Source organism: Modicisalibacter sp. (assembly GCF_055145905.1).
Map to the genome: position 1 here is coordinate 1 of NZ_JBSREH010000032.1, position 53998 is coordinate 53998.

General features: G+C 68.6%; 59 protein-coding genes. 27 read left to right on the forward strand and 32 right to left on the reverse strand.

Annotation, left to right across the window (positions count from 1 at the left end; genetic code table 11):
* Window positions 1–169: 169 nt before the first annotated feature.
* Genes ACTCB7_RS10105 through ACTCB7_RS10115 form a run of 3 tightly spaced genes read right to left on the reverse strand, consistent with a single transcriptional unit; the run spans window position 170 to window position 2560 of the window.
* Window positions 170–1546, reverse strand: coding sequence for a sensor histidine kinase (locus tag ACTCB7_RS10105; protein WP_463006576.1), 1377 nt, complete (start codon window positions 1544–1546; stop codon window positions 170–172).
* Window positions 1543–2214, reverse strand: coding sequence for a winged helix-turn-helix domain-containing protein (locus tag ACTCB7_RS10110; RefSeq protein WP_463006577.1), 672 nt, complete (start codon window positions 2212–2214; stop codon window positions 1543–1545). Before ACTCB7_RS10110 ends, ACTCB7_RS10105 begins: the two co-directional genes overlap by 4 nt.
* 7 nt (window positions 2215–2221) lie before the next feature.
* Window positions 2222–2560, reverse strand: a complete 339-nt coding sequence (locus ACTCB7_RS10115; protein ID WP_463006578.1) for a PepSY domain-containing protein — start codon at window positions 2558–2560, stop codon at window positions 2222–2224.
* Window positions 2561–2733: 173 nt separating this feature from the next.
* Between ACTCB7_RS10115 and ACTCB7_RS10120 the strand changes: the two genes are divergently transcribed.
* Complete coding sequence (locus ACTCB7_RS10120; RefSeq protein ID WP_463006579.1) at window positions 2734–3144, forward strand: hypothetical protein; 411 nt, start codon at window positions 2734–2736, stop codon at window positions 3142–3144.
* A 39-nt stretch (window positions 3145–3183) separates the two neighbouring features.
* Window positions 3184–3558 carry a hypothetical protein gene (locus ACTCB7_RS10125; protein ID WP_463006580.1) on the forward strand — a complete coding sequence of 125 codons (375 nt, stop codon included), beginning with the start codon at window positions 3184–3186 and terminating at the stop codon, window positions 3556–3558.
* A 219-nt stretch (window positions 3559–3777) separates the two neighbouring features.
* Here ACTCB7_RS10125 and ACTCB7_RS10130 read toward each other — a convergent pair whose 3' ends face one another.
* Window positions 3778–4641, reverse strand: a complete 864-nt coding sequence (locus tag ACTCB7_RS10130; RefSeq protein ID WP_463006581.1) for an ion transporter — start codon at window positions 4639–4641, stop codon at window positions 3778–3780.
* 132 nt (window positions 4642–4773) lie between these two features.
* Window positions 4774–5958 carry a 4-hydroxybenzoate 3-monooxygenase gene (gene pobA / locus ACTCB7_RS10135; protein WP_163650393.1) on the reverse strand — a complete coding sequence of 395 codons (1185 nt, stop codon included), beginning with the start codon at window positions 5956–5958 and terminating at the stop codon, window positions 4774–4776.
* A gap of 167 nt (window positions 5959–6125) precedes the next feature.
* On the opposite strand from pobA, the gene ACTCB7_RS10140 reads away from it, so the two are divergent.
* A complete protein-coding gene (locus ACTCB7_RS10140) occupies window positions 6126–7010 on the forward strand; it encodes a helix-turn-helix domain-containing protein (protein WP_463006582.1) in 885 nt (294 codons plus the stop codon).
* Between the two features lie 128 nt (window positions 7011–7138).
* The gene (locus tag ACTCB7_RS10145) at window positions 7139–8581 is read left to right on the forward strand and encodes a multicopper oxidase domain-containing protein (RefSeq protein ID WP_463006583.1); all 1443 of its coding nucleotides are present in this window, start codon (window positions 7139–7141) and stop codon (window positions 8579–8581) included.
* Between the two features lie 112 nt (window positions 8582–8693).
* Here the strand turns inward: ACTCB7_RS10145 and fghA are convergent, their stop codons facing one another.
* Together fghA and ACTCB7_RS10155 are read right to left on the reverse strand one after the other, a co-directional pair.
* Complete coding sequence (fghA, locus tag ACTCB7_RS10150) at window positions 8694–9548, reverse strand: S-formylglutathione hydrolase (RefSeq protein ID WP_463006584.1); 855 nt, start codon at window positions 9546–9548, stop codon at window positions 8694–8696.
* Window positions 9549–9601: 53 nt separating this feature from the next.
* A complete protein-coding gene (locus ACTCB7_RS10155) occupies window positions 9602–10711 on the reverse strand; it encodes an S-(hydroxymethyl)glutathione dehydrogenase/class III alcohol dehydrogenase (RefSeq protein ID WP_463006585.1) in 1110 nt (369 codons plus the stop codon).
* Between the two features lie 141 nt (window positions 10712–10852).
* Here ACTCB7_RS10155 and ACTCB7_RS10160 point away from each other — a divergent pair, with 141 nt between their 5' ends.
* On the forward strand, window positions 10853–11728 hold the full coding sequence (locus tag ACTCB7_RS10160; RefSeq protein ID WP_463006586.1) for a LysR substrate-binding domain-containing protein: 876 nt from the start codon (window positions 10853–10855) through the stop codon (window positions 11726–11728).
* 19 nt (window positions 11729–11747) lie between these two features.
* Here ACTCB7_RS10160 and ACTCB7_RS10165 read toward each other — a convergent pair whose 3' ends face one another.
* Complete coding sequence (locus tag ACTCB7_RS10165; RefSeq protein WP_463006587.1) at window positions 11748–12536, reverse strand: Crp/Fnr family transcriptional regulator; 789 nt, start codon at window positions 12534–12536, stop codon at window positions 11748–11750.
* A 253-nt stretch (window positions 12537–12789) separates the two neighbouring features.
* The gene (locus ACTCB7_RS10170) at window positions 12790–14169 is read right to left on the reverse strand and encodes an L-serine ammonia-lyase (RefSeq protein ID WP_463006588.1); all 1380 of its coding nucleotides are present in this window, start codon (window positions 14167–14169) and stop codon (window positions 12790–12792) included.
* Between the two features lie 144 nt (window positions 14170–14313).
* Here ACTCB7_RS10170 and ACTCB7_RS10175 point away from each other — a divergent pair, with 144 nt between their 5' ends.
* On the forward strand, window positions 14314–15249 hold the full coding sequence (locus ACTCB7_RS10175) for a LysR substrate-binding domain-containing protein (RefSeq protein WP_463006589.1): 936 nt from the start codon (window positions 14314–14316) through the stop codon (window positions 15247–15249).
* 63 nt (window positions 15250–15312) lie between these two features.
* Here ACTCB7_RS10175 and rpoD read toward each other — a convergent pair whose 3' ends face one another.
* From rpoD to rpsU, 3 genes are all read right to left on the reverse strand, one after another.
* Entirely contained in the window at window positions 15313–17175 is a 1863-nt protein-coding gene (gene rpoD / locus ACTCB7_RS10180) for an RNA polymerase sigma factor RpoD (protein ID WP_463006590.1), read from the reverse strand.
* Window positions 17176–17408: 233 nt separating this feature from the next.
* Window positions 17409–19229 (reverse strand): DNA primase, encoded by a 1821-nt coding sequence (gene dnaG / locus ACTCB7_RS10185; RefSeq protein WP_463006591.1) that lies wholly within the window; start codon window positions 19227–19229, stop codon window positions 17409–17411.
* Between the two features lie 134 nt (window positions 19230–19363).
* On the reverse strand, window positions 19364–19579 hold the full coding sequence (gene rpsU / locus ACTCB7_RS10190; RefSeq protein ID WP_031382407.1) for a 30S ribosomal protein S21: 216 nt from the start codon (window positions 19577–19579) through the stop codon (window positions 19364–19366).
* A gap of 433 nt (window positions 19580–20012) precedes the next feature.
* On the opposite strand from rpsU, the gene tsaD reads away from it, so the two are divergent.
* Both tsaD and ACTCB7_RS10200 read left to right on the forward strand, forming a co-directional pair.
* Complete coding sequence (tsaD, locus tag ACTCB7_RS10195; protein WP_463006592.1) at window positions 20013–21050, forward strand: tRNA (adenosine(37)-N6)-threonylcarbamoyltransferase complex transferase subunit TsaD; 1038 nt, start codon at window positions 20013–20015, stop codon at window positions 21048–21050.
* Window positions 21040–21186: a hypothetical protein gene (locus ACTCB7_RS10200; protein WP_463006593.1), complete on the forward strand. Its 147-nt coding sequence runs from the start codon at window positions 21040–21042 to the stop codon at window positions 21184–21186. The genes tsaD and ACTCB7_RS10200 overlap by 11 nt, the downstream gene beginning before the upstream one ends.
* Before the next feature lie 7 nt (window positions 21187–21193).
* Here the strand turns inward: ACTCB7_RS10200 and plsY are convergent, their stop codons facing one another.
* On the reverse strand, window positions 21194–21790 hold the full coding sequence (gene plsY / locus ACTCB7_RS10205; RefSeq protein ID WP_463006594.1) for a glycerol-3-phosphate 1-O-acyltransferase PlsY: 597 nt from the start codon (window positions 21788–21790) through the stop codon (window positions 21194–21196).
* An 88-nt stretch (window positions 21791–21878) separates the two neighbouring features.
* On the opposite strand from plsY, the gene folB reads away from it, so the two are divergent.
* Together folB and folK are read left to right on the forward strand one after the other, a co-directional pair.
* Entirely contained in the window at window positions 21879–22232 is a 354-nt protein-coding gene (folB, locus tag ACTCB7_RS10210) for a dihydroneopterin aldolase (RefSeq protein WP_463006622.1), read from the forward strand.
* Window positions 22232–22771, forward strand: coding sequence for a 2-amino-4-hydroxy-6-hydroxymethyldihydropteridine diphosphokinase (folK, locus tag ACTCB7_RS10215; RefSeq protein WP_463006595.1), 540 nt, complete (start codon window positions 22232–22234; stop codon window positions 22769–22771). The genes folB and folK overlap by 1 nt, the downstream gene beginning before the upstream one ends.
* 15 nt (window positions 22772–22786) lie before the next feature.
* Here the strand turns inward: folK and ACTCB7_RS10220 are convergent, their stop codons facing one another.
* From ACTCB7_RS10220 to ACTCB7_RS10255, 8 genes are read right to left on the reverse strand one after another with little or no spacing between them, the layout of a single operon-like run.
* A complete protein-coding gene (locus ACTCB7_RS10220; protein WP_224416462.1) occupies window positions 22787–23929 on the reverse strand; it encodes a polynucleotide adenylyltransferase in 1143 nt (380 codons plus the stop codon).
* Window positions 23926–24255: a thiosulfate sulfurtransferase GlpE gene (glpE, locus tag ACTCB7_RS10225; protein WP_224416461.1), complete on the reverse strand. Its 330-nt coding sequence runs from the start codon at window positions 24253–24255 to the stop codon at window positions 23926–23928. The genes ACTCB7_RS10220 and glpE overlap by 4 nt, the downstream gene beginning before the upstream one ends.
* Before the next feature lie 33 nt (window positions 24256–24288).
* Window positions 24289–25116 (reverse strand): symmetrical bis(5'-nucleosyl)-tetraphosphatase, encoded by an 828-nt coding sequence (locus ACTCB7_RS10230; protein WP_224416460.1) that lies wholly within the window; start codon window positions 25114–25116, stop codon window positions 24289–24291.
* Between the two features lie 30 nt (window positions 25117–25146).
* On the reverse strand, window positions 25147–25530 hold the full coding sequence (apaG, locus tag ACTCB7_RS10235; RefSeq protein ID WP_224416831.1) for a Co2+/Mg2+ efflux protein ApaG: 384 nt from the start codon (window positions 25528–25530) through the stop codon (window positions 25147–25149).
* Window positions 25530–26351 carry a 16S rRNA (adenine(1518)-N(6)/adenine(1519)-N(6))-dimethyltransferase RsmA gene (rsmA, locus tag ACTCB7_RS10240; protein WP_224416459.1) on the reverse strand — a complete coding sequence of 274 codons (822 nt, stop codon included), beginning with the start codon at window positions 26349–26351 and terminating at the stop codon, window positions 25530–25532. Before rsmA ends, apaG begins: the two co-directional genes overlap by 1 nt.
* Before the next feature lie 48 nt (window positions 26352–26399).
* Complete coding sequence (gene pdxA, locus ACTCB7_RS10245; RefSeq protein ID WP_463006596.1) at window positions 26400–27434, reverse strand: 4-hydroxythreonine-4-phosphate dehydrogenase PdxA; 1035 nt, start codon at window positions 27432–27434, stop codon at window positions 26400–26402.
* Window positions 27434–28735, reverse strand: coding sequence for a peptidylprolyl isomerase (locus tag ACTCB7_RS10250; protein ID WP_463006597.1), 1302 nt, complete (start codon window positions 28733–28735; stop codon window positions 27434–27436). Before ACTCB7_RS10250 ends, pdxA begins: the two co-directional genes overlap by 1 nt.
* A 17-nt stretch (window positions 28736–28752) precedes the next feature.
* A complete protein-coding gene (locus ACTCB7_RS10255; RefSeq protein WP_463006598.1) occupies window positions 28753–31170 on the reverse strand; it encodes an LPS-assembly protein LptD in 2418 nt (805 codons plus the stop codon).
* Window positions 31171–31305: 135 nt separating this feature from the next.
* On the opposite strand from ACTCB7_RS10255, the gene ACTCB7_RS10260 reads away from it, so the two are divergent.
* The 3 genes from ACTCB7_RS10260 to ACTCB7_RS10270 are packed head-to-tail and all read left to right on the forward strand — an operon-like array spanning window position 31306 to window position 33481.
* The gene (locus ACTCB7_RS10260; protein WP_463006599.1) at window positions 31306–32337 is read left to right on the forward strand and encodes an aminoglycoside phosphotransferase family protein; all 1032 of its coding nucleotides are present in this window, start codon (window positions 31306–31308) and stop codon (window positions 32335–32337) included.
* Window positions 32334–33002, forward strand: a complete 669-nt coding sequence (murU, locus tag ACTCB7_RS10265; RefSeq protein ID WP_463006600.1) for an N-acetylmuramate alpha-1-phosphate uridylyltransferase MurU — start codon at window positions 32334–32336, stop codon at window positions 33000–33002. The genes ACTCB7_RS10260 and murU overlap by 4 nt, the downstream gene beginning before the upstream one ends.
* 53 nt (window positions 33003–33055) lie before the next feature.
* Window positions 33056–33481 carry an OsmC family protein gene (locus ACTCB7_RS10270; protein ID WP_463006601.1) on the forward strand — a complete coding sequence of 142 codons (426 nt, stop codon included), beginning with the start codon at window positions 33056–33058 and terminating at the stop codon, window positions 33479–33481.
* Between the two features lie 65 nt (window positions 33482–33546).
* Here ACTCB7_RS10270 and coq7 read toward each other — a convergent pair whose 3' ends face one another.
* The 6 genes from coq7 to phaR all read right to left on the reverse strand — a co-directional run bounded on the left by coq7 (window position 33547) and on the right by phaR (window position 37901).
* Window positions 33547–34188, reverse strand: coding sequence for a 2-polyprenyl-3-methyl-6-methoxy-1,4-benzoquinone monooxygenase (gene coq7 / locus ACTCB7_RS10275; RefSeq protein ID WP_163650372.1), 642 nt, complete (start codon window positions 34186–34188; stop codon window positions 33547–33549).
* 153 nt (window positions 34189–34341) lie between these two features.
* Window positions 34342–34683 (reverse strand): histidine triad nucleotide-binding protein, encoded by a 342-nt coding sequence (locus ACTCB7_RS10280; RefSeq protein WP_163650371.1) that lies wholly within the window; start codon window positions 34681–34683, stop codon window positions 34342–34344.
* Between the two features lie 36 nt (window positions 34684–34719).
* Window positions 34720–35592, reverse strand: coding sequence for a phosphoribulokinase (locus ACTCB7_RS10285; protein ID WP_463006602.1), 873 nt, complete (start codon window positions 35590–35592; stop codon window positions 34720–34722).
* 1 nt (window position 35593) lies between these two features.
* Window positions 35594–36037: an acyl-CoA thioesterase gene (locus tag ACTCB7_RS10290; RefSeq protein WP_463006603.1), complete on the reverse strand. Its 444-nt coding sequence runs from the start codon at window positions 36035–36037 to the stop codon at window positions 35594–35596.
* A gap of 28 nt (window positions 36038–36065) precedes the next feature.
* On the reverse strand, window positions 36066–37352 hold the full coding sequence (purD, locus tag ACTCB7_RS10295; protein ID WP_463006604.1) for a phosphoribosylamine--glycine ligase: 1287 nt from the start codon (window positions 37350–37352) through the stop codon (window positions 36066–36068).
* 96 nt (window positions 37353–37448) lie between these two features.
* Window positions 37449–37901 (reverse strand): polyhydroxyalkanoate synthesis repressor PhaR, encoded by a 453-nt coding sequence (gene phaR / locus ACTCB7_RS10300; RefSeq protein ID WP_463006605.1) that lies wholly within the window; start codon window positions 37899–37901, stop codon window positions 37449–37451.
* 118 nt (window positions 37902–38019) lie between these two features.
* Between phaR and ACTCB7_RS10305 the strand changes: the two genes are divergently transcribed.
* Both ACTCB7_RS10305 and ACTCB7_RS10310 read left to right on the forward strand, forming a co-directional pair.
* On the forward strand, window positions 38020–38733 hold the full coding sequence (locus ACTCB7_RS10305) for a 16S rRNA (uracil(1498)-N(3))-methyltransferase (RefSeq protein ID WP_463006606.1): 714 nt from the start codon (window positions 38020–38022) through the stop codon (window positions 38731–38733).
* Between the two features lie 234 nt (window positions 38734–38967).
* Window positions 38968–40341 carry a methyl-accepting chemotaxis protein gene (locus ACTCB7_RS10310; protein WP_463006607.1) on the forward strand — a complete coding sequence of 458 codons (1374 nt, stop codon included), beginning with the start codon at window positions 38968–38970 and terminating at the stop codon, window positions 40339–40341.
* Between the two features lie 3 nt (window positions 40342–40344).
* Here ACTCB7_RS10310 and ACTCB7_RS10315 read toward each other — a convergent pair whose 3' ends face one another.
* Complete coding sequence (locus ACTCB7_RS10315) at window positions 40345–41622, reverse strand: lytic murein transglycosylase (RefSeq protein ID WP_463006608.1); 1278 nt, start codon at window positions 41620–41622, stop codon at window positions 40345–40347.
* Between the two features lie 140 nt (window positions 41623–41762).
* Here ACTCB7_RS10315 and ACTCB7_RS10320 point away from each other — a divergent pair, with 140 nt between their 5' ends.
* A complete protein-coding gene (locus ACTCB7_RS10320) occupies window positions 41763–42692 on the forward strand; it encodes a tetratricopeptide repeat protein (protein WP_463006609.1) in 930 nt (309 codons plus the stop codon).
* An 83-nt stretch (window positions 42693–42775) separates the two neighbouring features.
* On the opposite strand, the gene ACTCB7_RS10325 is transcribed toward ACTCB7_RS10320, so the two are convergent.
* On the reverse strand, window positions 42776–43930 hold the full coding sequence (locus tag ACTCB7_RS10325) for a MalY/PatB family protein (RefSeq protein WP_463006610.1): 1155 nt from the start codon (window positions 43928–43930) through the stop codon (window positions 42776–42778).
* A 52-nt stretch (window positions 43931–43982) separates the two neighbouring features.
* Here ACTCB7_RS10325 and ACTCB7_RS10330 point away from each other — a divergent pair, with 52 nt between their 5' ends.
* The 8 genes from ACTCB7_RS10330 to ACTCB7_RS10365 all read left to right on the forward strand — a co-directional run bounded on the left by ACTCB7_RS10330 (window position 43983) and on the right by ACTCB7_RS10365 (window position 49018).
* Window positions 43983–44408: a hypothetical protein gene (locus ACTCB7_RS10330; protein WP_224416444.1), complete on the forward strand. Its 426-nt coding sequence runs from the start codon at window positions 43983–43985 to the stop codon at window positions 44406–44408.
* Between the two features lie 401 nt (window positions 44409–44809).
* Window positions 44810–45625: a hypothetical protein gene (locus ACTCB7_RS10335; RefSeq protein WP_463006611.1), complete on the forward strand. Its 816-nt coding sequence runs from the start codon at window positions 44810–44812 to the stop codon at window positions 45623–45625.
* Window positions 45626–45673: 48 nt separating this feature from the next.
* The gene (locus ACTCB7_RS10340; RefSeq protein WP_463006612.1) at window positions 45674–46084 is read left to right on the forward strand and encodes an acyl-CoA thioesterase; all 411 of its coding nucleotides are present in this window, start codon (window positions 45674–45676) and stop codon (window positions 46082–46084) included.
* Window positions 46081–46551 (forward strand): Cys-tRNA(Pro) deacylase, encoded by a 471-nt coding sequence (gene ybaK, locus ACTCB7_RS10345; protein ID WP_463006613.1) that lies wholly within the window; start codon window positions 46081–46083, stop codon window positions 46549–46551. Before ACTCB7_RS10340 ends, ybaK begins: the two co-directional genes overlap by 4 nt.
* Window positions 46552–46577: 26 nt before the next feature.
* Window positions 46578–46907 carry a hypothetical protein gene (locus ACTCB7_RS10350; protein WP_163650357.1) on the forward strand — a complete coding sequence of 110 codons (330 nt, stop codon included), beginning with the start codon at window positions 46578–46580 and terminating at the stop codon, window positions 46905–46907.
* Window positions 46876–47397 (forward strand): DUF501 domain-containing protein, encoded by a 522-nt coding sequence (locus ACTCB7_RS10355; protein ID WP_163650356.1) that lies wholly within the window; start codon window positions 46876–46878, stop codon window positions 47395–47397. The genes ACTCB7_RS10350 and ACTCB7_RS10355 overlap by 32 nt, the downstream gene beginning before the upstream one ends.
* 24 nt (window positions 47398–47421) lie before the next feature.
* On the forward strand, window positions 47422–47976 hold the full coding sequence (locus tag ACTCB7_RS10360) for an LOG family protein (protein ID WP_463006614.1): 555 nt from the start codon (window positions 47422–47424) through the stop codon (window positions 47974–47976).
* A 55-nt stretch (window positions 47977–48031) separates the two neighbouring features.
* Window positions 48032–49018 carry an NAD(P)H-quinone oxidoreductase gene (locus ACTCB7_RS10365; RefSeq protein WP_463006615.1) on the forward strand — a complete coding sequence of 329 codons (987 nt, stop codon included), beginning with the start codon at window positions 48032–48034 and terminating at the stop codon, window positions 49016–49018.
* 161 nt (window positions 49019–49179) lie between these two features.
* Here ACTCB7_RS10365 and ACTCB7_RS10370 read toward each other — a convergent pair whose 3' ends face one another.
* Both ACTCB7_RS10370 and ACTCB7_RS10375 read right to left on the reverse strand, forming a co-directional pair.
* Window positions 49180–49698 carry a 3'-5' exonuclease gene (locus tag ACTCB7_RS10370; RefSeq protein ID WP_463006616.1) on the reverse strand — a complete coding sequence of 173 codons (519 nt, stop codon included), beginning with the start codon at window positions 49696–49698 and terminating at the stop codon, window positions 49180–49182.
* Window positions 49699–49873: 175 nt separating this feature from the next.
* On the reverse strand, window positions 49874–50383 hold the full coding sequence (locus tag ACTCB7_RS10375) for a tetratricopeptide repeat protein (RefSeq protein ID WP_463006617.1): 510 nt from the start codon (window positions 50381–50383) through the stop codon (window positions 49874–49876).
* A 220-nt stretch (window positions 50384–50603) separates the two neighbouring features.
* Between ACTCB7_RS10375 and ACTCB7_RS10380 the strand changes: the two genes are divergently transcribed.
* The 3 genes from ACTCB7_RS10380 (at window position 50604) to ACTCB7_RS10390 (ending at window position 53449) form a co-directional block, all read left to right on the forward strand.
* The gene (locus ACTCB7_RS10380; protein ID WP_463006618.1) at window positions 50604–51635 is read left to right on the forward strand and encodes an NADP(H)-dependent aldo-keto reductase; all 1032 of its coding nucleotides are present in this window, start codon (window positions 50604–50606) and stop codon (window positions 51633–51635) included.
* Window positions 51636–51728: 93 nt separating this feature from the next.
* Entirely contained in the window at window positions 51729–52511 is a 783-nt protein-coding gene (gene yaaA / locus ACTCB7_RS10385) for a peroxide stress protein YaaA (protein WP_463006619.1), read from the forward strand.
* 107 nt (window positions 52512–52618) lie between these two features.
* A complete protein-coding gene (locus tag ACTCB7_RS10390; protein ID WP_463006620.1) occupies window positions 52619–53449 on the forward strand; it encodes a Tim44 domain-containing protein in 831 nt (276 codons plus the stop codon).
* An 84-nt stretch (window positions 53450–53533) separates the two neighbouring features.
* Here the strand turns inward: ACTCB7_RS10390 and ACTCB7_RS10395 are convergent, their stop codons facing one another.
* Window positions 53534–53731, reverse strand: a complete 198-nt coding sequence (locus tag ACTCB7_RS10395; protein WP_463006621.1) for a hypothetical protein — start codon at window positions 53729–53731, stop codon at window positions 53534–53536.
* Window positions 53732–53998 lie beyond the last annotated feature (267 nt).

Consider the following 53998-nt stretch of genomic DNA (forward strand, 5'->3'; position numbering starts at 1 on the left):
TGGCCGGCGATCTCGTCCTGGGTGCGTCCGCCCACGTAGGAGAGCCAGGCGGCGCGCGCCGCCTGGTCGAGCTTGCGTTCGTACTTGTCCATGCTGCAGAGAATCCTTCTGGCCAGTCACTTCGATCATCCGGCTGCCGATGCGGCGATACCATACACGGTGCGTGACGTCAGCGCCGCCCCGGCGCTCGCCCGCCGGGCAGCACGGCCCGGGCCGCCAGGCCGCCGAGCGAGGCCGTCTCGAGGCTCAGCGAACCGCCGTAGAGACCCATCAGGTCCTCGACGATCGCCAGGCCCAGCCCCGAGCCCGAGCGGTGCTCGTCGAGGCGGGCACCACGGGCCAGGGCCGCGCGACGCTGTTCGGCGGTCATTCCCGGGCCGTCGTCCTCGATGCACAGTACCACCGTGCCGGCCTCCTCGTGCAGGCTCAGCCGCACCCGCGAACGCGCCCAGCGCAGGGCATTGTCGAGCAGGTTGCCGACCAGCTCCTGCAGGTCCTGCGGGTCCATGCGCACCGTCAGTTCGGGATCGAGCTCGCGCTCGAGGGCGATCCCGCGACGACCGGCCAGCCGTGCCAGGCCGTCGACCACCGGGGCGACCGCCTCGCCGACCCGGACCCGGCCGGTGAGTGTCGAGCCACCCGCCGCCGAGGCTCGGGCAAGATGGTGGCGTACCGCCTCGTCGATGCGCCCCAGCTCGTCGTGCACCTGGCGGCGCTGGGCCTCGGGCAGGCGCTCGGAGACGGTCCTGAGCACGCTGACCGGGGTCTTCAGGGCATGCGCCAGGTTGCCGGCGGCACTGCGGCCGCGCTCGATCAAGCGGCGATCGCGCTCGAGCACCTCGTTCATGGCCCCGGCCAGTTCGCTGAGTTCGCCGGGCAGACGGGTATCCAGACGCTCGCCGGCGCCGGACTCGACGCGCTCGAGATCCGCATGCAGGCGCCGCAACGGCGCCAGTCCCCAGCGAATCTGCAGCGCCAGCCCGCCGAGCAGCAGCGCCCCCAGCGCCAGCAGCGACAGGCCCAGCAGCCACTCGAAGCGCGCCACCTCGGCATCGAGTTCCTCGCGGGAGACGGCCACGCTGACGTGCAGCGGGCGCGGCCAGCCCGGCAGCCGCACATCGCGCTCGATGACCCGCAGCAGTTCGCCGCGCGGCCCCCGGATATTGCGCACACTGACCCCGTCGACCGTCGTCACCGGCAGCCGCTGGTCCCACAGCGAGCGCGAGACCAGCGCGGTGTCGTGGCGGTCGGTGACCTGCCAGTACCAGCCGGAGAACACCCGCTCGAAGCGCGCATCGCCCAGCGAGCGCGTCATCGTCAGCTGGTCGTGCTGGGCATCGTAGCCAAGGTCCGCCAGCACCACCTGCAGCAGCGAGGAGAGCCGCTGATCGAAGGCGGCGGTCGCCGATTCGCGGAAGTTGTAGGCCAGCCCCAGTCCGGCCAACGGCAGCACCACCAGCACCAGCGCCAGCGCCGCGGCGAGCAGCCGCTGGCCCAGCGTCCAGCCGGCCGGACGGGTCAGCCAGGCGCGCAGGCGTGCCTTCACCCCTCGCCCTCGAGGGCCACGGCGCGATAACCCTGGCCGCGCAGCGTCTCGATGCGCCCGCTGCCCAGCTTGCGGCGCAGCCGGCTGATCTGCACGTCGATGACGTTGGAGTCGGGCTCGTGATCACGGTCGTAGACGTGTTCGGCGAGCTCGGCGCGGCTGACGATGCGCGGCGCGGCGTGCATCAGGTAGGCGAACAGCCGCGATTCCTGCGCGGTCAGCGTCACCGGCCGCCCGGCGACGCTGACGCTGGCGGAGTGGGTATCGTAGGTCAGCTCGCCGAGCGTCAGCACCGGGTGCGCATGGCCGTGGCTGCGCCGTACCAGCGCCCGCAGGCGGAACAGCACCTCGGCGGTCTCGAACGGCTTGGTGACGTAATCGTCGGCGCCGGCGGAAAAGCCCGCCGCCTTGTCCGACCAGCGCTCGCGGGCGGTGAGCACCAGCACCGGCAGGTCGATGGCATCGTCGCGCCACTGCCCCAGCCAGCGGGTACCGTCGCCGTCAGGCAGCCCCAGATCGAGTACCACGGCGTCGTAACGCTCGGTGCGTACCAGAAAGTCGGCCTCGCCGCCGGTACCGGCAATCTCCACGAGCAGGCCGGCATCTCGCAGGGCCTCGCCGAGTGCCTCGGCCAGTGCCCGGTCGTCCTCGACCAGTAGAATCTTCATGATGAGTTCAACGCCGCTTCATGGCTTCGATATCCTGTCCCCTGCTGTCGATCAGCTCGCCGGTGGCGGCGTCGAAGACGAACTCGACCACCTGGCCGCCGGGGCCGATCATCTCGATATCGTAACGGATAGCCTCGTCCTCGTGCTCGAGCTCGACCTCGAGAACCTGCCCCGCATAGCGCTGCTGCAGCCAGTCGAGCACGCCGGGCAGCGCCACCAGCCGCCCGGCGCGAACGGCATCGTGCAGGCCGTGCCAGTCGTCGCCGGTATCGGCCGGGGCCGCCGTTGCCAACATCGTGCCCAGCACGACGAGACCGGTTGTCAGGATGCGATTGCGTGCGTTCATGCGTCTACCCTGCCAGCGCCTGCCTGAACGCATCATGAATCGCCCCGGCGGATGAACCCACCATGAACGCATTCTTCAGCTCACGGCAAGGTGGCGCGGCGTAAAACGGGTCATGACGCCGACGCCCGATGGCCCGGCGAACCGGCATCCGTTGCACGACAAGGAGACTTGCCATGACACCGCTACGCCTGATGATGCTCCCCGTCGCCTTCACCGGTGGATTTTCCGGTCTGGCCCTGGCCGACGAGGGCGGCCTTTCTTCCAACAGGCTCGACGCCCTGCTCGCCCGAGGCGATCTTCAGGGCGGTATCGCCTATCGCCAGCTCGATGCCCGCCCCGGCCATCTGGCGCTGGAGGGGCGGCGCGACGACGCCTGGCAGGCCTCGACCGAGCGGCTGGTGCGCGATGGTTCGCTGACCGGCCAGGTCGACGGCATCGCCGGCTGGCAGCTGTCCGGCACCGAATTCACCCGCGCCCTCGACGCGACCCGTCACGCCGTCGTGCAACAATTGGCGTCTCTCGCTGTCGATTCCACGGGGCATGCCGAATTCGATGGCCCGACACCTTCCGTTGACGCGGCCTGACCCGCGCCTCGCCCTCCTTACCGGCTACCGGAGTGAACCATGACGGACCATCACGACACCCTCAACGCACGCAGCCGCCGCCACAATGCCGCCTGGCAGGCGGCACGCAACTGGCAGCAGCGGGCGCACCGCGCCCGCCCGTCGTCGGCCGCCGGCGGCATCCGGCTGGTCGTCACCTGGCTGCTGTTCGGCGCCCTGATGGTGCTGGGCTCTCTGCTGGGGCTGTTCCTGCTGGTGGCGGGCTGGCTGATGATGCCGCTGATTCGCCATCGCCTGAAGAAACAGGCCGAGGCCTACCGGGCCGGCCATGCCCGCGATATCGGCGGCAATACCGCCTCCCGTCATGACGCCGACAGCGGCGGGAGCCACCAGGTTCTCGAGGGTGACTACCGGGTACGGGAGCCGCGCGACTGAGCGCACACTGCGAGTGTCGCTACCGGCCCGGGCAGCGCGACGGCGCGAGGTGGCAAAAAAGGCCCGCGCAGGGGATGCGCGGGCCGAGGCACAGGGAAGCGGATGCCGTTGGAAACGCCATCCGGACGTCCGGCGTGACTTCCGGACCCGACCAATCTACGCTCGCCCTTGCCCATAGTGCCAATATATTGCTGCGATCAGAGCAATAGTTCTTTACTGTCACGAACGATGCGGGGTATCCGACGTCGCCACCGACTCGTCGGGCGTCTCCGCGGATGACGTCCCGTCCCCTGTCGCGTCCGCGTCCGGGGGATCCGGCGGCGCCATTTCCGGGTAGCGCCGCGCCAGCATCTCCCGCAGGGTCCGGACCTCCTCGTTGAGCGTCGTCACCTGCTGGTTGAGATGGCGCATCATCTCGCGGTCCGCGCGGTGCTGGCGCGATTCGCGCTCGCCCTGGTCGGCGACGAACAGCGAGCTGATGTAGGCGGCAAAACTGCCGAACAGCCCCACCCCGCAGACCATCAGCAACACCGCCACGACCCGCCCCAGCGTCGTCACCGGATAGTAGTCGCCGTAGCCTACCGTGGTCACCGTGACGATCGCCCACCACAGCGCCTCCTCGGCGGTGTCGATCGGGCTGTCGGGATTGGGGCTCTCGACCAGCAGCATGGTCAGCGCGCCGAACGCCACCAGCAGCAGCGTCGCCGTGGCCGCCGAGGCGAAGAAGCCCTTGGCGCGATTGCGGAAAAGGATCCGCCAGATCAGCTGCATCGACTTCAGCGCTCGCAGCAGCCGAATCAGCTGCACCACACGGAACGCCTTGGCCCCCATCAGCCAGCCGGCGGGGACGCTCGCCAGCAGGTCGATCCACCCCCAGCGCATGTAGTGCCACTTGTTCTTCGCCGCGCGAAAGCGCAGGCAGAAGTCGATGAAGAAGCACACGCAGACCAGCAGGTCGATGTACTGCAGCAGGCGCGAGACTTCCGGCGAAAGCGTGAAGAAGGTATCGGCGATCAGCGCGCCGAGCACGTAGAAGGACAGGACCAGGATGAACAGCTGAAACGGCGTGATGCGATCTTCCATGGGCGGCGCAAGCGACTCCGGGGCGAGTGATCGAGGGTCCGGGCATGTTCGCAGGATACCCCCGTCGCCCGCCCCTGACGACCCGCCGGCCCGGCTGCCGGCGAATCGGAAGCGCCATGCCTGCCCTCCTGGTCACTCCAGGGCTTCGTAGGGCAGCCCCACGTAGTTCTCGGCGATGGTGGTCAGCCCAGCCCGCGAGCGGGTGTAGTAGTCGAGTTCGGCCTGCTGGATGCGCCGGTTGAAATCCTCTTCCTCGGAGAAGGTGTGCAGGTTGGAGGTCATCCACCAGGAGAAGCGCTCGGCCTTCCAGATACGCCGCAGGCAGACCTCGGAGTAACGGGCGATGAGGTCGTCGCGCCCCTCGTGATACACCTTGACCAGCAGCCGGTAGAGCGTGCTGACGTCACTGGCGGCCAGATTGAGCCCCTTGGCACCGGTCGGCGGCACGATGTGCGCGGCGTCACCGACCAGGAACAGCCGGCCGTGCTGCATGGGCTCGGCGACGAAGCTGCGCAGCGGGGCGATGCTCTTCTCCAGCGAAGGCCCGGTGACCAGGTTGGCGGCGACGTCGTCGGGCAGGCGCGAGGCCAGCTCGTTCCAGAAACGCTCGTCGGACCAGTCCTCCACCTTCTCGTCGGCATCGACCTGGACGTAGTAGCGGCTGCGGGTGGCCGAACGCATGCTGCACAGCGCGAACCCGCGGTCATGGGTGGCGTAGATCAGCTCGTCCGAGACCGGCGGCGTGTCGGCCAGCAGGCCCAGCCAGCCGAACGGGTAGACCCGCTCGAAGGTCTTGAGCCGATCGGCGGGAATCGAGCGCCGCGAGATCCCGTGATAGCCGTCGCAGCCGGCCACGTAGTCGCAGTCGAGGCGCAGCGTCTCGCCGTCCTTCTCGAAGGTCACGTAGGGATGGTCGGTCTCCAGGTCGTGCGGCTGCACGTTCTCCGCCTCGTAAATGGTGGTGGCACCGACCTCCCGACGCGCCGCCATCAGGTCGCGGGTGACTTCCGTCTGGCCGTAGACCATCACCCGCTTGCCGCCGGTGAGCTCGGCCAGGTCGACGCGCACGCGACGGTTGTCGAAGGCCAGCTCGAAGCCGTCGTGGGGCAGCCCCTCGGCGTCCATGCGCTCATCGACCCCGGCCTCGCGCAGCAGGTCGACCATGCCCTGCTCCAGCACGCCGGCACGAATGCGGCTCAGCACGTACTCGCCGCTGCGCCGCTCGAGAATCACGTTGTCGATACCCCGGCGCTGCAACAACTGCCCGAGCAGCAAGCCGGACGGACCCGCCCCGATAATGGCCACCTGTGTCTTCATGATTCTGCCTCCATAGCTGCACTCGCCACGGCAAGCTCGGCCGCGGCGTCGATGAATTGCATTTTTCATCGATTCCGCATCCCGAGTAAGGCAAAATCCCTGTCCAGCCTTGGACTTTTACAAGAACCACCCCTGACTTTGGTCGGAGCTTCCACGAACGGTACGCCATGCAGAACTCGCCGGACGACCGCGTCCCCGTCTTTCAACTCTACGGCGAAACCGGCCGCTGGCCGACGCCCGACCTGCTGCACTGCGAGTCGATCGCCGCGCGCAGCCGCCTGCACGACTGGCACATCAAGCCGCACCGCCATGCCGATCTGCTGCACCTGCTGCACATCCGCCACGGCGAGGTACGCCTCACCCTCGAGGAGGACGAACGCCGCCTCGACGGCCCGCAGGTCATCATCGTGCCGCCGGTGGTGATCCACGGCTTTCGCTTCTCGACGGACACCGACGGGCACATCATCAGCCTGGCGCCGCCGCTGGCCGGCCACCTGCGCGAGCGCCTGGCAGCACTCGGCGAGGTCTTCTCGCGGGCGGCTCACTACCCACTGGCCGACCAGCCGGAGGCGAGCCCCATCGCCACGCTGATCGAGACCCTCGTCGGCGAGTATCACCGCCCGGCCCCCGGGCGCGAGCCGCTGCTGCATGCCCTGATGCAGGCACTGGCGGTACAGGTGGCCCGACGCGCGTCACGGCGGCGCACGCGGCACGCCACACTGCGTCAGGACCGGGGGCGGGCGCACCTCGAACAGTTCCTGGCACTGATCGACGACCACTACGCCGAGCAGCCCACCATCGACGACCTCGCGGCCCGGGTGGGCATCACCAGTGCGCACCTCAACACCCTGTGCCGCCGCCTGGCGGGGCGCAGCGCCCTGCAGCTGCTGCACGAACGCCTGCTGCTCGAGGCCAAGCGCCAGCTGACCTACACCAACATGACCATCGGCCAGATCGCCGACCAGCTGGGCTTTTCCGAGCCGGCCTACTTCACGCGCTTCTTCAAGCGCCTGAGCGGGCAATCGCCCAAGGCCTTCCGACAGTCGCGTTGAATGGCAAATTTGCGGATCGCCAAGGAGTGCCGCCTTGTGGCCGACCTCTTTGAGAAAACAGGACGCGGCGATATCGTTGGCTCACCCCATCCCCCGCTTTCTCGACGCATTTCCAGGAGTGACCGTTCATGATGTTGACACGCCGATCCTTCCTTGCTGCAACGTCTCTGGCAGGAGGTGCTGCATTGGTGGGCCCTTTTGCCTGGCGCCAGGCAATAGCCAACGAGCCCAGCGAGCTGAAGATTCCCGAGCTGATTGATGCTCGCAATCACGGCCAATCGATTTCACTGAAGGCGCAACCGGGGAAAACCTCGTTCTATCCTGGGCGAGAAAGCGAGACGCTTGGCTATAACGGAAGCTATCTTGGCCCGACGCTACGCGTCCATCGTGGCGATGACGTCGAGGTCGCCGTCAGCAATACCCTGGGTGAGGATACCACCGTTCATTGGCATGGCTTGCTGATTCCCGGCGAGCTGGATGGCGGCCCCCACCAGCCCATCGCGAATGGAGCTACCTGGCGGCCGGTACTGCCTATCCGTCAGCCGGCCGCAACCCTGTGGTATCACTCGCATGCCTATGGCCGCACTGCGGAGCAGGTCTATGCCGGTCTGGCCGGCCTCATGATCGTGACCGATGACGAGGAAAAGGCCTTGGGGCTTCCCTCGGAATATGGCATCGATGATATTCCCCTGGTACTTCAGGACCGGCAGTTCGAGGATGGCGTCCTTACGATTCCACAGGGCATGATGACGATGATGCATGGGCGTCAAGGCAACACCCTGGTGGTGAATGGAACGGTCAACCCATTTGCCCGAGTCCCTCGCCGGCTGGTGCGGCTGCGTCTGCTGAACGGGGCCAATGCAAGGTTCTTCAACCTGTCCTTCTCGGACGGCCGATCCTTTCACTGGGTGGCTTCCGAAGCTGGCCTGCTTGAGAACTCCGTCGAGTTGCGCTCACTACACCTGGCACCAGGCGAGCGGGCTGAAATCCTGGTCGACTTCTCCGATGGGCGTCCTACGACTCTGGAGACAGGACAGAACAGCAGTACCTCCATGATGAGGTCACGCAGCGCCGGCGCCGAAAAAGAGGCCGTTGTCAGATTCGAACCCCAGGGCGCTGAAGCCTCCCCCATCCAGATTCCAGAACAGCTCTCGAGCCATGCACACCTCGAGGCCTCCCAGGCCATCCGGCGGCGCCACTTCGAAATGACCATGGACATGAGACAAATGATGAGCGGCAGATCGGGAAGTTTCGGCATCAATGGGCGCTCTTTCGACAGGGGACGGATCGATCAGCGCATCGGCCTCGGCGATGTAGAAATCTGGGAAGTCTCATCAGCGATGATGGTGCACCCGTTCCACATTCATGGCGTGCACTTTACCGTTCTGAGCCGAAACGGCTCGCTTCCGGATGTTCGAGACCAGGGCCTCAGGGACACCATCGTGGTTCAGGAACCCGTCGAACTGCTCGTGAAATTTACACAGCCGGCGGAAACCCTCCCCTTCATGTATCACTGCCATATCCTTGAGCACGAGGATAACGGGATGATGGGGCAGTTCTCCGTAAGCTGAAGCTGCTCGAGGCCGGCCGTTCAAGACTGGTCGGCCCATGGATCACGGCAGATACAGCACCGCCGCCCCACTCCTGAGGCGGGGCGGCGGTTCGACAATCACGCGAGGGCAATCAGTGGCGCTTGAGATGCTCGGCGTGATAGCGCAGGTGATCGTCGATGAAGGTGGCGATGAAGAAGTAGCTGTGGTCGTAGCCCGGATGGCGGCGCAGGGTCAGCGGGTGGTCGTGCTTCTCGCACACCGCCTCGAGCCGCTCGGGACGGAGCTGTTCCTCGAGGAAGCCGTCGGCCTCGCCCTGATCGATGAACAGCTTCTGGCGCGAGACACCCTTGGCGACCAGCTCGCAGGCATCGTACTGGGTCCACAGGCCGTGATCGTCGCCCAGGTAGTTGGCGAATGCCTTCTGCCCCCAGGGCACCACGCTGGGATTGACGATCGGCGCGAAGGCCGACACCGAGGCGAAACGGCCCGGCTGGCGCAGCGCCAGCACCAGCGCACCGTGGCCGCCCATCGAATGGCCGCTGATCGACTCGCGGCCGTTGACCGGGAAGTGCTGGCGCACCACCGACGGCAACTCGTCGTTGACGTAGTCGTACATCCGGTAGTGCCGTGACCACGGCTCGCTCTTGGCGTTGACGTAGAAACCGGCGCCGGAACCGAAGTCGTAGCTGTCGTGCTCACCCGGCAGGTCGAGCCCGCGCGGGCTGGTGTCGGGGCAGACGATCGCCAGCCCCAGCTCGGCGGCGAGCCGCTGGGCACCGGCCTTCTGCATGAAGTTCTCGTCGGTGCAGGTCAGCCCCGACAGCCACCACAGCAGCGGCACCTTGCCTTCTTCCGCCTGCGGCGGCAGGTAGATGGCGAAGACCATCTCGCAATCGAGCGAGCGGGCGTGGTGCTTGTAACGCTTGAGCCAGCCGCCGAAGGACTTGGTGGCGGAAACCAGCTCCAGCGATTCGGACATGGTCATGCGCTCTCCTCGTGTCGTGGGCGGCGGACGCCGGCTGCGTCCGCCGAACGGGCTCAGTAATGCAGGACGGTACGGATGCTCTTGCCCGCGTGCAGCAGCTCGAAGGCCTCGTTGATCTGCTCGAACGGCATGTCATGGGTGACGAACTCGTCGATCTTGAGCTTGCCGTGCATGTAGTCCTCGACGTAGCCCGGCAGCTGCGAGCGGCCCTTGACGCCGCCGAAGGCGGAACCCTTCCAGACGCGCCCGGTGACCAGCTGGAAGGGGCGCGTGGAGATCTCCTCGCCGGCCCCGGCGACGCCGATGATGATCGACTCGCCCCAGCCCTTGTGGCAGCACTCCAGGGCCGAGCGCATGACGTTGACGTTGCCGATGCACTCGAAGGAGTAGTCGACGCCGCCGTCGGTCAGGTCGACGATTACCTGCTGAATGGGATCGCCGTAGTCCTTGGGGTTGACGAAGTCGGTGGCGCCGAACTGACGGGCCAGCTCGAACTTGTCCGGGTTGACGTCGATGGCGATGATCCGCGAGGCCTTGGCCATCACCGCCCCCTGAATGACCGCCAGGCCGATCGCGCCCAGGCCGAACACCGCGACGGTAGAGCCCGGCTCGACATTGGCGGTGTTGAGGACCGCGCCGATGCCGGTGGTCACGCCGCAGCCCAGCAGGCAGATCTTGTCGAGCGGCGCCTCCCGGGACACCTTGGCCAGCGACACTTCGGGCAGCACGGTGTACTCGGAGAACGTCGAGCAGCCCATGTAATGATGGATCGGCTTGCCGTCCAGCGAGAAGCGGGTGGTACCGTCGGGCATCAGCCCCTGCCCTTGGGTAGCGCGCACCGCGCTGCACAGGTTGGTCTTGCCGGACAGGCAGAACTTGCACTTGCCGCATTCGGCGGTATACAGCGGGATCACGTGATCGCCCGGCTGCAGGCTGGTCACGCCCTCGCCGACCTCCTGCACGACGCCGGCACCCTCGTGGCCGAGAATCGAGGGAAACAGGCCTTCCGGGTCCTTGCCGGACAGGGTGTAGGCATCGGTGTGGCAGACGCTGGTCGCGGCCATCTGCACCAGCACTTCACCGGCCTTGGGGCCCTCGACGTCGATCTCGGCGAGCTCCAGCGGCTTGCCCGCTTCCCAGGCGATCGCGGCGCGTGATTTCATCGAACCCTCTCCTTCTCGAGTGGTGGACATCCGGGCTCGGGCCCGGACGTGGCATCATGGACCTTGGGACTCCCAGTCTAGGCACTGCCGGACGCCCGATAAACGCCGTCACCGTCACAAGATTATTGCCAGGGAGCAACAATGCAGCGCTGGGATCGCATCGAAGCCTTCGTCGAGGTGGTTCGCCAGGGCAGTTTTTCCGCGGCCGCCCGCCACCTCAAGGTCTCCAGCTCCCACGTCAGCCGCCTGGTGGCGCAGCTGGAGAGCAGCCTGGACACCCAGCTGCTCTACCGCACCACGCGGCGACTCAGCCTCACCGACGCCGGCACCCTCTACTACGATCGCTGCCGCCACCTGCTCGACGGCTTCCGCGAGGCGGAAACCGCGCTCAACGACTTCCAGGCCCGGCCGCGCGGCACCCTGCGACTGACCAGCGCCACCACCTTCGGCGAGCGCTACATCGCGCCGCTGGTCAACGACTTCCAGCGCCTGCACCCGCAGCTCGAGGTGCAAATGCACTTCACCAACCGCCAGGTGGACCTGATCGACGAGGGCTACGACGTGGCGGTCCGGCTGGGCATCCTCAAGGACTCGAGCCTGATCGCCCGGCGGCTCGGCGAGCGCCGCGAATATGTGGTCGGCTCCCGCGACTACTTCGAGCGCATGCCGCGACCGCACAGCCTGGCCGAGCTGGCCAGCCACAACTGCCTGCTCGGCTCCCGCGACAGCTGGCTGTTCAGCGTCGACGGGGCGCGCCGCGAGGTGCGGGTCAGCGGCCGCTGGCAGGCCAACTCCGGCCCGGCGCTGCTGGATGCCGCTCTCAAGGGGCTGGGGCTGGCGCAACTGCCGGAGTATTACGTCGCCCCTCACCTGCGCAGCGGCGAGCTGATCTCGGTGCTCGACCGCCACCAGTTCACCGACACGGCGGTGTGGGCGGTCTACCCGCGCCACCGGCACCTGTCCGCCAAGGTGCGCCAGTTCGTCGACTTCCTGGTGGAGCGGCTGGCCGCCGACTGACCCACCGGGCCGGTCATTGTCAGGTCTTGAGCGCCGCCGCGCCGTTGGACGGACGCATGGCGGCGGCATCCTCCTCGAGGAAGATCGGTCGCACGCTGTCGTTGAGATAGCAGGCATCGAATTCGGCGACATTCGCCAGTGCCTCGGGGTCGGGCAACGTCACCTTGTGGCGCTCGCGCAGCACCAGCTCTTCCTCGCGGAAGGCCGAGAAGGTACGACTGACATGCACGGCGCTCAGGCCCAGGGTGTCGGCCAGCTGCTCCTGGGACAGCGGCAGACGGAAGCGGCCATCGGTGGCGGCGCCGGTCTGGTCGAGACGCACGTACATCTCGTAGAGGAAATGCGCCAGCTTCTGGTGGGCGGTGCGACGCGCCAGGTTCACCAACCGTTCGGTGAGCAGCGCCTGCTGGCGGCTCGAGATCGAGAACAGCACGGCGGTCAGGGTGGTCGACTGGCGAAAAATGTCGAGCAACCGGCGGTGCGGGAAGTGGCAGACGACCCCGTCGTCGATCATCGCGACCCCGGCCAGGCGCTGGGAAAAGGCGAATTCGCGCAGGCCGATGATGTCGCCGGGCAAAAAGACCTCGAGGATCTGGCGGCTACCGTCCCCGAGGTTGCGATAGGAATACGCCCAGCCGCGGCTGACGGTGCAGAACTCGGTGGCCTGTTCGTTCTCCTGCCACAGCACCTCGCCCGCCCTGACGTCCCGCGGGCTTTCCTCGAGTTCATGAAGCAGCGCCTTGTCCTGCTCCGAGAGCCGGCAGTAGTGGCTGAAATGGCGAATGATACAACTGTCGTGATTAGTCACGGTGTTACGCTCTCCCGTTATCCAGCGTATCGCGGCATGTTCTTCTTGGCGGGCCGGTGCGAGTCGCCCGGCCCGTGCCGTCAGACAGCGCGCCACATGGTGGCCCGTCACACCCCGGATCGCCGATAACTCAGGTTATCGTCACCCGAGCGCGATCACGGCAGGGAGAGAGGGCCCGGCAGCCAGTCATTTCTTACTAGCAGCCGAAGCCCGGGATACGCAAGCGTCGACCAATGGCGACGCTTGCGGCCATTCAGCACTCGATGGCATTGACGGCAAGGCCGCCGCGGGAGGTTTCCTTGTACTTGTCCTGCATGTCGGCGCCGGTATCGCGCATGGTGCGAATCGCCTTGTCGAGCGAGATGAAGTGCTCGCCGTCACCGCGCAGCGCCATCTGGGCGGCGTTGATCGCCTTCACCGAGGCGATGGCGTTGCGCTCGATGCAGGGCACCTGCACCAGGCCACCGACGGGATCGCAGGTCAGCCCCAGGTTATGCTCGAGGCCGATCTCGGCGGCGTTCTCGACCTGGGCGGGCGTGGCCCCCATCACCTCGGCGAGACCGGCGGCGGCCATCGCGCAGGCCGAGCCGACCTCGCCCTGGCAGCCCACCTCGGCACCGGAGATCGAGGCGTTCTTCTTGCACAGGATGCCCACCGCGCCGGCGGCCAGCATGAAGTCCACCACATCGCGCTCGCTGGCCCCGGGCTGGAACTTCATGTAGTAGTGCAGCACGGCCGGAATGATACCTGCCGCGCCGTTGGTAGGCGCGGTGACCATGCGCCCGCCGGCGGCGTTCTCTTCATTGACGGCCAGGGCGAAGACGTTGACCCAGTCCATCGCCGAGAAGGTCGAGGCGATCAGGCAGGGGTTGTCCTCGGCGGCCAGCAGCCGCTCGTGCAGACGCTTGGCGCGACGCTTGACGTTGAGCCCGCCGGGCAGCACGCCCTCGTGGCTCAGGCCGTTGTCGACGCACTCCTGCATCGCCTCCCAGATCGCCCACAGCCCGCCGCGGATCTCGGCCTCGTCGCGCCAGGCGGTCTCGTTGGCCAGCATCAGCTCGCTGATGCGCAGGCCGTGCAGGCGGCACAGGGCCAGCAGCTCGCCGGCGCTGTTGAAGTCGTAGGGCAGCGGCGTGGTATCGACATCCAGCTGCCCCTCGCTGGCCTGCTGCTCGTCGATGACGAAGCCACCGCCCACCGAATAGTAGGTGTTCTGGTACAGCTCGTCGCTGTGGCCATGGGCGATCAGGCGCATGGCATTGGGGTGGTGCGGCAGGTTCTCGTCGTGCAGCTGCATGTCCCGCGCCCACAGAAAGGCGATGGCCAGCCGGCCGTCGAGCATCAGGGTCTGCGCCTCGAGCAGCTCCTCGATGCAGGGCGTGATGATCGTCGGATCGATGCGGTCGGGACGCTCGCCCATCAACCCCATGATCACGGCGCGGTCGGTGCCGTGGCCGATGCCGGTCGCCGACAGCGACCCGAACAGCTGCACCTCGATGCGCGCGACACGCTCGAGCAGGTCCCGGGCGCGCAGCGACTCGACGAAGTCATGGGCAGCCTGCATCGGCCCCACGGTGTGCGAACTCGACGGCCCGACGCCGATCTTGAACAGGTCGAATACACTGATGGCCACGTTGCCTCCCTTGTCGTCGCGACAGTCGGATGAATCAGATTGGCTAAACCCGGCGCCAAAGCACCGCCATTGACTCTAGGTTGCGCGGCGTTTATACGGAGGACAACGGAGAATTCCTGGCCACCCCTTTAGAAACACTAAATCATGAGCCGTACCCTCAACGCCCAGACCCACGCCTGGCTGAAGGTCTTCGCGGTCAGCGCCCGCCACCTGTCCTTCACCCGCGCCGCCGAGGAGCTGCACGTCACCACCGGCGCGGTCAGCCAGCAGATCAAGCAGCTCGAGGAGCGCCTGGGCTTCAAGCTGTTTCGCCGCCTGCCGCGGCGTCTCGAGCTCACCGATGAAGGCCGGCGCCTGGCCGGCGTGGTGGACGACGCCTACCAGGCGGTGGGTCAGGAGGTGCGCCGCCTGCGCTCGGGGCTGATGAGCGGCGTGCTGCGCCTGCGCTGCGTGCCGTCCTTCCTGACCAAGTGGCTGATGCCGCGCCTGCCACGGCTGCAGGCGCGCTTTCCCGACATCGAGATGCACGTCAGCGCCGAGGACAGCAACCTGTCGCTGCGCGACGGCGACTTCGACCTGGCCATCGACCTCAACGACGGCCACTACCCGGGGCTGGCCATCACCCCGCTGATGGACGAGGTGATCTTTCCGGTCTGCGCACCGGGGCTGATGCGCGGCCGCCCGCCGCTGCGCCGCGCCGAGGATCTCGCCTGGTACCCGCTGCTGCACGACGTGACCGCCTGGCGCGGCAGCCACGACTACGCCGAGTGGGAGCACTACCTCACCGCGATCGCCGCGCCGCACATCAACGTGCGCCGCGGCTACACCTTCAACCGCAACCAGCTGACCATGGAAGCCGCCATCAGCGGCATGGGCGTGGCCATCGCCCGACGCACGCTGATCACCACCGAGCTCAAGACCGGGGCGCTGATCGCGCCCTTCCCGGAGCAGGTGGCCACCGACAAGCGCTACGGCATCGTGCATGCCCCCGGGGCGCTGGACGACCGTCGCCTGCGCGCCGTGCACGACTGGCTGGTCGAGGAGGCCCGGCGCCACCAGGACGCCACCGGCCGCCCATGAAAGACGCCCGCGAGACAGGCTCGCGGGCGTCGGGGGTGGCGTCGGCGGCATGCGCCGCGGGCGTCACTCGTCGAGGAAGGAGCGCAGCGGCTCCGAGCGCGACGGATGGCGCAGCTTGCGCAGTGCCTTGGCCTCGATCTGGCGAATGCGCTCGCGGGTGACATCGAACTGCTTGCCGACCTCCTCGAGGGTGTGATCGGTGTTCATGTCGATGCCGAAGCGCATGCGCAGCACCTTGGCCTCGCGCGCGGTGAGCCCGCCCAGCACGTTGCGGGTGGCCTCGATCAGCCCCTCGCCGGTGGCCGAGTCGATGGGCAGCAGCATGGTGCCGTCCTCGATGAAATCGCCCAGGTGCGAGTCGTCGTCGTCGCCGATCGGCGTCTCCATGGAGATCGGCTCCTTGGCGATCTTGAGCACCTTGCGCACCTTGTCTTCCGGCATCTCGAGGCGCTCGCCGAGCTCTTCCGGGGTCGGCTCGCGGCCCATCTCCTGGAGCATCTGCCGCGAGACGCGGTTGAGCTTGTTGATGGTCTCGATCATGTGCACCGGGATGCGGATGGTGCGCGCCTGGTCGGCGATCGAGCGGGTGATCGCCTGACGAATCCACCAGGTGGCGTAGGTGGAGAACTTGTAGCCGCGGCGGTATTCGAACTTGTCCACCGCCTTCATCAGGCCGATGTTGCCCTCCTGGATCAGGTCCAGGAACTGCAGGCCGCGGTTGGTGTACTTCTTGGCGATCGAGATCACCAGGCGCAGGTTGGCCTCGACCATCTCCTTCTTGGCGCGGCGCGCCTTGGCCTCGCCGATGGAGAGCCGGCGATTGACCTCCTTGATCTCGCTGACCGGCAGCTGGATCAGCTCCTCCTCGAAGGCGATCTTGCGCTGGGCGCGCTGCACGTCGCCGCGGAACGGCCCCAGCTTGTCGGCGTAGCGCGGGTTGTCCGCCAGGAAGGCGTCGAACCACTCGAGCCGCGACTCGTTGCCCGGGAAGGACTTGATGAAGGTCTTGCGCGGCACCTTGCCCTTCTTGACGAAGAGCTGCAGGACCACCTTTTCCTGCTCGCGGACCTGCTCGACGCTGATCCGCACCTGGCCGACCAGCCGCTCGAAGTGCTTGGGCACCAGCTTGATCGGCGAGAACAGCTCGGCCAGGCGCGCCTGTTCGGCATTCGCCTCGGCCGAACCGAGACCGTGCTTGTCGATGGCCGCCTTGGCCCGTTCGTTCTGCTCGCGGATCTGCTCGAAGCGCGCCCGCGCCTCTTCCGGGTCCGGGCCGCCCTCGTTGCTGCTGGAATCGTCCTCGTCGTCGGCGTCGTCCGCATCGCCGTCCTCGTCGCCCTCGCCGTCGTCGAGGTCGGCCACCGGCTCCTCCTCGGGAACCTCCGCCTCGGCGACCCCCGGGATGCCCTCGTCGGGATCGATGAAGCCGGAGAACAGGTCGGACAGACGGCCCGGCGCTTCCTCGTCCTGGGTCGCATCGTAGGCCTCGAGAATCGAGTCCACCGCGCCCGGCAGATAGGCGAGCGAGGACATCACCTCGCGGGTGCCTTCCTCGATGCGCTTGGCGATCTCGATCTCGCCTTCGCGGGTCAGCAGTTCGACGGTACCCATCTCGCGCATGTACATGCGCACCGGGTCGGTGGTGCGGCCGACATCGCTCTCCACCGCCGCCAGCGCGGCCACCGCCTCCTCGGCGGCGGACTCGTCGGTGGAGTGGTCCGCCATCATCAAGGTGTCTTCATCAGGGGCTTCCTCAACGACATTGATGCCCATGTCGTTGATCATGCCGATGATGTCTTCCACTTGGTCCGGGTCGGCGATATCCTCGGGGAGGTGGTCGTTGACCTCGGCATAGGTCAGGAAGCCCTGCTCCTTGCCGCGCGCGATCAACTCCTTCAGACGTGACTGCTGCGTATTTCCAGCCATAGAAACCCTATATCGACGAAGAAGAATGGAGCACCTGAACGAAAAGGCGGTGAAAATCGAGTAAGCCCGCTAGTATAGCGGAATAGCGCCTTGCCCCGCCACTTTTTCTATTTGCGCCGCAATTCAGGTGTGTTAGTTTGTCCGGTTACGTTGCCGTTTGCTTTCCTCTTAGATGGGGGAGCCGGGCAATAATTCAACCCCCGCCCGCGCGACTGTCGCGTTCGCGGCGCCGCTCACCGATTGAGCGACATCAGCAGCTCCATGAGCCGCTGCTTCTCTTCCCGTGACAACCGCTCACCGCCCCGCTCCTTGGCCAGCAGTGCCGCATACTCGCTTTCCGGCGTCTGCCGCGAGCGTCGACGCTGAAAGTGCGCGACCAGCCCCTCGAGCTCGGTGGCGCGGGCGTCGCGCGGAATCAACAGCTCACGGCGCGCCAGCGCTTCCAGCCGCTGACCCTCCTGCGTGCCGTGGAAATGCGCCAGCAGCACCTGGGGGCTGCGATAGCGCCCGGCCCGAAGCAGCTCGATCACGTCCCGGCACAGCACCACGTCACCTTCATCGTCGGCGCACCAATCGAGATCGTCCGGCAGATGCTCGACCAGCGCCGGCTCATGCACCAGCAGCTGCAGCACCCGATCGATCATCGACAGCGCCCCGGCCAGCCGAGGTGCCGGCCGGGGCATCGCCGCCCCGGGCTCCGCCGCAGCTTCGGGGGGCTCGTCCACCACTGCCTCGGCAGCGGGCGCCGGCGCATCCGCCATCAGCGCCGTGAAACGCGCCTGATCGATACCGGTACGCTTCGACAGCTCACCGAGCAGCAGCGACTTCAGCACGCCCTCCGGAAGACGCTTCAACGCCGCCAGCACCGTGCTGGCGAAACGCTCGCGCTCCTCGATGTGCTGCAGGTCGCGCCCCTCGGCCGCCTGCTCGAACAGAAACTCCGACAGCGGCATGGCACAGGTAATGCGGTCGCGGAACGCCTGCGCCCCCTCGCGTCGCACCAGGCTGTCGGGGTCCTCGCCGTCGGGCAGGAACAGGAAGCGCACCTGGCGCCCGTCGATCATCTGCGGCAGCACCGCCTCCAGCGCACGCCGTGCGGCCTGACGACCGGCGTTATCGCCGTCGAAGCAGAACACCACCTCGCCGACCAGCCGGAACAGCCGCTGCACATGCTCCTCGGTGACCGAGGTACCGAGCGTGGCGCAGGCATTGCGAATATCGAACTGCGCCAGCGCCACCACATCCATGTAGCCTTCCACCACCAGCAGCCGCTCGAGCCGGCGATTGGCCTGGCGCGCCTCGTGAAGACCGTAGAGTTCGCGCCCCTTGTGGAAGACCGGCGTTTCCGGCGAGTTGAGGTACTTGGGCTTGGCATCGCCCAGCACGCGCCCGCCGAATCCCAGGGTGCGCCCCTTCCAGTCGCGGATCGGGAACATCACCCGGTCGCGGAAGCGATCATAGACGCGCCCGCTGTCCTCGCGCTGCACGAGCAGTCCGTACTCGACCTGCACGGCGTCATTGATGCCCTGGTCGTGAAGATGGCGCCGCAGCGCCTCCCAGCCGTCGGGGGCATAGCCGATCGCGAAATCGCGCAGCACCTCGGACGAGAGCCCGCGGCGTTCAAGATACTCGCGCCCGGCACGCCCCTCGCTCATGGCCAACCGTTCGCGGAAGAAGCGCGTCGCCAGCTCCAGCAGATTGACCCCTTCGCGACGCTGACGTTCCCGAGCCTGGGCACGCGGATCATCCTGCCCCTCGCGTGGTACCTCCAGCCCCAGACGCGAGGCCAGCTGCTCGACCGCCTCGGGAAAGCGCAGGTTGTCGTATTCCATCAGAAAGCGTAGCGCATTGCCGTGTGCGCCACAGCCGAAGCAATGGTAGAACTGCTTGTCCTGACTGACGGTGAACGAGGGCGACTTTTCCTGATGGAAGGGGCAGAGCCCGGCGTGATTGCGCCCTGCCTTCTTCAGCTGGACACGTTCACCGACCACATCGACGATATCGACGCGTGCCAGCAGGTCATCGAGAAAGCGCTGAGGAATGGGTCCGGCCATGCACGCACTCTCGAAAGCAGCCAATGCCGACAGGCTCCGCCCAGGGCGGCCGGCCCGTCTCGCACAAAAACAAACGGCCACCGAGTGGCGGCCGCTTGGCGTCCCTCTGAGGCAGAAGCTGCCTCAAGTACGGATCAATACAACCGTTCGAAGCGCTTGCGCTCACGCTGCAGCTTCTTGGCGTGACGCTTCACGGCCGCTGCTGCCTTGCGCTTGCGAACCGCGGTCGGCTTCTCGTAGCTCTCGCGACGACGCACTTCGGACAGAACGCCGGCTTTTTCGCAGGAACGCTTGAAGCGACGCAGAGCGACGTCGAACGGCTCGTTATCACGTACTTTGACAGAAGGCATTAAGCACTCACCTACCTTGGAATCATGAGTTCGGTTTGAACGCACGCCCCATGATCTGACGCATACCGTGGCAATGCATGCCAGGCACTAAGCTGGCACAACCGGCTATCGTCGGGAATCGGGCGCACGACCCAGTCTTGCAGAGTCGGATATTCTAGTGACGAACCACCAGCTTTGCAAACGTCGCCGCTCGCGCCCCAGAGCAATCGCAGTTGGCTTCGACGAGGGCGCCGGGGGCAGGTTGGAGAGGAGGTCCGATGCCAAGGATGGCATCGGTAGCGCCCAGGGAAGGGTTTACAGCGCCTCCTCGCAGGCCTGCCGTCGGCTCAGCCCAAGCCATGTTTCAGCTATCTGCAATAGCCTTGGCTCGCGCCCTGCCGGGGGATCGCCGAACGGGTTAGAATGGCCCTTTCACCGATCGACGAGCCGAACCATGCGCGTACTGGGGATCGAAACCTCCTGCGACGAAACCGGTGTCGCCCTCTACGACACCAAGAACGGCCTGCTGGCCGACGCCCTCTACAGCCAGATCGCGATGCACGCCGACTTCGGCGGTGTCGTGCCGGAACTCGCCTCCCGCGATCACACGCGCAAGCTGCTGCCGCTGATCCAGCAGGTGCTCGACGACGCCCACCTGACCCGCGGCGACCTCGACGGCATCGCCTATACCGCCGGCCCCGGGTTGGTCGGCGCACTGATGGTCGGCGCCGCCACCGCCCACGGCCTGGCCCGCGCCCTGGGCCGCCCGGTGCTCGGCGTGCACCACATGGAAGGCCACCTGCTGGCACCGATGCTCGAGGCCGACCCGCCCGCCTTTCCCTTCGTCGCCCTGCTGGTCTCCGGCGGCCACACGCAACTGGTGGCGGTGAACGGCCTCGGCGACTACCGGCTGCTCGGCGAGTCAGTCGACGACGCCGCCGGCGAGGCCTTCGACAAGGCCGCCAAGATGCTCGACCTGCCCTACCCCGGCGGCCCGCAGGTGGCGAAGCTGGCCGAATCCGGCGACCCCGCGCGCTTTCGCTTTCCGCGACCGATGACCGACCGCCCCGGGCTCGACTTCAGCTTCTCGGGACTCAAGACCCACACCCTGACCACCGCCCGCGCCCTGCGCGACGCCGGCGAGCTCGACGACCAGGGGCGCGCCGACATCGCCCGGGCCTTCGAGGATGCGGTGGTCGACACCCTGGTGATCAAGTGCCGCCGCGCGCTCGACGAGACGGGGCTGAAGCGGCTGGTGGTGGCCGGCGGGGTGAGCGCCAATGTGCGCCTGCGCGAACGGCTCGACGCCGAGCTGCGCAAGCGCAACGCCCGCGCCTACTATCCCCGGGGCCGCTTCTGCACCGACAACGGCGCGATGATCGCCTACGTGGGCGCCCAGCGCCTACTGGCCGGCGAGCGTGACGGCGAGGCCATGCGGGCCGTGCCGCGCTGGCCGCTGACCGAGTTGACCGCCCCGGCCATTGCGTCCTGAAACGACAGGCGATGATCGCGCTCTCCATAACTCCAGCGCCCAGCGCCTGCTGGCCGGCGAGCGTGACGGCGAGGCCATGCGGGCCGTGCCGCGCTGGCCGCTGGCCGAGCTGACGCCGCCCCGCGGCGGGCGCTGAGCCTCTCTCAGCGCCCGCCCAGATCGGGGCCATTACGCCCCAGGCGGCGAATGTTCCAGGCATGGCGCAGCCATACCAGCGCCGCCAGCACACCGATCACGCCGGCATACTCGGGCGCCAGCCACAGCCCGAGCAGCGGCGCAGCCAGGGCGCTGGTCAGCGACGCCACGGCCGCAGTGCGCACACGCCAGGCCAGCAGCGCCCAGAGCGTCGCACAGCTCAGCGCCACCCAGGGGGCCAGCACCAGCAGCACGCCGAAGGCACTGGCCACGGCCTTGCCGCCGCGAAAGCCGTACCATAGCGGATAGCTGTGCCCCAGCAGCACCCCGAAGCCGACCACGCCCTGCGCCCAGGGCGGCAGCTCGGCGGCCCGGGCCAGCCACAGCACCGGCATGCCCTTGGCGGCGTCGACGGACAGCGTCGCCAGGGCGAGCCGCGCGCCGTGCAGGCGCAGCACGTTGGAGAAGCCGGGGTTGCCCGAGCCCGAGACACGGGGGTCCGCGACACCGGCCAGCCGGCAGACCCACACCGCGCCCAGCAGGGTGCCGCAGACATAGCCCAGCCCGGCGAGAACGACGAGGGCGAGAACGAAATCATCAGGCATGGCGGCAATCCGGAACACGGTGGCACCCCGAGATTCTGCCATGCCGATTCGGTACAATCGACGCTTTACCCATCAGCGGGAGAACGACGTGGATCGCGTGCTGATCGAAGGGCTGACGGTGGAGACGGTGATCGGCGTCTACGACTGGGAGCGCACCATCCGCCAGCGCCTCGAACTCGACCTGGAGCTGGCCACCGACATCCGCCCCGCCGCGGCGGACGACGACCTGACCCACACCCTCGACTACGCCGCCATCTGCGAGGCCATCGCCCGCTTCGCCGAGGCGAGTCATTTCGGTCTGGTCGAGACCTTCGCCGAGCGCCTCGCCGCGCACCTGCGCGAGGCCTTCGGCATCACCGGGCTGCGCCTTACCGTGCGCAAGCCCGGCGCCGTCGCCGCCGCCCGTGCGGTGGGGGTGAGCATCGAGCGGGGCGCCCTCTGATGGCGCGCGTGGTGGTCAGCATCGGCAGCAACATCGAGCGCGAGCACCATGTGCGCCGTTGCCTGGACGCGCTGGACGCCGATTTCACCGGCCTGCGCCTCTCGCGCGTGTTCGAGAGCGAGCCGGTCGGGTTCGAGGATGGGCGCAACTTCTACAACCTGGTCGCGGCCTTCGACAGCGAGGCCACGGTGGGCGAGCTGCAGGCCTGGTGCAAGCGCCTGGAGTTCGCCCACGGCCGCCGCCCGGATAGCCCCAAGTACAGCGCCCGGCGTCTCGATGTCGACCTGCTCACGGTGGGCGAGCTGACCGGGTGCATCGACGGCGTCGACCTGCCCCGCGACGAGATCCTGACCAGCGCCTTCGTGCTGCAGCCGCTCGCCGAGCTGCTGCCGGAGGCGCGCCACCCGACCCGTGGCGAGCGCTACACCGACCTCTGGGCCCGCTTCGACGCCGACGACCAGCCATTGTGGCCGGTCGCCTTCACCTGGCGCGGCCGGGCCATTTCATCGCCCGACACGGCGCCCACCTCCGGGCGGTGATGCCAACGACTCGGTTCACGCCGCGTCCAGCGCCGCGGCGATCGCCGCCTGCCGCCGCCGTGCGAGCTCCGCGCCCAGGGCCCCACCCTTGAAACCCTCGTCGAGCAGGACCCGCGGCGATACCGCCGCCGCGGCCCGCCAGGCTCGCGAGACGGGCTCGGCCAACGCAGGGTGTTCGCGCTCGAGCAGGGCCAGCAGCGGCGCTACACGTTCGCTGCGCCGCCAGGCATCGATGCCGTCGAACCAGGCGCGAAGCCGCTCGGCAGTCAGCACCTGCAGTGTCGACGCCTCCCGCCATAGTCGCCGGGTCAGCGCCACCTGACGGGACAGGTTCGTATAGACATTGGGCACCTTGAGCCGTGCCTGCAGCGTCTCCCGTGCCGGGTCGTCGAGATGCTCGCAGAGCCGTGCCCAGCGCCACTGGGCCGGCGTGCCGACCTCGGTTCCCGGCAGACGCTCGAGTCGCGCCAGCGCCGCCTCGAGCGCGGCCCGGTCGGCGGCCAGTTCGGGCATCAGCATGGCGAGCGCACCGCAGTCCATCAGGCAGGCGAAATAGGCCGCCGCGTCCTGCTCACCCAGTGCCTTCTCGGTTTCGACCCACACCCGTTCGGCGACCAGGTGGGCAAGCTCGCCGCTCTCGGCCAGCCGGCGCATCAGTATCAGCGTGTCGTCGGCGACGCGAAAGCCCAGCGAACGATAGCGGGCCAGGAACCGCGCCGTGCGCAGCACCCGCAGCGGGTCCTCGACGAAGGCCGGGGAGACATGGCGCAACAACCGTGCCTCGAGGTCGACGCGGCCGTGGAAGGGATCGACCAGCTCACCCTCGGGTGACTCGGCCATGGCATTGATGGTCAGATCGCGTCGCTCGAGGTCCTCCTCGAGCGTCACCGACGGGTCGGCATGCACCACGAAGCCGGTATAGCCATGGCCCTGCTTGCGCTCGGTACGGGCCAGGGCGTATTCCTCGTGGGTCTCGGGGTGCAGGAACACCGGAAAGTCGCGCCCCACCGGCTTGAAGCCGCGCCGGATCATGGCGTCCGGCGTGGCGCCGACCACCACCCAGTCCTGATCGACCACCGGCCGGCCGAGCAGTGCATCACGCACCGCGCCGCCCACCCGGTAGACCGCGAGCCCGACGAGACGTGGGTCGCGGGTCATCGCTCGACCCGCTGCGGGTGGCGGTGCTCCCAATCGGTGAAGCCGCCGTCCAGGCTGTAGACGCGCTCGAAGCCCTGCCCGGCCAGCCAGCTTGCGGCCTGCTGGCTGGAGTGGCCGTGGTAGCAGACCACCACCAGGGTCGCGTCACGCGGCGTGGCGTCGATCAGCTCGCCGACGGTGGCGTTGTCGACGTGGCGGCTGCCGGGGATGTGCCCGCGCGAGAAGCTCAGCGGGTCGCGGATGTCGACCAGGGTCACGGCGGTGCCGTCATCCAGCCAGCGAGTCAGAGTGGCGTGATCGAGGTGTTCGAAGGCGGGTTGCGTCATGCAGACCTCCCGGGAAAGTGTGCGGGCGACGCGTCAGCGCCGCGTGGTGCAGGGTACGCTGACCCGCGTGCCGTCGGCCAGGTCCAGGGCGGTGAGAGAGCCGCCCCACACGCAGCCGGTGTCCAGCGCCTCGACCCGCACCGCGGCCTGAGGCGTCCGGCCTTCCAGCGCCGCCCAGTGGCCGAACAGGATGCGCGGGTCGTCGTCGCGGGCATAGCGGAACCAGGGCGCGAAGCCCGGCGGTGCCGAGTCCAGCCCCTCCTTGGCGTCGAAGTCCAGGGTGCCGTCGGCGGCGATGAAGCGCATGCGGGTAAAGACGTTGACGATCGCCCGCAGGCGATCGACGCCCGCCAGATCGTCGCGCCAGCGCGCCGGGGTGTTGCCGTAGAGCTGGGCGAGAAACTCGCCGGCCCGTTCGCCGCACAGGCAGGCGGTGACCTCGTCGGCCAGCGCCCGGGCCTGGTCCAGCCCCCAGTGCGGCAGCAGCCCGGCATGGGTCATCAGGGTGCGGTCGGCGGTGCCGCGGCCGTCGTCGACCCACAGCGGACAGCCCTGCAGCCAGTCGAGCAGTGCCGCGCCGTCCGGCGCCTCGAGAATCGGCGCCAGGGTGTCCTTGCGCTTGAGCGCCTGCCCGCCGCGCGCCACGGCCAGCAGGTGCAGGTCGTGATTGCCCAGCACCACGCGCGCGGCATCGCCCAGCGCGGCCACTTCACGCAGGCAGGCCAGCGACCCCGGGCCGCGGTTGACCAGGTCGCCGGCCACCCACAGGGTGTCGCGGCGCGGGTCGAAGCTCAGCCGCTCGAGCAGGGCGACGAACTCGGCATGGCAGCCCTGCAGGTCTCCGATGGCATAGGTCGGCATGAAATCCTCGCACTCGGGTCGGTGAAGCCGTCAGTGAACCTGGTTGGGGCCGGCCAGGCGGAACGGCGCGATGGGTACCTCGAAGGGGCGGCGGGCGGCCGTGTCCAGGCAGGTATAGGCCCCTTCCATGACCCCCACCGGCGCCTCCATGACGGCCCGGCTGGTGTAGCGGAAGGTCTGCCCCGGGGCGATCATCGGCTGCTTGCCGACCACCCCCTTGCCGCGCACTTCCCGCACCTGACCGCTGCCCTGGGTGATCCGCCAGTAGCGCGCCAGCAGCTGAATCGACTGCGACGAATGGTTGTGCACGGTGATGGTGTAGCTGAAGACGTAGCGCTGCTCGGCGGGCGATGACTCCTCGGCCCGGTACTGCGGCACCACGTCGACATGCACGGCCTCGCTCAACGCCTCGATCACGACGCTTCTCCCGCCAGGTGGTTGGTGATGGTGACCAGTTCGGCCACGCTCAGGGTCTGCGGCCGCCGCGAGGGGTCGATGCCCAGCGCCTCGAGCGCCTCGCCGGACAGCCGCCCCTTGAGGTTGTTGCGCAGCGTCTTGCGCCGCTGATTGAAGGCCTCGCGCACCACGTCGGCGAACAGCGCCTCGTCGCGGGCCAGATGCGGCAGCTCGGCGTGAGGCTCCAGCCGCACGATCGCGGAGTCCACCTTGGGCCGCGGCGTGAACGCCTCGGGCGGCACGGTGAACAGCGCCGTCACGCGGCAGTGGTACTGGGCCATGATCGACAGCCGGCCCCAGTCGGCGCTGCCGGGCGTGGCGGCCAGCCGGTCCACCACCTCCTTCTGCAGCATGAAGTGCATGTCGGCGATCGCCGCACGCGACGCGAGCAGATGGAAGATCAGCGGCGTGGAGATGTTGTAAGGCAGGTTGCCCACCACCCGCAGTGGCTCGCCGTCACCCCGCAGCGCCGTGAAGTCCAGGGTCAGGGCGTCCCCTTCGTGAATCACGAACTCGGGGTGATTGAAGAACTGCACGCGCAACCCGGGAATCAGGTCGCGGTCCAGCTCGATCACCTCCATCACACCGTCGGTCGCCTCGACCAGCGGTTCGGTCAACGCCCCCTGGCCGGGGCCGATCTCGACGAGACGCTGCCCGGGGCGCGGCGCGATGGCGCGCACGATGCGCGAGATGACACCCGGGTCGCGCAGGAAATTCTGGCCGAAGCGCTTGCGGGCGCGGTGCCGGGGCGGCCGGGTATCGGTGGAGCGTGAAGGCATCGAAGATGAATTCCTTGGATATGACGAACGTTGGGCGAACCGGTCGGGTCAGCGACGGGACTCGCGGGCTCGCGCCATGTCGGCGGCCATGCTCAGCGCAACCTGAAGGCTGCCCGGGTCGGCGCGACCGCTGCCGGCCAGGTCGAGCGCCGTGCCGTGATCCACCGAGGTGCGGATGATCGGCAGCCCCAGCGTGATGTTGGCGGCGCGACCGAACCCCGCATACTTGAGCACCGGCAGGCCCTGGTCATGATACATCGCCAGCACCGCATCGATCCCCTGCAGGTGGCGCGGGGTGAACAGGGTGTCCGCCGGCAGCGGGCCGACGAGATCGAGACCGGCTTCGCGCAACCGCGCCAGGGTCGGCTCGATGACCTCGATCTCCTCACGCCCCAGGTGCCCGCCCTCGCCGGCGTGAGGATTCAGACCGCACACCGCGATACGCGGCCGGGCGATGCCGAAATGGCGCCTGAGGTCGGCATCGAGGATGGCCAGCACGCGGCCCAGCCCCCCGGCGTCGATGGCGTCGGCCACCTCGCGCAGCGGCAGGTGCGTGGTGGCCAGGGCGACGCGCAGCGCCCGGCCGGCATCGTCATCGCCGTGAGCGAGCCGGGTGGCGAGCATCATCACCACGTCGTCGACGCCGCAGGCGTCGCGCAGGTACTCGGTATGCCCGGTGAAGCCGGCGTGACCGCCGTCGATGATCACGCCCTTGTGCAGCGGCGCGGTGACCATGGCCTGGGCGCGGTCGTCACGACAGGCGGCGATGGCCACGTCGAGCGTCTCGAGCACATAGCCAGCGTTAGCCGGATCGAGCACGCCCGGCTCGGCGGGCGCCGCCAGCGCCACCGGCCAGACCGGCAGCACGCCGGGGCGCGGCGCGGGCAGCGCCGCGGCAGGGTCGCAGGTCTCGAGCTCGATATCGAGGCCCAGTTGCCGGGCACGATCGACGAGCAGCGCCGGATCGCCGATGGCGACGACCCGACCGGGCAGCGCCGGTGCCGCGGCGGCCAGCTGCAGCGTCAGGTCAGGGCCGACGCCGGCCGGCTCGCCGGTGGTCAGGGCCAGAACGGGCACGGCCATCACGAATCCTGGTCGAGGCGTTCGTCAACATAGGCCTCGGCGCGGATCTGCTGCTGCCAGGCCTCGAGCTCATCGTTGACCTTGCGCTGGAACAGCGTCTGGCGAACCTTGTCACGACGCGACTCGTCGCTCACGTCGCGCTGGCGCCGGTCCTCGACCTGAATGATGTGGTAGCCGTAGCGCGAGCGTACCGGCTGGCTGACCTCGCCGACCGCCAGGCGGCTGGCGGCGTCCTCGAAGGCCGGGACCATCTGCCCCGGGCGCACCCAGCCCAGCTCGCCGCCGTTGAGCGCGCTGCCGCGATCGTCGCTGACCTGCTGGGCGACGCTGGCGAAGTCCTCGCCGCCCATGATGCGCGCCCGGGCCTTCTCGGCGAGCCGGCGGGCCTGATCGGCATCGCGGTTGGGGTTGGTCTGGATCAGGATGTGGCGGATCTTCTGCTCCTGGACCAGCGTCGGCTTTTGGTCCTGGCCGCCCTTGCGCTCGAGCAGCTTGACCAGATGGAAGCCGCTGGGGCTGCGCAGCGGCTGGCTGACATCGCCCACCGCCAGCGTCGGCACCACATCGGCGAATACCGAGGGCAGCTCGGCACCGCTGCGCCAGCCCAGGTCGCCCCCCTGCAGGGCGTTGGCGCCATCGGATTTGGCGGCCGCCAGCTCGGCGAAGTCGGCGCCGTCCTGCAGGCGCTGATGGAGCGCCTCGGCCTGCTGCTGCGCCTGACGCACCTGATCCGGCGACGGCGACTGGGGCAGCGCCACCAGGATGTGCCCCAGGTGATAGCGAACATTGGCATCGGCGCCCTGCTGCGCCAGGGTGCGGTCGACCTCCTGATCGGAAATCTTGACCTGGCTGGCCACGCGGCGCTCCTGAAGCTGGCGGATCAGCATCTGGCGACGCACCTGATCGCGCACGTCGGCCAGCGTCAGGCCGTCCTTCTTCAGGGCCTCGGCGAACTGGTCAAGGCTCATGCCATTGTTCCTGGCGACCGAACGCACGGCCCGGTTGAGCTCGGTATCGTCCACCGTCAGGTTGGCCTTCTTCGCCATCTGCAGCTGGATCTGCTCGAGCACCATGCGGTCGAGCACCTGCTGGCGCAGCACCGAATCCGGCGGCTGGTCGATGTTGCGCTTCGCCAGCTGGCTGCGCGCCTGGGCCACCCGGTCGGCGAGTTCGCTGGCCATGATGGCGTCGTCGTTGACCACCGCGACGATCCGGTCGAGCGGCTGCTCGGCGGCCGACGCCACGCCGGAGACGGCCAGCACCAGCGCCAGACCGAGCGATGCAAACAGACCTCTGCGCATGAAAAACCTCGTTACGTTCAGAATCGGGTCGGTTGATAACCGGGAATGGACTGCGCGAAGACGTTGTCGGTTCCCTGGCCGACGCCCCCGAGCCCCTTGAGCACGAATCGCAGGAACAGCCCGCGATCGGTGTAATCATCGGCGATGGTATTGGCGGTGTCGTTGTCCTCGACCCATTCGCGCCAGGCCACCTGAACACCGTAACAGCAGTCGTTCCACTGCACGCCGAACAGCTTGTCCAGCGACCGGCGGTTGGTGTTGTCGTAGGTGTAGCGGCCGATCAGGTCGAGCTGCGCGCCGGCCTTGTAGGCGAAGGACATGTCGAAGTCCTCGCGGTTGTAGCCCAGCTGGTCCTGGGGGTCGCCGGAGGGATCGAAGCCCTCGAGCTCCCAGCGATAGCCCAGGTTGAGGACATGCCCCGCCGGATGCCGATAGCGCAGGTAGGCGGCGCTGCGCTCGGTCAGCTGGCGGTGCGCATCATAGAGCCACTCGTAGCGGGTGCTCCAGCGCTCGCTGAGTTGCCAGTCGAGACGCGTGACCACCGGCGAATGATCCCGCGTGGCATCGTACCAGCGGGCCGGCTGGGTCTGGCGATCCGGCAGCGCCAGATCACCCTCCATGCCGATGACCCGGTCGTCGAAGTAGGTGCTCCGGCCGACGCTCAGCGCGAAGCGCTCGCGGCCGCTGTCATCCTCGAGAAAGCGCGTGCTCACCCCATAGGAAACCTTGTTGACGTCGCCCACCCGGTCGCTGCCGACGAAGCGGTACGGCGACCACAGCCGGTCGTAGGAGAACGCCCGGGCGTCGGTGTCGAAGTCGGGAAACTCGCTCTGGTCGCGCGCCGGCACATAGGCGTAGTAGAGGCGCGGCTCCAGCGTCTGCCGCCAGGCCTCGCCGAACAGCTGCGCATCGCGCTCGAAAACCAGCCCGGCATCCACGGAAGAGACCGGCACAGTGCGACTCAGCGAGGTGTCTCGCGGGGTGTCGAGTTCCTGGTAGTCGAGCTGGTAGCGAGTATCGCGCAACGTGAAGCGCGGCTCGAGAAAGCCCCACGGGCGCTCGAAGCGCCAGCCCACCGTCGGCGCCAGATCCAGCCGGGTGCCCACGGCCGCCTCGCGGATCGGCACCTTGCGCGCGTCCACGTCACGCCAGAAATAGGTCACATTGGACCGCCACTGCGTGTAGAAACCACCAGGCTGACTCCAGCGCGCATTGGCGGTCAGACTGGGCAGCCGATAGAAGGGCTTGTCGCTATCGAGCAGCGGGTAGTCGAGCTTCTGGTAACCCTGGGCCCTGGCCTGGAGATCCCAGGTCGTGCCGTTGTAGTCGATCTGCGCCAGTCGCGGCAGGTAGTCGGTGCCCATCTCGGCGAAGCTGCGGCCGAAGTCATCGAAGTAGCGGCCGTCGCTGGCGGCGCCGTAGCGCAGCCGGTACGGCGTGCGCGACGAGAAGCGCCCGGCGTGTCGATAGTCGATGTACCAGCGGTCCTGCCCCTCGAAGGCATTGTCGGGGTCGTTGGGATTGGCGCTGCTGCCGCCCTGATCGTTGGCCAGGTAGGCGCCCTCGAGCTGGCCGGCATCCTCGCCGAACAGGTAGCGGAACTGGCCGCCGAGCATCATGCCGTGATTGCTGATCCAGCGCGGCGTCAGGGTGGCGTCGTAGTTGGGCGCCAGATTCAGGTAATAGGGCTGGGCATAGTCGAGCCCGCCGCCGGTGAAGCCAAACGTCGGCCACAGGAAGCCGGACTGACGGCGATCGTCGAGCGGGAAACGGATCCACGGCCAGTAGAAGACCGGCACATGGCCGACCTCCAGCCGAGCGTGCCTCGCCGTGCCGTAGCCCGCCTGGCGGTTGAGTATCACGTCGTTGCCCACCACCCGCCACAGCTGACTGCCGGGCTCACAGGTGGTGAAAGAGGCTTCGCGCAGGCGATAGCGACCATCCTCGAGGCGCGCCAGCCTCACCGCATCGCCCCGCAGGCGCTGACCGTGAAGTACGTAGTGGGCCGTATCGATGCTCGCGGCGTCACTGTTCAGGGACAACTGGCCGGCATCGCCGCGCACCAGCACTCCCTGGTCGCGCAGCGTCAGGGGGCCGTCGGCGAAGGCGGTGTCACGCGCCGCGTTGACCCGTACTCGCGGCGCCTCGAGCTGGCTGCTGTCGCGGCGCAGCACCACCTCGCCGCGCAGGATCGTCTCGCCGGAATCGCCGTACTCGGCCTCGTCGGAGGTTGAACGCACCTCGCGCGGGGTATCCCCCGGGGGCAAGCGATAGGCCGGCATCACGTAACGGCCGCGACAGACGGCACCGGCAGGGGCATCGTCGCCCCACGGCTGCCAGTCGAGCTGTGCCGCCGGCAGGGGGGCCGGCGGCGCGGCCTGGGCACCGTGGGCGACCAGGCCGGCCAGGGCAGTCCACAACAATCGCTTGCCCATGGGTCCTCGTGTCCTTGGCGTTTGGAATCGGTATTATACAGTCCCCGTGACGCACGTCCTCCCCGAGCGCGGGGCGCGACGTGGCAGCCCCTGAGCATGCGGCGGCGAATCCACCCCGTCAACCAAGGAGAGCGCATGTCCGACGCGCCACACACCGCCCGCCGGGTGGCCCTGCGCCGCTGGGCCGGGCAGCTTCACGATCGCCCCCCGGAGGCCCTGCGGCTCGCGCCGGCAGCCGGCGACGCCAGCTTCCGGCGCTACTACCGGCTGTGGCTGAACGACACCCCCCGCATCCTGATGGACGCGCCGCCCGAGCAGGAGGACAGCCGCCCCTTCGTGGCCATCGCCGAGGCCTGGCGCGCGGCCGGCCTGCCGGTGCCGGCGATTCACGCCCGGGACCTGACGCAGGGTTTCCTCGAGCTGGAAGATCTCGGCGACGCGCCGCTGCACACCTGCCTGGGCGCCGGCGAGATGAGGGACGCGGCCTGCTACGACGACGCCCAGGCCCTGCTCGGCGAGTTGCAGAACCGCGCGCCCGGCGAGGCATTGCCTGTCTACGACGCCGCCCTGCTGGGACGCGAGCTGGACCTGTTTCCCGAGTGGTGTCTGACGCGTCTGCTGGACATGCCTCCGCCCCCGGGGTGGACGGCGCTGCGCGAGCGGCTGATCGAGGTCGCGCTGGCTCAGCCACAGGTCGTCGTGCACCGCGACTTCGATGCCATGAACCTGATGCGCCATCGCGACCGGCTGTGGCTGATCGACTTCCAGGATGCCGTGCTGGGACCGCTGAGCTACGACCTGATCTCGCTGCTGCGCGGGCGCTACCGGCGCTTCTCGCGCGCGGCCTTCCGCGAACGCGTCGAGGCCTTCCGCCGGCGCGCCGTGCTCGACGGCCGGCTCAGCGGCCAGCTCGACGCCGAGACGTTCCTTTTCCAGGCCGACGCCATGGCGGCGCAGCGCTCACTCAAGGTGCTGGGCATCTTCTGCCGGCTGACACTGCGCGACGGTCGCCGCGGCTACCTCGAGCGCCTGCCGCGGTTTCTCGACCACCTGCGCGACAGCCTGACGCCCTGGCCGGAATTCGCCGCCTTCGACGCCTGGCTGGCGGACACCTTCACGCCGGCGCTGACCTCGGCGCTCGCCGCACGCCGGGAGCCTACGCCATGAAGGCGATGGTACTCGCCGCCGGGCTGGGCACGCGCATGCGTCCGCTCACCGATCACTGCCCCAAGCCGCTGCTCGAAGCGGGCGGCCGGCCACTGATCGTTCATCACCTGCAGCGCCTGGCGGCGCTGGGCATTCGCGAGGTGGTGATCAACGTCAGCTACCGGGCCACGCAGATCGTCGACGCCCTGGGTGACGGCGCGGCGCTGGGCCTGCGGCTGCACTTCAGCCACGAGCCCGAGCCGCTGGAAACCGGCGGCGGCATCCGCCAGGCGCTGGGGCTGCTCGGCGAGGCGCCCTTCCTGCTGGTCAACGGCGATGTGTGGTGCGAGCTGGACCCGCGCTGGCTGGCGCCGCTCGACGGCGACCTGGCGCGGTTGGTGCTGGTCGACAACCCGCCGCACCATCCTGAAGGCGACTTTCACCTCGACCCGCAGGGCCGCGTGCGGGCCGACGGCCGGCCCCGACTGACCTTCGCCGGCGTCAGCCTGCTCGACCCGGCCCTGGTCGCCGACCAGCCACCCGGCGCCTTCAAGCTGGCGCCGTTGCTGCGTGCGGCGATGGCAGACGAACGCGTCGCGGGCTGTCATCATGACGGCCACTGGGTGGATGTCGGCACACCGCAGCGCCTGGCGGAACTGGATAGCTGGCTGCGCCGCCACGGGTAGTCTTTTCGTCGCCGACACACTCCCACCGACTCACGACACAGGAGCCCGCTTTCATGAAAGCCCACGTCAAATGGACCGATGGCCGCCAGTTCGTCGCCGAATCCGGCAGTGGCCACAGCGTGGTCATCGACGGCCCGCCCGATCACGGCGGCCGCGACACTGGCCCGCGCCCCATGGAGATGCTGCTGATGGGCATGGGAGCCTGCACGTCCTTCGACGTGCTGGAGATCCTCGAGAAATCCCGCGCGCCGGTGAGCGACTGCGTCGCCGCCCTCGAAGCCGAGCGGGCCGACAGCGTGCCGAGCGTGTTCACCAGGATCCACGTGCACTTCACGGTCACCGGCCGGGGCCTCAAGGACAAGCAGGTCAAGCGTGCCGTGGAGCTGTCCGCCGACAAGTACTGCAGCGCCTCGATCATGCTCGCCCAGGGCGGCGTGGAGATCACCCACTCCTACGAGATCGTCGAGGAAGACACCTGACCCCAGCGTCTCGACGTCACCGCGAACCCGCCGCCCGCCCCGTCACCGGGGCGGGCGGCGGCGTTTCACAGCCGGTAGACGCTCTTGGTCATCACCTTCGACATCAACGCCATGCCGAACTTCACCGGCGCCGGGAAGGGCGTGCCGCCGGCCTCCAGCGCCCAGCGGGCATGATGCGCCTCGTCCTCGCGCATCTGCTCGAGCACCGCGCGGGAGCGATTGTCGCCCCGGGGCAGCTTGCCCAGATGCGCCTCGAGGTGCTTGCCGACCTGCTCCTCGGTGGCGTTGACGAAGCCGAGGCTGACATGGTCGCCGACCGCCCCGGCCACCGCGCCCATGCCGAAGGAAGCCGCATAGAACAGCGGGTTGAGGTAGCTGGTACGGCTGTCGAGCTCCACCAGACGAGCATCGCACCAGGCCAGATGGTCGATCTCCTCCTGGGCGGCCTGCTCCATCTGCGCCCGGGTATCGGCCAGCCGGGCGGTCATGCCCTGCCCCTGATAGAGCGCCTGGGCGCAGACCTCGCCGGTGTGATTGATGCGCATCAGCCCGGCGGCATGGTGGCGCGCCGCGTCGTCGAGGGGCTCGTCGCGGATGTCGTCGGCCGGCGAGGGGCGCGAGGGCTGGGCCGCGTGAGGGACCAGGGTGCGCAGCACGGTGTCGAATTGATGAATCAGCTGGTCGGTTCGCGTCAACTTGCGAAGCATGCGGCAATTCCTGTGATCGTCAGCGAGTCACGGCGGGAAGATGGAACAAGACGTCCGTCCGGGCGGCGAGAAAACCGCCCGCGACGGCTGTCGCGAGCGGCCCCATGCACCGGTGGCGTCGCGCCTGCGAGAGAGAGGCCATCAGGCCGCCGGCTAACCGGCCGGCCAGGTAAAGCGGCGACCGCCCATCAAGTGCATGTGGATATGGTAGACCGTCTGCCCGCCCTGTTCATTGCAGTTCATCACCACCCGGTAGCCGTCGTCGGCGAAGCCGAACTTGCGGGCCAGCTGGGCGGCGGTGTACTGCAGTCGGCCGACCAGTGCCAGGTCGTCGCCATCGATGTCGTTGAGGGTGGCGATGTGCTTCTTGGGCACGATCAGCACATGGGTCGGGGCCTGGGGATTGATATCGCGGAAGGCCAGCACGTGCTCGTCCTCGTGAACGACGTCGGGCTCGATCTCGCGATTGACCATCTTGCAGAACAAACAGTCCATGCGTCACCTCGTGTAGCGAATTGCGATGCCGAGCCGTCAGCGAAAGCGGCGCTGCGCCAGCAGGTGGCGCACCAGCGGTGCCAGGATCAGCTCCATCGCCAGCGACAGGCGCGCCCCGGGCACCACCAGGGTGTGCGGACGGCTCATGAAGGCATCGTGAATCATTGCCAGCAGGTAGGGAAAGTCCACCGTCGAGGGATCACGGAAACGGATCACCACGAACGACTCGGCGTCAGTGGGAATGTCCTGGATCTCGAAGGGGTTCGAGGTGTCCACGGTGGGCACCCGCTGGAAGTTGATATGGGTCCGCGAGAACTGCGGCTGGATGTAGCGCACGTAGTCGTGCATCCGACCGAGGATGGTGTCGATCACCGCTTCCTGGGAGTAGCCGCGCAGCTTGGTGTCGCGGTCGATCTTCTGGATCCACTCCAGGTTCATGGTCGGCGCCACGCCGATCAGCAGGTCGACGTGCCGGGCGATGTCGTGATCGGCCGTGACCAGGCCGCCATGCAGTCCCTCGTAGAACAGCAGGTCGGTGCCCATCGGCAGCGCCTGCCACTCCGTGAAGGTGCCGACCCGGTAGCCGGCCTCGATCATGCGCTTGTCCTCGGCATGAATGTAGTGCCGGGAGGTGCCGGTGCCGTGCTCGCCGTACTCCTGGAACAGCGCCTCGAGGTCGTCGAGAAGGTTGGCCTCGACCGCGAAATGGGAGAGCTCGTCGGTGCGCTCGGGCTCCTCGCGGAAGATCCGCGTCAGCTCGTCCTTGGTGTAGCGATGGAAGGCGTCGCCGTCGACGAGAGCGGCATGCACGTCCTCGCGCTGGAACATGCGCTCGAAGGTGCGTCGCACGGTGGTGGTGCCGGCCCCGGAGGAACCGGTCACGGCGACGATCGGGTATTCCCTGGACATCTCAGTCGCTCCCCTGCGCTCGAATACGCTGCACCGCCTGCGTCAGTACCGGCGGCACGGCGATCGGCCGATGCGTGACGGGGTCCAGCCACAGCAGGGTGACGCAGGCCACGGCAACGGTGCACCCATCCGCCTCGCGCACCAGCCGCTGATGGACCGGCATGCCCTTGCCCACGGGCGCCGGCAGCGCCGTCTCGGCGATCAGCACATCCTGCCAGTGCGCCTCGGCCCGATACTGCACCGTCAGCTCGGCCACCACGCTCGGCGAGCCGGCGACATCGGCCTCGCTGAAACCCAGGGCCGCGATGGCCCCGGCGCGCGCCTCGTGGAGCAGCGTGACCAGGGCATCGTGTCCCAGATGCCGGCCATAGTTGATGTCACCGAGGCGGACCGTCAGTGTCTGGCGATGAATGCAATCCGCCTCGGGAAACACGAGTCGCTGCATGGCTTCTACTCCGGGCGCCGTGGCGCGCTCAGGCCTCGCGGGCGACGGCCCGGTAGGCGATGTCGCGGCGGTAGAGGACGTCGTCCCAGCGGATCGCCGCCACGCCGTCGTAGGCGCGATCGCGGGCCCGGGAGACGCGCTCGCCCAGCGCCGTCACGCACAGCACGCGGCCGCCGCTGGTGACGACGCGCCCCTGGGCGTCCTCGGCGGTGCCGGCATGGAACACCTTGCAGCCGGCGGCCTGGGCCGCATCCAGCCCGTCGATGACGTCACCCTTGCGATAGCTGCCGGGATAGCCGCCGGCGGCCATGACCACGCCGACCGCCGCCCGCGGATCCCACTCGCACGTCTCGCGGTCCAGCTGCCCGTCGACGGCGGCCAGGCACAGCTTGACCAGGTCGCTCTTCAGGCGCATCAGGATCGGCTGGGTTTCCGGGTCACCGAAGCGGCAGTTGTACTCGATTACCTTCGGCGCGCCCTGGGCGTCGATCATCAGCCCGGCATACAGGAAGCCGGTATAGGGCGTGCCCTCCTCGGCCATGCCGCGCACCGTGGGCAGGATCACCTCGTCGAGAATGCGCTGGTGAACCGCCTCGGTGACTACCGGCGCCGGCGAATAGGCACCCATGCCGCCGGTATTGGGGCCGGTGTCGCCGTCGCCGACGCGCTTGTGGTCCTGACTGGTGGCCATGGGCAGCACGTGCTCGCCGTCGACCATGACGATGAAGCTGGCCTCCTCGCCCTCGAGATACTCCTCGATCACCACCCGGGCACCGGCATCGCCGAAGGCGTTGGCCTCGAGCATGTCGCGGATGGCCGCCTCGGCCTCGGTCTCGGTCATGGCGACGATCACGCCCTTGCCTGCCGCCAGGCCATCGGCCTTGATGACGATCGGCGCGCCCTGCTCGGCGAGATAGGCCAGCGCGGCGTCGACCTCGCTGAAGGTGGCATAGGCCGCGGTGGGGATACGATGACGGGCCAGAAAGTCCTTGGAGAAGGCCTTGGAGCCCTCGAGCCGGGCGGCATCGCGGGTCGGGCCGAAGGCCTTGAGCCCGGCCGCGCGGAACCGATCGACCACCCCGGCGACCAGCGGCGCCTCGGGACCGACGATGGTCAGGCCCACCGCCTGCTCACGGGCGAAGGTCACCAGGCCCTCCAGGTCATCGGCGGCGATGTCGACGTTGGTCAGCTTGGACTCGCGCGCCGTGCCGGCATTGCCGGGGGCCACATAGACGGTTTCCACATAGGGCGACTGCGCCGCCTTCCAGGCCAGGGCGTGTTCGCGGCCACCGCCGCCGATGATCAGAACCTTCATGGGCAAACCTTGCTCGAAAGTGGGGTATCGACTGGCCGGCATTATGTCAGAAAGCGCGCGTCGCCGCTGCACGGCGCGCCATCCCGGACCGGCCGGTCAACGCGACTCGTCGTCCTCGTCGTTGCCGCGCGGGGTCATGGTCTTCTGCCAGAAGCGCATGTTCTCCTCGGCCATCTCGCGCATCATCTCCATCGGCGAATGGCGCATCGCCTGCTGCCACTGGTCCTGGAAGCGCTTCTGTTGTTCCATCATCAGGTGGGTGCCCTGCTCCAGATAGCGGGCCAGCGGCAGCGGCTGGGCCATATCGTAGACGCGGATGAACTGGGCCAGCAGGTCGTTGGAAAAGACCTCGGCGCCCCCAGCGGCCTGTTCCTGCTCGATGATGATCGACAGCAGGATGGTCCGGGTCAGGTCCTCGCCGCTCTTGGCATCCTCGACCCGGAACGGCTCGTCCTCGAGCACCAGGCGCCGCAGATCCTCGAGCGTGACATAGCGACTCTGCTGGGTGTCGTAGAGTCGACGGTTGGCATACTTGCGTATCACTCGCACGGCGCTGTTCCTCTCGTTTGTCGGCATGCCTGCATTGTGCATTGCCCCCCGGGGGTTGCAAACCACTGTCACCGCCCGCCGGGTCGGCTATCATGGCGGCCTGCAGCCTGGAGAGCCCATGAACCTGATTCTGCTCGAACCCGGCGACTGCGGTCCCGACGGCCGCGTCCGCCTCACCGACCCGCGCCGCCTGCGCCACCTCCACGAGGTTCACCGGGCCGAGGCGGGCGACACCCTGACCGTGGGGGTGCGCGACGGCCTGCGCGGGCGCGCCCGGCTCGACCGCTTCGAGCCCGACGCGGCCTGCTTCACGCTGCTCGACCTCGATCAGCCGCCTCCGGCGCCGCTGCCGGTGCACCTGGTGCTGGCGCTGCCCCGGCCGCGCATGCTGGCGCGAACCCTCGAGCATGTCACCGCCCTGGGCGTCAAGCAACTGACCCTGCTGCACACCCGCCGGGTCGAGAAGAGCTACTGGCAGTCGCCGGAGCTCGACCCCGCCCGGATTCGCGAGCATCTGGTGCTGGGCCTCGAGCAGGCCGGCGACACCCGGCTGCCGACGGTGACGGTCGAACGCCGCTTCCGGCCCTTCGTCGAGGACCGGCTGCCGGCGCTGCTCGCCGGGCGCCGCGGCCTGCTCGCCCACCCCGGCATGCCCGCCCCCTGCCCGCGCGGACTCGACGAACCCTGCACGCTGCTGGTCGGCCCCGAGGGCGGCTTCATTCCCTACGAGGTGGAGCGCCTGCGCGAGGCCGGCTGCGAGGGCATCCACCTCGGCGAGCGCATCCTGCGTGTGGAGACCGCCGTGACCGCCCTGCTGGCCCGCCTGTTCTAGACACCGCCACACGCCGGCGCTTCCTTCACCCCCTTCCCGTCGCCGTTATTCGGACGCCTCCTCCCGGCGCCCGGACGACGGCGCGTAGCGTTGAATAGCCGTTTTGCGCTCCACAAGTTGGACAAAGTATACTTTTTGTATAACTCTTATCCAAGACGCCGGTCATCCACGCGGCGTCGCCTGGCCCCTTCCCGTATCCCACGGGGCCGTCACCGCCAGCACACGGAGTCCTGCATGCCCTTCTCCAGTACCGCTCGACGGCACGCCGCCATCATCGATGCGCTTCACCGCTCCCAGGCGATGGTCGAATTCGCCCCCGACGGCACCCTCCTCGAGGCCAATGACCGCTTCCTGGAAGCCAGCGGCTACCGCCTCGAGGAGCTCCGGGGACAGCACCATCGCCGGCTCTGCGACCCCGGCTACGCCGCCGGCCCCGAATACCGCGATTTCTGGGCGCAATTGAACGCCGGCAGGAGCATCAGCGGGCGCTTTCGTCGCTTCGACCGGTCGGGGCGGGAGCTCTGGCTCGAGGCCACTTACAGTCCGGTACTCGACCGCGCGGGACGGGTACGGCGCATCGTCAAGCTCGCCAGCGTCATCACCGAGAAGGTGCAGCGGGAACAGGACATGCGCAGCCGTCTCGACGCGCTGGATCGCTCCACGGCGATCGTCGAGTTCACGCCGGACGGCCATATCCTGACCGCCAACGACAACTTCCTGGCCACCGTGGGCTACGACCGGGAGGCCCTGACCGGGGCCCATCACCGGATGCTCTGCGACCCCGAATATGCGGCCAGCGCCGACTATCGCGACTTCTGGGCGCGACTCAACGCCGGCGAGTTCTTCTCCGGGCAGTTCCGGCGCGTCGACAGCCGGGGGCGCGAGCTGTGGCTGGAGGCCACCTACAACCCGGTCTTCGACACCCAGGGGCGCCTGTACAAGGTGATCAAGTTCGCCAGCGACATCACCCCGCGCATCCAGCAGCACCGGGCCGAGGCGAACAGCGCCCGAGTCGCCTATCGCATCTCGGCGGCGACGGAGATCAGCGCCAACGACGGCTCGCGCATCATCGGCGACGCCATCAGCGAGATCCGCCACATCGCCGAGGCGATCGGCCAGGCCTCCGGAGTCATCGACGAGCTGGCCGAGCGCTCCCAGGACATCACCCGGGTGATCGAGAGCATCCATCACATCGCCGAACAGACCAACCTGCTGGCGCTCAACGCCGCCATTGAGGCCGCCCGCGCCGGCGAACACGGCCGCGGCTTCGCCGTGGTCTCCCACGAGGTGCGCCAGCTCTCGGTCAGCACCACCGAGGCGACCCGCGACATCGTCGCCACCATCGACACCCTGCGCACGCTCGGCCAGCAGGCTCACGAAAGCATGCAGACCTGCCTGGCTCGCGCGGACAGCGGCGTGCAACTGGCAGGTACCGCCGGCGAGACGATCCAGCGTATCCGCGAGGGCGCCAACGATGCCGTACTGGCCATCGAACGCTTCTCCGCGACCCTGGCCGACGATGACGCCCTCGACACGGCGACCGATGCCGACCTGTCGGCGCTGGCCCCGCCGACAGCGGCCCGCGCCCCGGCGCTGGCCGCGGGCTGACGCTCAGGACGACGGGAGCAGGCGCTCGAGCAGGTCGCGGGTGACGAAGCCGTCCGGAATCTCGCCCTGCTGGCGCTGGTAGTCACGTACGCCGCTGCGGGTGGCGGGGCCGATCACGCCGTCCGGCGTGCCGGTGTCGAAGCCCCGTGCGTTGAGGGCCTGCTGCAGCTGGCGGATCTGGGCATGCGACAGGGCGGCCTGATCCCGGGGCCAGTCGGTCTGCACCCCCGGCCGCCCCGCCAGGCGATCGGCCAGCAGTCCCACGGCCAGGGCGTAGCTTGTCGAGGCGTTGTAGCGCAGGATCACCCGGAAATTGTGGCCGACCAGGAACGCCGGCCCTTGGGCACCGGCCGGGGCGATCACCGAGGCGGCCTCGAAGGTCGGCAGGGCATCGCCGCCTACCGTCGTCACGCCGCGCCCGGCCCAGTCCGAGCTCGGCGCGCGCACGTCGAGCTCCGTCCGCGCATAGTCGAACCCGCGGGGCAGACGCACCTCGACGCCCCAGGGCTCGCCTCGGCGCCAGCCGGCCTCAGCCAGGTAATCGGCAGTGGAGGCCATGACATCGGGAATGCTGCCCCAGATGTCGCGGCGCCCGTCACCGTCGGCGTCCCGGGCGTGCCGCTCGAAGCTCGACGGCAGGAACTGGGTGTGCCCCATGGCGCCGGCCCAGGAGCCGCGCATGTGCGCCCGGTCGATGTCGCCCCGGGCGAGGATGCGCAGCGCCGCCATCAACTCGCGCCGCGCGAAGTCCGGCCGCCGCCCGTCGTAGCCCAGGGTGGCCAGGGCATCGATGGTCGAGACGTCCCCGAAGTGCTCGCCGTAGCTGCTCTCGATGCCCCAGATCGCCACCAGGATCGGCGCCGGCACGCCGGTGCGCGTCGCGGCGGCCTCGATGACCGACCGATGGGCCTGCCAGCGGTCGTGCCCCCGGCGGATGCGGGCCGGCGAGACCGCGCCGTCCAGATAGGTCCATACCCGGCGGGAAAACTCCGGCTGGGCGCGATCACGGCGGATGACCTCGGGCAGGTAGGTGGCGTCGTCGAAGGCTGCCGCCAGGGTCGCGGCGTCGATGCCGGCGGCCGCCGCCTCGCGACGGAAATCGGCCACCCAGGCGGCGAAGCTGGGCGCCGTCGGGCGCGCCGGCGCCATGGACGCGGCATCGCGCGAAGGCGTGCCGGCGGCGTCAGCGGCGGGAGATGCGGCGCCGGGGCCGCTCTGGCACCCCCACAAGGGCAGCAGCACAACGGACAATAGGCACAGGCGACGGACGGAGAGGCTCATGAGGGGTCCTTGCGTACAGGGGCGGCGTGACGCTTGCCGATGACGAACAAGCGCGCCCATCTTGTCGCAAGCCGCCCCTTGAATCCACGCCCTTTCACCCGCATTGATAGGGCAAATTCGCAGCTATCAAGGCCATCATCATGCCGATCGTCGATCCCCGCACCGGAGCGCCGCTGACGTCGTCCGAATCCCAGTCCAGCCAGGGCGAGTCGATCGACCCGTCCCGCTACATCGTCGACGTCGACATGTCGAACTTCCAGCAGGTGGTGCTGGAAGGTTCCCTCGAGATTCCGGTGGTGCTGGACTGCTGGGCACCGTGGTGCGAGCCCTGCAAGAACCTGATGCCGATTCTCGAGAAGCTGGCCACGGAATATGCCGGCGCCTTCGTGCTGGCCAAGCTCAACATCGAGGACAATCAGCAGATCGCCGCCCAGTTGGGCATCCGTTCGGTGCCGGACGTCAAGCTGATCATGCAGGGGCAGCTCTACGATCAGTTCCAGGGCGCCCTGCCGGAACGCCAGATCCGCGAGTGGCTGGCCAAGTACCTGGAAGCCCCGGCCGAGGCCTCGGCGAGCCCCGAGGAGCAGGCCGAGGCGGCGCTGGCCGCCGGCGATGCCGCCACCGCCAAGGCGATCTATCAGGAGCTGATCCAGGCCTATCCGGATTACCCGGACTACCCGATCGGCCTGGCCAGTGCGCTGGTCGGCGAGGGCCAGGGCGACCAGGCCCGCGAGATTCTCGACAACCTGCCGCCGGAACATCGCGACGGCGCCAAGGCCCGCGGCGTGCGGGCGCGCATCGAGTTCGGCGAGGAAGCGCCGGGCCGCGAGGAACTCGCCGCGCTGGAAGGTCGCGACGACAGCGAGGCCCGCTTCAAGCGCGCCCTGCGCCAGGTCGCCGACGGCGACTACGAGAACGGCCTGGAAGGCCTGCTGGCGCTGCTCAGGCAGGATCGCGGCTACGGCGACGACATCGCCCGCAAGACCCTCCTGCGGGTCTTCGACGCCCTGGGCGCCGATCATCCGCTGACCGTGGCCTATCGCCGCAAGCTCTTCGCCCTGCTCTACTGAGCCCGCGGCCGTCGGGGCCTCCGGCCCCCCCGCTGCCCCAGTCCCAGCGGCGCCCGTGCCTGTCACCCGGCACGGGCGCTTTTTCATGTCCGCCCGCCGAGCACCCCGTCCAGCCGTTCCAGCGCCGCGTCGAGCACGCTCGCCGGGGTGCCGAAGTTCACGCGCACGAAGCCCGGCCAGCCGAAGTCGGCGCCATCGGACAGCGCCACCCGGGCGTCCTCGAGCAGCCGCTGCTGGGGCGAGTCACCCAGGCCCGCCTCGCGCAGGTCGAGCCAAGCCAGATAGGTCGCCTCGGGCGGCGTGGCGCGGACGCCCGGCCAGCCTTCCACCGCCGCGAACAGCCGCCGGCGATTGTCGCGCAGCACGGCCAGCAGCGCCTGCCGCCAGGGCTCGCCGTCGGTATAGGCCACCTCGGCGGCCAGCATGCCCAGCACGTTGACATCGGGCATCGCCCCGCGCATCGCCGCCCGCCAGCGCTCGCGCAGTGCCGGGTCGGGAATCACCGCACAGGCGCAGCCCAGCCCGGCCACGTTGAAGGTCTTCGACGGCGCCCACAGGGTGACGATGCGCGCCGCCAGCTCCGGAAAGAGCGCCGCCAGCGGGCGGTGCGGGGCATCGTCGAGGATCAGGTCGCAGTGCAGCTCGTCGGAGACGATCGTCAGGTCGTGGCGCTCGGCCAGCTCGGCGAGCAACGCCAGCTCGGCGAGGGTCCATACCCGCCCGGTAGGGTTGTGCGGGTGGCACCACAGCAGCAGCCGGGTCTCGGGGGTGATCGCCGCCTCCAGCGCCTCGCGCTCGAGCCGCCAGGGCTCGCCGGACGCCGCCGGTTCGCCGAGCGCCAGCGTCTGCGCGAGCCGACCGTGCTGCTCGGCCACCTTGAGAAACGGCGGATAGATCGGCGTGACCGTCAGCACGCCCTCGCCCGGCTCGGTGAGCAGCCGACAGGCCAGGTGCAGCGCCGGCACCACGCCGGGCAGCCAGACCTGCCACGCGGGGTCGATGGGCCAGTCGTAGTGCGTGGCACTCCAGCGACACAGGGCCTCGCGCAGGCTGTCGGGCGTGGTACCGTAGCCGAACACGCCATGCGCCACCCGCGCCTCGAGCGCCTCGACGATCGCCGGGGGCGAGACGAAGTCCATGTCGGCCACCCACAGCGGCAGCACGTCCGGCGCGTAGCGGTGCCATTTCTGCGACGGATGCCGGCGACGGTCGATGGGCGTGGCAAAATCGAAGGACATGAAACCTCCCGAGACGGATGGATCCTGCAAAAAACGGACACGTGACGCGAACATGCCCGATTCCCTCTTCTATGCCAAGGCCATGCGCGGCGCCTCGCGCCTGGTCGACCACTGGCTGCAGATCGGCCAGGCCGCCCCCGACCGCCTGGCGATGATCCTCGCCGATACCGCACGCCTGGCCGGACTCGGCGAGCCCGAAGACACCCCCGACGGCGCCACCCTGCACGCCTGGAGCCGCGATCAGCGCCCGCCGCTGTGGGCGGCACGCACGGCGCTGTTCCTGCTGGTGCAGATGCCCTCGCGCCCCGTGCCGCGCGACGCCTACGAGGGCTGCGCCTGGGCCTACTGCTGGCTGCGCAACCGCGAGTTCGCCTCGCTCGAGGCGGCCCGCGACGCCCTGCCCGAGCACCTCCGGGACACGCTGGAGGCGCCGCTGGCCGAGGCCTGGGCCGACCAGCGCGGCCGGCGCCTCGTCTAGGGTTTGTCCGAAAAGTCGGCGAGCGACGATCAGGCAAGGCAAAAATCAGCGAAAAAGCGGAGTTTACAGGGTGTAAATGAGCATTTTGAGCTGATTTTTAACGCCGCATGGTCGAGCGCAGCCAGTTTTCAGACAAAGCCTAGTGCAGGAGAGATGCCCCGACAGCTCGGGCCCTGAAGGGAGGCGTGCGGGAGAGGATTCATCCTCGACTGCGGCGGCCCGGTGGCGGATTCATCGCGACTGAAGTCGCTCCCACGGCCTGGCTCCGGGCGTCCCCCTGTCGAGCGATCACACCCCAGGGTATCCAGCCTAAAGGGGAATGGCGGCACGGCCGCACTGCCTCTAGCGTAGAGGGCTTTTGTGCCGCCGAGGGCGCGGCCTTACGGGTTTCGAGGAGAGCGATGGACGTCTCGTTGTTGCTGCAGGTCAGCAAGCTGCTGGTGTCGATCGGCGTGGTGCTCGGGCTGTCGCTGGTCGCCGAGCGCCTGAGCACCCGCGTGGCCGGGCTGCTGTCCGGCTACCCGCTGGGCACCGCCATCGCGCTGTTCTTCATCGGCGTGGAGATCGGTCCGGGCTTCGCCGCCGAGAGCGCCGTGCATACCCTGGCCGGCTTCACCGCGACCCTGGCGCTGGGCGGCGGCTACCTGCTGTGCGGCCGCCGCGACGGCCTGCCCGGCGTGCTGCTGGGCACCGCTGGCGGCCTCGTCGCCTGGCTGGCCGCCAGTGCCGTGCTGGCGGCCATCGACTTCACCCGGGTGAGCGGCACGCTGACCACCCTGGTGGCCATCGCGCTGTTCATCGGCCTCTACCGGGGCATCCCCGAGCGTCCCGCCACCGGCCGGCGCGCCTTCTCGTGGGCGGCGCTGGCGTTTCGCGCCGGGCTCGCCGCCGCCATCATCTTCCTCATCACCGGCCTGGCGCACGTGCTGCCGGCGGCCTGGGCCGGGCTGCTCTCGGCCTTCCCGGTGACCATGTTCCCGTTCCTGGTGATCCTGCACCTGACCCACGGCGCCGGCCCCACCGCCACGGTCATCAAGCACTACCCGGCGGGCCTGGGCTCGCTGCTCAGCTATGCGCTGTGCGTGTCGCTGACCTACGACGACTGGGGGCTCGCCGCCGGCACCCTGGCCGGCTTCGCCGCGGCCACCCTGTGGCTGCTGGTCTGGACGCGCCTGCAGGCGCTGCATCGGCGCCGGCAGCTGGGCGAGGCGGCTTGACCGCACCCGCCGCGGGATGGATGCTGAGCCGTCGACAAGGAGTTCGCCATGTTTACCCAGACCCTGACGCCGACCTTCAGCGACACCGATGCGCTCGGCCATATCAACAACACCCGGATTCCGGTGTGGTTCGAGCTGGGCCGCAACGACGTCTGCCGCCTGTTCACCCCGGACCTGGACCCGCGCCACTGGGTGCTGATCCTGGCCCGCATGGAGATCGAGTACCGCGCCGAGCTGTTCTTCAATGCGCCGATCGAGATGCGCACCGGCATCGCGCGCATCGGCACCAGCTCGTTCACCGTCGAGCAGACGCTGCACCAGCATGGCCGCCTCGGGGCCGAGGGGCGCACGGTGATGATCCATTTCGACCACGCCGCCAAGCAGGCCCGGCCGATTCCCGAGGCGATCCGCGAGGCCCTGGAGGCCCACCGCATCACCGCCGCCGAGGCGGCCACGTGACCCCGGCCATCCGCCGGCTCGAGCAGGCCGGGGTCGCCTTCGCGGTGCACGAGTACGCCCACGATCCCGCGACACCGGCCTACGGCCAGGAGGCCGCCGAGGCGCTGGGCCTGTCGCCCGACACGGTCTTCAAGACCCTGCTCGCCCGGCTCGACGGGCAGCGCCTGGCGGTGGCGATCGTGCCGGTCTCCGCCAGCCTGGACCTCAAGGCGCTGGCGCGGGCCGCCGGAGCCAAGAAGGCCGCCATGGCCGAGGTCGCCGACGCCCAGCGCGCCACCGGCTACGTGGTCGGCGGCATCAGCCCGCTGGGCCAGAAGCAGCGCCTGGCGACCTTCCTCGATGCCAGCGCCGAGACCCTGGGCCGCCTCCACGTCAGCGGCGGGCGCCGGGGCCTGGAGATCGCCCTGGCCCCCGCCGACCTGCAGCGCCTCACCGGGGCACGCCTGGTCACCATCGCGCGTCGCTGAGCCGCACCCCGACCGGGAGCTTTCCCATGGCAATCCGTTACGACCTGTGGCTCTTCCCCGACGACGTCGAGCGCCACCGTCGGGTGGAGGGCGAGCTCGAGCGCTACTTCCTCGAGCGCTTCGCCGACTATCCGCACATCCGCTTGTTCGACGCCGACCCCTACGATTATGATGCGCCGTTCAATCGCCTTTACGATGCCCTGATCGCCCGCGCCACCGACTATTGCGCACGGGAGTGGGCCTACACGCCGACCCCCGCGCAGCTCAACCAGGCCTTCTTTCGCGCGGTGGCGCGCTCGACCAAATTCCTGCGGAACCCCAGTGATGCTGATCCGAACCGACGTCCCCCCCGATGAGCGGCAACTGGCGATCATCGCCGAGCAACTCGGCCGCGCCCCGCGCGGCATCCAGGCCGTCACCGCCACCGATGGCGAAGGCACCCCGCTGGTGCTGCGCATGGAGTCGATCGTCGACGACAAGCCCTTCCCCACCCTCTACTGGCTGTGCTCCGAGCGCCTCAAGATCGAGCTGTCGCGGATCGAGGCGGCCGGGGTGATCAAGCAGCTCGAGGCGCGCCTGCAGGACGACGCCGAGTTCCTCGCCGCCTATCGCCGCAGTCACGAGGACTATGTCGCGCGGCGCTGGGCGAGCATGCACCCCGAGCACCGCCGCCTGGCCGCCGAGCGCGGCTACGAGACGCTCTTCCGCGAGCGCGGCATCGGCGGCATCGCCAACTGGAACCAGGTGCGCTGTCTGCATACCCAGTACGCCCATCATCTGGCCGGCGACAACGTGATCGGCCAGTGGCTCGACCGGGAGTACGGCGTGATCGACTGCCTGCCCTGACCCCGCCGCCTCAAGGAGTTCTGCATGCCCAACGTCTGTGTCTATCTGGGATCCCGCGAGGGCAAGGCCCCGCATTTTCGCGACGCCGCGATCGCGCTGGGCCGGGCGATCGCCGAGCGCGGCTGGGGGCTGGTCTACGGCGGCGCCCGGGTCGGCCTGATGGGGGCCGTCGCCGATGCCGCCCTGGCCGCCGGCGGCCGGGTCATCGGCGTGATTCCGCATCACCTGGTCGATCGCGAGATGGCCCACGAGGGGCTGAGCGAGCTGATCCGGGTCGACGACATGCACGAGCGCAAGGCCGCCATGGCCGCCCAGGCCGATGGCTTCGTCGCCCTGCCCGGCGGGATCGGCACCCTCGAGGAGCTGTTCGAGGCATGGACCTGGCAGTACCTGGGGCTGCACGACAAGCCGGTGGGCGTGCTCGACGTCGACGGCTTCTACCGGCCGCTGCTGCACTTCCTCGACCATGCCGTCGACTGCGGCTTCCTCAACGCCGAGACCCGTGCCCGTCTCGTCGCCGCCGAGACCCCACCGGCACTGCTCGACCGTCTGCTGCCTGCCGACGCCCGCCTGTCGTGACGACGGCCGCCTCGCTTGGGTAGAGTGGAACGTCCCCAACAGCGAGGAGAGACGCATGTTCGCCATCGCCATCGATGACCAGCAGGGGTTGAACTGGCAGGAACAGGAGGCACCGCCGCGGCCCGGCCCCGGAGACGTGCGGATTCAGGTGGCCTGGGCCGGCATGAATCGCGCCGACCTGATGCAGCGGGCGGGCCACTACCCGCCGCCGCCGGGCGTGACCGACACCCTCGGCCTGGAAATCAGCGGCACGGTGGTCGAGGCCGGCCCGCGCGTCGAACGGCTGCGCCCGGGCGACAAGGTCTGCGCCCTGCTGGCCGGCGGCGGCTACGCCGAGGAGGTGGTCGTCGACGCCGCCCAGGTGCTGCCGCTGCCCGCGGGCCTGGGGCTGCGGGAGGCCGCGGCCCTGCCCGAGGTCTTCGCCACGGCCTGGCTCAACCTGTTCATGGAGGGCGGGCTGCGCCACGTCGACGGCAGGCCCGAGCGGGTTCTGCTGCATGCCGGGGCCAGCGGCGTGGGGACCGCCGCGATCCAGCTCTGCAAGGCCTTCGACTACCCCTGCTTCGTGACGGTGGGCAGCGAGGCCAAGGTGGAGGCCTGCCGCCGCCTCGGTGCCGAGGCGGGCTGGAATCGCCACGACGGCAGCTTCGTCGACGCGGTCCGCGACTGGGGCGGTGCGGATGTCATCCTCGACCCGGTGGGGGCCGGCTACCTGGCGGACAATCAGCGCGTGCTGAACCAGGACGGCCGGCTGGTGCTGATCGGCCTGATGGGCGGGCGCACCGCCGAGCTGGACATGGGCCGCATGCTCATGAAACGCCAGCGCTTCATCGGTTCCACCCTGCGCAGCAAGTCGCCGCGCGCCAAGGGGGCCATTCTCGACAGCCTGCACACCCACGTCTGGCCGCGTCTGAGCCGTGGCGAGATACGCCCGCTGATCGACCGCGACTGGCCGATCCAGCAGGCGGAGGCCGCGATGGCCTATCTGGAAAGCAACGAAAGCACCGGCAAGGTGCTGCTGGCGGTCAGCGGCGAGGGCTAAGCTTTGTCTGAAAACTGGCTGTGCTCGATCATACTGCGTTAAAAATCAGCTCAAAATGCTCATTTACACCTCGTAAACTCCGCTTTTTCGCTGATTTTTGCCTTGCCTGATCTTCGCTCGCCGACTTTTCGGACAAACCTTGGTGCCCTGCCGGAATCGCCTCAGGGAGGCGCGTCGCGGCGCATCGTCTCGACCGCCTCCCGGGTGCGCAGGTAGGTCAGCTGCAGCAGGCGGGCATCCTCGCCGGCGCGGTGGCGCTGGATGCCACGCTCCCGGATCAGGGCTTCCTTGGTGCGCTTCCAGGCCGCCAGCTGCGCATCGCACAGCAGGGAGCGCAGCGCCTCGAGGCGAAAGCGGGGCAGCATCCCGGCGTGGTGGAACAGCAGCGACAGCCAGGTATTGTCGTAGCCCCAGCTGTCGCTGTAGGCGATGCCCGCCTCGCTCAGTTCGTCGTTGAGCCAGCGCGCCACTTCCTTCACCGGGTAGCCCTCGCGGGCCAGGCGATCGCGGCTGATGCCGTGCAGCAGCTCCGCCTTGGGATCCCAGTGCGTCCATTCCGCCTGCGGCTGGATCAGGAAGGCACAGACGCTGCCGTCGCCCCGGGCCAGGCCGATCTCGATGGGATAGCTGCCGCGGCCAAAGCCGGACGCTTCGATATCGAGGAGAATGGGCAGCGTCACATCAGCGGTCCTTTGTCATTGACGAACGATGCCCGGCCCGGAGTCGGGACGTTCCGGAGCGCGAGCAGACGAGCGCGCCGGTGACTGCCGCCCGGGGCGCAGTCACCGGCTCTCGCCAGCTATCTAGCCTAAGGGGTTGTGGCCTCGGGGGCGAGCCCCGGGAGCCGAATTCCCGTCAGTGGGTCAGCGCACCGGGCTCGGCGTGAGTCTCGCCGAGCTGGTGGCGCTCGGCCAGCGCCTGCCACTGGGCGGCCCGCCGCGGGTCCACGGACAGGCCCAGCTCGCCACGCCGATAGGCCTCCGCCAGGCGCCGGGCCGCCGGGGCATAACCGGCCTCGCCGGCACGGGCATACCAGGTCACGGCATGGTCGTCGCGGCGCGGATACTGCGCGCAGCCATGCTCGTAGATGGAGGCCGCCTGGTACTGGGCCTGGACATCGCCGGTCTGGGCGGCCTGCAACACGTAACGGGCGCCCTTGGCCTTGTCCTGGGGGGAGATGCCGCGCTGGAAGAGCATGTGCCCGTAGACGGAAAGCGCGGTGATGTGACCGGCCTCGGCACAACGCTGGAACAGGCGCATCGTCAGACGCTGGGTACGCGGCGAACGCGGCAGCCAGCGAGTATGGAAGAGTTGTTCGGCCAGCCGAAATTCGAGCCGGGTGAACAGGGAAGATGCCTGCGGCATGGCGATAGACCTTGATCGAGTTTGCCTTGGGTGACGACGCCGACCTTGCTCCACCCCTGAGCCCAGTCCACGCCTCATCTCCTGACTGCCAACCGTCCGGACCTCCGCCGGAGCGACGGGGCGCAAGCATACGCCCACCTCAGGCCCGACTCAACCCCCGTTTGCCGCCCTTTTCGCCCCCCGTTACCATGCGTTTTTCCCCACTTCACGGAGTCCTCATATGGAGTACCGTCCGCTAGGCAACACGGGCCTCGATGTCAGCCGTCTGTGCCTGGGCACGATGACGTTCGGCGAGCAGAACAGCGAGGCCGACGCCCACCAGCAGCTCGACCGCGCCGTCGCGTTCGGCATCAACTTCATCGACACGGCCGAGATGTACCCGGTGCCGCCCCGGGCCGAGACCCAGGGACTCACCGAGGCCTACATCGGCACCTGGCTCAAGGCCCGCGGCAAGCGCGATGACGTGCTCCTTGCCACCAAGGCCGCCGGCCCGCGTCTCGCGCATATCCGCGGCGGCCCGCGCTTCACCCGCGAGCACCTGCACGCCGCGGTCGACGACAGCCTGGCCCGGCTGCAGACCGACTATGTCGACCTCTACCAGCTGCACTGGCCGGACCGCAGCACCAACACCTTCGGCAAGCTCGGCTACACACCCGACCCCGACGAGGACGTCACGCCGCTGGAGGAGACCCTGGCCGCGCTCAAGGAGCTGGTGGACGCCGGCAAGATCCGCGCCATCGGGCTGTCCAACGAGACGCCCTGGGGCGTGATGCGCTGTCTGCAGCTGGCCGAGACGCAGGGCCTGCCGCGAGTCGCCAGCATCCAGAACCCCTACAGTCTGCTCAACCGCAGCTTCGAGGTGGGGCTGGCGGAGATCGCCCACCGCGAGAACGTCGGTCTGCTGGCCTACTCGCCGCTGGCCTTCGGTGTGCTGTCGGGCAAGTATCTCGACGGCGCCCGCCCGCCGCAGGGCCGGTTGACCCTGTTCGAGCGCTTCCAGCGCTACACGTCCGATGTCGCCGAGGAGGCGACCCGCGCCTACGTCGACATTGCACGTCGCCACGGCCTTGATCCAGCGCAGATGGCGCTGGCCTTCGTCAACTCGCGCCCCTTCCTGACCAGCAACATCATCGGCGCCACGACCCTGGAACAGCTCGAGAGCAATCTGGCGAGCGAGTCCCTGTCGCTCGACAGTGCCGTGCTCGAGGAGATCGAGGCCGTCCACCGGCGGATCTCCAACCCCTGCCCGTGAGGCTATGAGGCCGATAGCGGGGGCCGTATCGGCCCCCGCCGCCACGCTTGGTATACTCGCCGACCTGAACCCGCGCCGCTTCAGGAGCCCCGCATGCTGAGCGTGATTTCTCCGGCCAAGACGCTGGATTTCGACACCCCGCCGACCACGGCGCACTACACCCAGCCGGACTATCTGGAACACAGCCAGACGCTGATCGATATCCTGCGCGAGTACTCGCCGCAGCAGCTGGCCGAACTCATGGGCATCAGCGACAAGCTGGCCGGTCTCAACGCCGCCCGCTATGGCGAGTGGCAACCGCCCTTCACGCCCGACAACGCCAAGCCTGCCGCCCAGGCCTTCCAGGGCGATGTGTATGTGGGGCTGGATGCGCCCGGCTTCAGCGAGGCCGACAATGCCTTCGCCCAGGACCATCTGCGCATCCTCTCGGGGCTCTACGGCCTGCTGCGTCCGCTGGACCTGATCCAGCCCTATCGCCTGGAGATGGGGACGCGCCTGTCCAATCCGGCCGGCAAGGACCTCTACGCCTTCTGGAAGGCGCGCCTGACCGCGGATCTGGACGCGGCCGTGGCCGCCAGCGGCACGCCGGTGCTGGTCAACCTCGCCTCCAACGAGTACTTCAAGGCCATCGATACCCGACGGCTTGCGGCCCGGGTCATCTCGCCGGTGTTCAAGGACGCCAAGAACGGCCAGTACAAGATCATCAGCTTCTACGCCAAGAAGGCCCGCGGGCTGATGAGCGCCTGGCTGATTCGGGAGCGCATCGACGACCCCGAGGCGCTGAAGGCCTTCGACGTGGCGGGCTACCATTATTCGGCGGAGCAGTCGAAGGAAAACGCGCCGGTCTTCGTGCGCGAGGAACAGGCGCGCGCCTGACCGGCCATCGGCGGCCAGAGCCGCCGATTTTCCGCACTGCGGTTCACGCCATGTTCAGTCAGAGCCGGTAGAATGGGTAGGCTGTTTCACCCTTCTGGAGACTGTCCATGCGTAACCTGTTCGTCATGCTGCTGGTCGGCCTGCTCGGCTTCGGACTGGCGGTTGATCACGCCGAGGCGCGCCGCCTGGGAGGCGGCAAGAGCATCGGCTCCTATTCCCGCTCCACCAGCAGCCACAGCACTACCACCCAGCGCAGCACCGGCACCACTCACAGCAAGCCGTCCAAGGGGCTGTCGCGCTTTGCCGGCCCGCTGGCCGGCATGCTCGCCGGCGGCCTGCTGGCCTCGCTGTTCTTCGGCGGCGCCTTCGATGGCTTCCGCTTCATGGATATCCTGCTGATCGCGCTGATCGCCTGGCTGGCCTTCCGCTTCCTGCGGGCACGCCGGGCCGCGACCGCCAGTGGCCCGCATCATCAGGCCCGCAACACCCACACGTTCGGCAATGGCAATGACGATAGCGCGCCCGGCCCCTTCGGCACTGCCGGCGGCGTCGGTGGTGGCGCGGCGAGCACGCCGAGCTGGTTCAACAAGGAGCGTTTTCTCAACGAGGCCAAGCAGCACTTCATGGAGCTGCAGCGGGCCTGGGACAACAACGACCTGCCCAAGATCCAGGACTATGTGACGCCCTCGCTCTACAATCTGCTGCGTGAACAGCGCGCCAACGAACCGGCAAACAACCGCACCGAGATCGTGCGTTTGTTCGTCGAACTCGGCGATGTGCGCGAGCACGGCACGCAGGCCGAAGCCTCGGTGATCTTCCACGGCATCATGGACGAGAACGGGGAACACAACGAGTTCAACGAGACCTGGCACCTGGTCCGGGAGCTGCGCGACGGTGCCCCCTGGCACATCCAGGGCATCGAGCAGAACCCGAGCTGACCGCCCATCCTGCCAAACGCAAAAAGCCAGCCGATGTCGGCTGGCTTTTTTGATGGGCGGAAGCCCCGGCGTTGAGGCGTGGCTTCAGTTCTGGGCGTCCTCCGCCGCATTCTGAACATCCTCGCCCATTTCCTCGACGCTGTCGCCGGCGTTCTCCGCCGCCTGGTCGACGTTCTCGCCGGCTTCCTCGGCAGGGCCGTCATCGTCACAGGCCGCCAGGCCGCCCAGCGTCAGGGCCATCAGCAGAACCAGTCCCGCCTTGCGCAGCTTGCTTGCGTGCATCTTCTCCTCCTGAGAAACGTGTCGGGTTTGCCCTGTCCACCTTAATCGGCTTATCCAAAAAACGCCAATATGCTGGGCGGTGGGGTCCGATCAACCGCATCTCGTTGCCGGGTGGCAGGATTGTCCGGATGGGCGGCATGTCGACGATGGGGGGCGCGTTCCGGCGGTGCGCGGAGGATGCGGCGCCCGCCGGCAGCCCGGCAGGGCTGCCGGGATCGGCCGAGGGGGAGCCGGCCACATTTCCCGGCCCCAAACGCAAAAACCCCG

Coding starts and splice junctions, on each gene's coding strand:
- ACTCB7_RS10110 (WP_463006577.1), bottom strand. CDS start 2,214: ATGAAGATTCTACTGGTCGAGGACGACCGGGCACTGGCCGAGGCACTC.
- ACTCB7_RS10115 (WP_463006578.1), bottom strand. CDS start 2,560: ATGAACGCACGCAATCGCATCCTGACAACCGGTCTCGTCGTGCTGGGC.
- ACTCB7_RS10120 (WP_463006579.1), top strand. CDS start 2,734: ATGACACCGCTACGCCTGATGATGCTCCCCGTCGCCTTCACCGGTGGA.
- ACTCB7_RS10125 (WP_463006580.1), top strand. CDS start 3,184: ATGACGGACCATCACGACACCCTCAACGCACGCAGCCGCCGCCACAAT.
- ACTCB7_RS10130 (WP_463006581.1), bottom strand. CDS start 4,641: ATGGAAGATCGCATCACGCCGTTTCAGCTGTTCATCCTGGTCCTGTCC.
- pobA (WP_163650393.1), bottom strand. CDS start 5,958: ATGAAGACACAGGTGGCCATTATCGGGGCGGGTCCGTCCGGCTTGCTG.
- ACTCB7_RS10140 (WP_463006582.1), top strand. CDS start 6,126: ATGCAGAACTCGCCGGACGACCGCGTCCCCGTCTTTCAACTCTACGGC.
- ACTCB7_RS10145 (WP_463006583.1), top strand. CDS start 7,139: ATGATGTTGACACGCCGATCCTTCCTTGCTGCAACGTCTCTGGCAGGA.
- fghA (WP_463006584.1), bottom strand. CDS start 9,548: ATGACCATGTCCGAATCGCTGGAGCTGGTTTCCGCCACCAAGTCCTTC.
- ACTCB7_RS10155 (WP_463006585.1), bottom strand. CDS start 10,711: ATGAAATCACGCGCCGCGATCGCCTGGGAAGCGGGCAAGCCGCTGGAG.
- ACTCB7_RS10160 (WP_463006586.1), top strand. CDS start 10,853: ATGCAGCGCTGGGATCGCATCGAAGCCTTCGTCGAGGTGGTTCGCCAG.
- ACTCB7_RS10175 (WP_463006589.1), top strand. CDS start 14,314: ATGAGCCGTACCCTCAACGCCCAGACCCACGCCTGGCTGAAGGTCTTC.
- rpoD (WP_463006590.1), bottom strand. CDS start 17,175: ATGGCTGGAAATACGCAGCAGTCACGTCTGAAGGAGTTGATCGCGCGC.
- dnaG (WP_463006591.1), bottom strand. CDS start 19,229: ATGGCCGGACCCATTCCTCAGCGCTTTCTCGATGACCTGCTGGCACGC.
- rpsU (WP_031382407.1), bottom strand. CDS start 19,579: ATGCCTTCTGTCAAAGTACGTGATAACGAGCCGTTCGACGTCGCTCTG.
- tsaD (WP_463006592.1), top strand. CDS start 20,013: ATGCGCGTACTGGGGATCGAAACCTCCTGCGACGAAACCGGTGTCGCC.
- plsY (WP_463006594.1), bottom strand. CDS start 21,790: ATGCCTGATGATTTCGTTCTCGCCCTCGTCGTTCTCGCCGGGCTGGGC.
- folK (WP_463006595.1), top strand. CDS start 22,232: ATGGCGCGCGTGGTGGTCAGCATCGGCAGCAACATCGAGCGCGAGCAC.
- ACTCB7_RS10220 (WP_224416462.1), bottom strand. CDS start 23,929: ATGACCCGCGACCCACGTCTCGTCGGGCTCGCGGTCTACCGGGTGGGC.
- glpE (WP_224416461.1), bottom strand. CDS start 24,255: ATGACGCAACCCGCCTTCGAACACCTCGATCACGCCACTCTGACTCGC.
- ACTCB7_RS10230 (WP_224416460.1), bottom strand. CDS start 25,116: ATGCCGACCTATGCCATCGGAGACCTGCAGGGCTGCCATGCCGAGTTC.
- rsmA (WP_224416459.1), bottom strand. CDS start 26,351: ATGCCTTCACGCTCCACCGATACCCGGCCGCCCCGGCACCGCGCCCGC.
- pdxA (WP_463006596.1), bottom strand. CDS start 27,434: ATGGCCGTGCCCGTTCTGGCCCTGACCACCGGCGAGCCGGCCGGCGTC.
- ACTCB7_RS10250 (WP_463006597.1), bottom strand. CDS start 28,735: ATGCGCAGAGGTCTGTTTGCATCGCTCGGTCTGGCGCTGGTGCTGGCC.
- ACTCB7_RS10255 (WP_463006598.1), bottom strand. CDS start 31,170: ATGGGCAAGCGATTGTTGTGGACTGCCCTGGCCGGCCTGGTCGCCCAC.
- ACTCB7_RS10260 (WP_463006599.1), top strand. CDS start 31,306: ATGTCCGACGCGCCACACACCGCCCGCCGGGTGGCCCTGCGCCGCTGG.
- murU (WP_463006600.1), top strand. CDS start 32,334: ATGAAGGCGATGGTACTCGCCGCCGGGCTGGGCACGCGCATGCGTCCG.
- ACTCB7_RS10270 (WP_463006601.1), top strand. CDS start 33,056: ATGAAAGCCCACGTCAAATGGACCGATGGCCGCCAGTTCGTCGCCGAA.
- coq7 (WP_163650372.1), bottom strand. CDS start 34,188: ATGCTTCGCAAGTTGACGCGAACCGACCAGCTGATTCATCAATTCGAC.
- ACTCB7_RS10280 (WP_163650371.1), bottom strand. CDS start 34,683: ATGGACTGTTTGTTCTGCAAGATGGTCAATCGCGAGATCGAGCCCGAC.
- ACTCB7_RS10285 (WP_463006602.1), bottom strand. CDS start 35,592: ATGTCCAGGGAATACCCGATCGTCGCCGTGACCGGTTCCTCCGGGGCC.
- ACTCB7_RS10290 (WP_463006603.1), bottom strand. CDS start 36,037: ATGCAGCGACTCGTGTTTCCCGAGGCGGATTGCATTCATCGCCAGACA.
- purD (WP_463006604.1), bottom strand. CDS start 37,352: ATGAAGGTTCTGATCATCGGCGGCGGTGGCCGCGAACACGCCCTGGCC.
- ACTCB7_RS10305 (WP_463006606.1), top strand. CDS start 38,020: ATGAACCTGATTCTGCTCGAACCCGGCGACTGCGGTCCCGACGGCCGC.
- ACTCB7_RS10310 (WP_463006607.1), top strand. CDS start 38,968: ATGCCCTTCTCCAGTACCGCTCGACGGCACGCCGCCATCATCGATGCG.
- ACTCB7_RS10315 (WP_463006608.1), bottom strand. CDS start 41,622: ATGAGCCTCTCCGTCCGTCGCCTGTGCCTATTGTCCGTTGTGCTGCTG.
- ACTCB7_RS10320 (WP_463006609.1), top strand. CDS start 41,763: ATGCCGATCGTCGATCCCCGCACCGGAGCGCCGCTGACGTCGTCCGAA.
- ACTCB7_RS10325 (WP_463006610.1), bottom strand. CDS start 43,930: ATGTCCTTCGATTTTGCCACGCCCATCGACCGTCGCCGGCATCCGTCG.
- ACTCB7_RS10330 (WP_224416444.1), top strand. CDS start 43,983: ATGCCCGATTCCCTCTTCTATGCCAAGGCCATGCGCGGCGCCTCGCGC.
- ACTCB7_RS10335 (WP_463006611.1), top strand. CDS start 44,810: ATGGACGTCTCGTTGTTGCTGCAGGTCAGCAAGCTGCTGGTGTCGATC.
- ACTCB7_RS10340 (WP_463006612.1), top strand. CDS start 45,674: ATGTTTACCCAGACCCTGACGCCGACCTTCAGCGACACCGATGCGCTC.
- ACTCB7_RS10350 (WP_163650357.1), top strand. CDS start 46,578: ATGGCAATCCGTTACGACCTGTGGCTCTTCCCCGACGACGTCGAGCGC.
- ACTCB7_RS10355 (WP_163650356.1), top strand. CDS start 46,876: ATGCTGATCCGAACCGACGTCCCCCCCGATGAGCGGCAACTGGCGATC.
- ACTCB7_RS10360 (WP_463006614.1), top strand. CDS start 47,422: ATGCCCAACGTCTGTGTCTATCTGGGATCCCGCGAGGGCAAGGCCCCG.
- ACTCB7_RS10365 (WP_463006615.1), top strand. CDS start 48,032: ATGTTCGCCATCGCCATCGATGACCAGCAGGGGTTGAACTGGCAGGAA.
- ACTCB7_RS10375 (WP_463006617.1), bottom strand. CDS start 50,383: ATGCCGCAGGCATCTTCCCTGTTCACCCGGCTCGAATTTCGGCTGGCC.
- ACTCB7_RS10380 (WP_463006618.1), top strand. CDS start 50,604: ATGGAGTACCGTCCGCTAGGCAACACGGGCCTCGATGTCAGCCGTCTG.
- yaaA (WP_463006619.1), top strand. CDS start 51,729: ATGCTGAGCGTGATTTCTCCGGCCAAGACGCTGGATTTCGACACCCCG.
- ACTCB7_RS10390 (WP_463006620.1), top strand. CDS start 52,619: ATGCGTAACCTGTTCGTCATGCTGCTGGTCGGCCTGCTCGGCTTCGGA.
- ACTCB7_RS10395 (WP_463006621.1), bottom strand. CDS start 53,731: ATGCACGCAAGCAAGCTGCGCAAGGCGGGACTGGTTCTGCTGATGGCC.